General features: G+C 59.5%; 54 protein-coding genes and 1 pseudogene (2 of these 55 cut by a window edge). 22 read left to right on the top strand and 33 right to left on the bottom strand.

Annotation, left to right across the window (positions count from 1 at the left end; genetic code table 11):
* Positions 1–493 carry the start of a VWA domain-containing protein gene (locus tag AB6729_RS16560; protein WP_371082771.1) on the bottom strand. It extends 839 nt beyond the left edge of the window, so only the first 493 of its 1332 coding nucleotides appear in the window; its start codon is at positions 491–493; its stop codon lies off the left edge, out of view.
* Positions 494–694: 201 nt separating this feature from the next.
* Between AB6729_RS16560 and AB6729_RS16555 the strand changes: the two genes are divergently transcribed.
* From AB6729_RS16555 to AB6729_RS16545, 3 genes are all read left to right on the top strand, one after another.
* The gene (locus AB6729_RS16555; RefSeq protein WP_371082770.1) at positions 695–1696 is read left to right on the top strand and encodes a VWA domain-containing protein; all 1002 of its coding nucleotides are present in this window, start codon (positions 695–697) and stop codon (positions 1694–1696) included.
* A gap of 122 nt (positions 1697–1818) precedes the next feature.
* Positions 1819–2985, top strand: coding sequence for a nitrogen regulation protein NR(II) (locus AB6729_RS16550; protein ID WP_371082769.1), 1167 nt, complete (start codon positions 1819–1821; stop codon positions 2983–2985).
* A complete protein-coding gene (locus AB6729_RS16545; RefSeq protein ID WP_371082768.1) occupies positions 2982–3431 on the top strand; it encodes a response regulator in 450 nt (149 codons plus the stop codon). Before AB6729_RS16550 ends, AB6729_RS16545 begins: the two co-directional genes overlap by 4 nt.
* An 8-nt stretch (positions 3432–3439) precedes the next feature.
* Here the strand turns inward: AB6729_RS16545 and AB6729_RS16540 are convergent, their stop codons facing one another.
* Positions 3440–4636, bottom strand: coding sequence for a hypothetical protein (locus tag AB6729_RS16540; protein ID WP_371082767.1), 1197 nt, complete (start codon positions 4634–4636; stop codon positions 3440–3442).
* Between the two features lie 61 nt (positions 4637–4697).
* Positions 4698–5399: a HisA/HisF-related TIM barrel protein gene (locus AB6729_RS16535; RefSeq protein WP_371082766.1), complete on the bottom strand. Its 702-nt coding sequence runs from the start codon at positions 5397–5399 to the stop codon at positions 4698–4700.
* A gap of 57 nt (positions 5400–5456) precedes the next feature.
* Here AB6729_RS16535 and AB6729_RS16530 point away from each other — a divergent pair, with 57 nt between their 5' ends.
* Positions 5457–6407 carry a family 43 glycosylhydrolase gene (locus AB6729_RS16530; protein WP_371082765.1) on the top strand — a complete coding sequence of 317 codons (951 nt, stop codon included), beginning with the start codon at positions 5457–5459 and terminating at the stop codon, positions 6405–6407.
* A 70-nt stretch (positions 6408–6477) separates the two neighbouring features.
* Here AB6729_RS16530 and hisF read toward each other — a convergent pair whose 3' ends face one another.
* The 7 genes and pseudogenes from hisF to hisI all read right to left on the bottom strand — a co-directional run.
* Complete coding sequence (gene hisF, locus AB6729_RS16525) at positions 6478–7263, bottom strand: imidazole glycerol phosphate synthase subunit HisF (protein WP_371082764.1); 786 nt, start codon at positions 7261–7263, stop codon at positions 6478–6480.
* 55 nt (positions 7264–7318) lie between these two features.
* Positions 7319–7927, bottom strand: coding sequence for an imidazole glycerol phosphate synthase subunit HisH (gene hisH / locus AB6729_RS16520; protein WP_371082763.1), 609 nt, complete (start codon positions 7925–7927; stop codon positions 7319–7321).
* 256 nt (positions 7928–8183) lie between these two features.
* The gene (gene hisB, locus AB6729_RS16515) at positions 8184–8780 is read right to left on the bottom strand and encodes an imidazoleglycerol-phosphate dehydratase HisB (protein WP_371082835.1); all 597 of its coding nucleotides are present in this window, start codon (positions 8778–8780) and stop codon (positions 8184–8186) included.
* Positions 8781–8883: 103 nt separating this feature from the next.
* On the bottom strand, positions 8884–10170 hold the full coding sequence (locus tag AB6729_RS16510; RefSeq protein ID WP_371082762.1) for a histidinol-phosphate transaminase: 1287 nt from the start codon (positions 10168–10170) through the stop codon (positions 8884–8886).
* Positions 10167–11432 (bottom strand): histidinol dehydrogenase, encoded by a 1266-nt coding sequence (gene hisD / locus AB6729_RS16505; RefSeq protein ID WP_371082761.1) that lies wholly within the window; start codon positions 11430–11432, stop codon positions 10167–10169. The genes AB6729_RS16510 and hisD overlap by 4 nt, the downstream gene beginning before the upstream one ends.
* 207 nt (positions 11433–11639) lie before the next feature.
* Positions 11640–12524, bottom strand: a complete 885-nt coding sequence (hisG, locus tag AB6729_RS16500) for an ATP phosphoribosyltransferase (protein WP_371082760.1) — start codon at positions 12522–12524, stop codon at positions 11640–11642.
* Positions 12525–12866: 342 nt separating this feature from the next.
* Positions 12867–13208: pseudogene (gene hisI / locus AB6729_RS16495) on the bottom strand (phosphoribosyl-AMP cyclohydrolase); the annotation flags it as partial.
* A gap of 334 nt (positions 13209–13542) precedes the next feature.
* Here hisI and AB6729_RS16490 point away from each other — a divergent pair.
* A complete protein-coding gene (locus tag AB6729_RS16490) occupies positions 13543–13863 on the top strand; it encodes a ComEA family DNA-binding protein (protein WP_371082759.1) in 321 nt (106 codons plus the stop codon).
* An 86-nt stretch (positions 13864–13949) separates the two neighbouring features.
* Here AB6729_RS16490 and pgm read toward each other — a convergent pair whose 3' ends face one another.
* Positions 13950–15614, bottom strand: coding sequence for a phosphoglucomutase (alpha-D-glucose-1,6-bisphosphate-dependent) (gene pgm / locus AB6729_RS16485; RefSeq protein WP_371082758.1), 1665 nt, complete (start codon positions 15612–15614; stop codon positions 13950–13952).
* A 203-nt stretch (positions 15615–15817) separates the two neighbouring features.
* Here pgm and AB6729_RS16480 point away from each other — a divergent pair, with 203 nt between their 5' ends.
* The gene (locus tag AB6729_RS16480) at positions 15818–19846 is read left to right on the top strand and encodes a DNRLRE domain-containing protein (protein WP_371082757.1); all 4029 of its coding nucleotides are present in this window, start codon (positions 15818–15820) and stop codon (positions 19844–19846) included.
* A 71-nt stretch (positions 19847–19917) separates the two neighbouring features.
* Here the strand turns inward: AB6729_RS16480 and AB6729_RS16475 are convergent, their stop codons facing one another.
* The 5 genes from AB6729_RS16475 to AB6729_RS16455 form a co-directional block, all read right to left on the bottom strand.
* On the bottom strand, positions 19918–20118 hold the full coding sequence (locus tag AB6729_RS16475) for a cold-shock protein (protein WP_047497671.1): 201 nt from the start codon (positions 20116–20118) through the stop codon (positions 19918–19920).
* A 199-nt stretch (positions 20119–20317) separates the two neighbouring features.
* Positions 20318–21016 carry a (d)CMP kinase gene (cmk, locus tag AB6729_RS16470; RefSeq protein WP_371082756.1) on the bottom strand — a complete coding sequence of 233 codons (699 nt, stop codon included), beginning with the start codon at positions 21014–21016 and terminating at the stop codon, positions 20318–20320.
* Positions 21017–21049: 33 nt separating this feature from the next.
* Positions 21050–21913, bottom strand: a complete 864-nt coding sequence (locus AB6729_RS16465) for a hypothetical protein (RefSeq protein WP_371082755.1) — start codon at positions 21911–21913, stop codon at positions 21050–21052.
* A gap of 169 nt (positions 21914–22082) precedes the next feature.
* The gene (locus AB6729_RS16460; protein WP_371082754.1) at positions 22083–23219 is read right to left on the bottom strand and encodes a citrate synthase; all 1137 of its coding nucleotides are present in this window, start codon (positions 23217–23219) and stop codon (positions 22083–22085) included.
* 124 nt (positions 23220–23343) lie between these two features.
* A complete protein-coding gene (locus AB6729_RS16455; RefSeq protein ID WP_371082753.1) occupies positions 23344–24363 on the bottom strand; it encodes an NAD(P)/FAD-dependent oxidoreductase in 1020 nt (339 codons plus the stop codon).
* Positions 24364–24444: 81 nt separating this feature from the next.
* Between AB6729_RS16455 and AB6729_RS16450 the strand changes: the two genes are divergently transcribed.
* A complete protein-coding gene (locus tag AB6729_RS16450; protein WP_371082751.1) occupies positions 24445–25260 on the top strand; it encodes a hypothetical protein in 816 nt (271 codons plus the stop codon).
* 54 nt (positions 25261–25314) lie between these two features.
* Positions 25315–26055: an energy transducer TonB gene (locus AB6729_RS16445; protein ID WP_371082750.1), complete on the top strand. Its 741-nt coding sequence runs from the start codon at positions 25315–25317 to the stop codon at positions 26053–26055.
* Between the two features lie 267 nt (positions 26056–26322).
* On the opposite strand, the gene AB6729_RS16440 is transcribed toward AB6729_RS16445, so the two are convergent.
* From AB6729_RS16440 to AB6729_RS16425, 4 genes are all read right to left on the bottom strand, one after another.
* A complete protein-coding gene (locus AB6729_RS16440) occupies positions 26323–26901 on the bottom strand; it encodes a hypothetical protein (RefSeq protein WP_371082749.1) in 579 nt (192 codons plus the stop codon).
* A 146-nt stretch (positions 26902–27047) separates the two neighbouring features.
* The gene (gene polX / locus AB6729_RS16435; protein WP_371082748.1) at positions 27048–28802 is read right to left on the bottom strand and encodes a DNA polymerase/3'-5' exonuclease PolX; all 1755 of its coding nucleotides are present in this window, start codon (positions 28800–28802) and stop codon (positions 27048–27050) included.
* 110 nt (positions 28803–28912) lie between these two features.
* Positions 28913–29128: a cold shock domain-containing protein gene (locus AB6729_RS16430; protein ID WP_047497695.1), complete on the bottom strand. Its 216-nt coding sequence runs from the start codon at positions 29126–29128 to the stop codon at positions 28913–28915.
* A gap of 172 nt (positions 29129–29300) precedes the next feature.
* Positions 29301–30026, bottom strand: a complete 726-nt coding sequence (locus AB6729_RS16425; RefSeq protein WP_371082747.1) for an NUDIX hydrolase — start codon at positions 30024–30026, stop codon at positions 29301–29303.
* Between the two features lie 57 nt (positions 30027–30083).
* Here AB6729_RS16425 and bshC point away from each other — a divergent pair, with 57 nt between their 5' ends.
* The 3 genes from bshC to AB6729_RS16410 all read left to right on the top strand — a co-directional run bounded on the left by bshC (position 30084) and on the right by AB6729_RS16410 (position 33587).
* The gene (gene bshC / locus AB6729_RS16420; RefSeq protein WP_371082746.1) at positions 30084–31700 is read left to right on the top strand and encodes a bacillithiol biosynthesis cysteine-adding enzyme BshC; all 1617 of its coding nucleotides are present in this window, start codon (positions 30084–30086) and stop codon (positions 31698–31700) included.
* A gap of 135 nt (positions 31701–31835) precedes the next feature.
* Positions 31836–32153: a hypothetical protein gene (locus AB6729_RS16415; RefSeq protein WP_371082744.1), complete on the top strand. Its 318-nt coding sequence runs from the start codon at positions 31836–31838 to the stop codon at positions 32151–32153.
* A gap of 48 nt (positions 32154–32201) precedes the next feature.
* Entirely contained in the window at positions 32202–33587 is a 1386-nt protein-coding gene (locus tag AB6729_RS16410; RefSeq protein ID WP_371082743.1) for a glycoside hydrolase family 28 protein, read from the top strand.
* 180 nt (positions 33588–33767) lie between these two features.
* On the opposite strand, the gene AB6729_RS16405 is transcribed toward AB6729_RS16410, so the two are convergent.
* From AB6729_RS16405 to AB6729_RS16395, 3 genes are read right to left on the bottom strand one after another with little or no spacing between them, the layout of a single operon-like run.
* Entirely contained in the window at positions 33768–34133 is a 366-nt protein-coding gene (locus tag AB6729_RS16405) for a metal-sulfur cluster assembly factor (RefSeq protein WP_371082742.1), read from the bottom strand.
* Positions 34134–34138: 5 nt separating this feature from the next.
* Positions 34139–35050 carry a polyprenyl synthetase family protein gene (locus AB6729_RS16400; protein WP_371082741.1) on the bottom strand — a complete coding sequence of 304 codons (912 nt, stop codon included), beginning with the start codon at positions 35048–35050 and terminating at the stop codon, positions 34139–34141.
* 25 nt (positions 35051–35075) lie between these two features.
* Positions 35076–36896, bottom strand: a complete 1821-nt coding sequence (locus AB6729_RS16395) for a hypothetical protein (protein ID WP_371082740.1) — start codon at positions 36894–36896, stop codon at positions 35076–35078.
* 107 nt (positions 36897–37003) lie between these two features.
* On the opposite strand from AB6729_RS16395, the gene AB6729_RS16390 reads away from it, so the two are divergent.
* Complete coding sequence (locus tag AB6729_RS16390) at positions 37004–38602, top strand: Na+/H+ antiporter (protein WP_371082739.1); 1599 nt, start codon at positions 37004–37006, stop codon at positions 38600–38602.
* A 2-nt stretch (positions 38603–38604) separates the two neighbouring features.
* Here the strand turns inward: AB6729_RS16390 and AB6729_RS16385 are convergent, their stop codons facing one another.
* From AB6729_RS16385 to AB6729_RS16370, 4 genes are all read right to left on the bottom strand, one after another.
* Positions 38605–39600: a DHH family phosphoesterase gene (locus tag AB6729_RS16385; protein WP_371082738.1), complete on the bottom strand. Its 996-nt coding sequence runs from the start codon at positions 39598–39600 to the stop codon at positions 38605–38607.
* Positions 39597–40520, bottom strand: a complete 924-nt coding sequence (locus AB6729_RS16380; protein WP_371082737.1) for a ketopantoate reductase family protein — start codon at positions 40518–40520, stop codon at positions 39597–39599. Before AB6729_RS16380 ends, AB6729_RS16385 begins: the two co-directional genes overlap by 4 nt.
* A gap of 4 nt (positions 40521–40524) precedes the next feature.
* Positions 40525–41967 carry an RIP metalloprotease RseP gene (rseP, locus tag AB6729_RS16375; RefSeq protein WP_371082736.1) on the bottom strand — a complete coding sequence of 481 codons (1443 nt, stop codon included), beginning with the start codon at positions 41965–41967 and terminating at the stop codon, positions 40525–40527.
* Between the two features lie 83 nt (positions 41968–42050).
* On the bottom strand, positions 42051–43223 hold the full coding sequence (locus tag AB6729_RS16370) for a 1-deoxy-D-xylulose-5-phosphate reductoisomerase (RefSeq protein ID WP_371082735.1): 1173 nt from the start codon (positions 43221–43223) through the stop codon (positions 42051–42053).
* 100 nt (positions 43224–43323) lie between these two features.
* Here AB6729_RS16370 and AB6729_RS16365 point away from each other — a divergent pair, with 100 nt between their 5' ends.
* Both AB6729_RS16365 and AB6729_RS16360 read left to right on the top strand, forming a co-directional pair.
* Positions 43324–43749: a hypothetical protein gene (locus AB6729_RS16365; protein ID WP_371082734.1), complete on the top strand. Its 426-nt coding sequence runs from the start codon at positions 43324–43326 to the stop codon at positions 43747–43749.
* A 162-nt stretch (positions 43750–43911) separates the two neighbouring features.
* Positions 43912–44193 carry an HU family DNA-binding protein gene (locus AB6729_RS16360; RefSeq protein WP_371082733.1) on the top strand — a complete coding sequence of 94 codons (282 nt, stop codon included), beginning with the start codon at positions 43912–43914 and terminating at the stop codon, positions 44191–44193.
* Positions 44194–44199: 6 nt separating this feature from the next.
* Here AB6729_RS16360 and AB6729_RS16355 read toward each other — a convergent pair whose 3' ends face one another.
* From AB6729_RS16355 to AB6729_RS16340, 4 genes are all read right to left on the bottom strand, one after another.
* Entirely contained in the window at positions 44200–44631 is a 432-nt protein-coding gene (locus tag AB6729_RS16355; RefSeq protein WP_371082732.1) for an acyl-CoA thioesterase, read from the bottom strand.
* Between the two features lie 10 nt (positions 44632–44641).
* Entirely contained in the window at positions 44642–45262 is a 621-nt protein-coding gene (gene pncA, locus AB6729_RS16350; RefSeq protein ID WP_371082731.1) for a bifunctional nicotinamidase/pyrazinamidase, read from the bottom strand.
* 86 nt (positions 45263–45348) lie between these two features.
* Positions 45349–47016, bottom strand: a complete 1668-nt coding sequence (locus AB6729_RS16345; RefSeq protein ID WP_371082730.1) for a hypothetical protein — start codon at positions 47014–47016, stop codon at positions 45349–45351.
* Positions 47009–47782: an ABC transporter ATP-binding protein gene (locus AB6729_RS16340; RefSeq protein ID WP_371082729.1), complete on the bottom strand. Its 774-nt coding sequence runs from the start codon at positions 47780–47782 to the stop codon at positions 47009–47011. The genes AB6729_RS16345 and AB6729_RS16340 overlap by 8 nt, the downstream gene beginning before the upstream one ends.
* A 93-nt stretch (positions 47783–47875) precedes the next feature.
* Between AB6729_RS16340 and AB6729_RS16335 the strand changes: the two genes are divergently transcribed.
* The 8 genes from AB6729_RS16335 to AB6729_RS16300 all read left to right on the top strand — a co-directional run bounded on the left by AB6729_RS16335 (position 47876) and on the right by AB6729_RS16300 (position 53936).
* The gene (locus tag AB6729_RS16335; RefSeq protein ID WP_371082728.1) at positions 47876–48190 is read left to right on the top strand and encodes a PadR family transcriptional regulator; all 315 of its coding nucleotides are present in this window, start codon (positions 47876–47878) and stop codon (positions 48188–48190) included.
* Positions 48187–49032 carry a hypothetical protein gene (locus AB6729_RS16330; RefSeq protein ID WP_371082727.1) on the top strand — a complete coding sequence of 282 codons (846 nt, stop codon included), beginning with the start codon at positions 48187–48189 and terminating at the stop codon, positions 49030–49032. The genes AB6729_RS16335 and AB6729_RS16330 overlap by 4 nt, the downstream gene beginning before the upstream one ends.
* 200 nt (positions 49033–49232) lie before the next feature.
* The gene (locus tag AB6729_RS16325) at positions 49233–49775 is read left to right on the top strand and encodes a helix-turn-helix domain-containing protein (protein ID WP_371082726.1); all 543 of its coding nucleotides are present in this window, start codon (positions 49233–49235) and stop codon (positions 49773–49775) included.
* 120 nt (positions 49776–49895) lie between these two features.
* Positions 49896–50789, top strand: coding sequence for an isoprenyl transferase (locus AB6729_RS16320; RefSeq protein ID WP_371082725.1), 894 nt, complete (start codon positions 49896–49898; stop codon positions 50787–50789).
* A gap of 3 nt (positions 50790–50792) precedes the next feature.
* Positions 50793–51134 (top strand): hypothetical protein, encoded by a 342-nt coding sequence (locus AB6729_RS16315; protein ID WP_371082724.1) that lies wholly within the window; start codon positions 50793–50795, stop codon positions 51132–51134.
* A gap of 24 nt (positions 51135–51158) precedes the next feature.
* Positions 51159–52013 carry a phosphatidate cytidylyltransferase gene (locus AB6729_RS16310; RefSeq protein ID WP_371082723.1) on the top strand — a complete coding sequence of 285 codons (855 nt, stop codon included), beginning with the start codon at positions 51159–51161 and terminating at the stop codon, positions 52011–52013.
* 91 nt (positions 52014–52104) lie between these two features.
* Complete coding sequence (locus tag AB6729_RS16305) at positions 52105–53019, top strand: proline dehydrogenase family protein (RefSeq protein WP_371082722.1); 915 nt, start codon at positions 52105–52107, stop codon at positions 53017–53019.
* A gap of 77 nt (positions 53020–53096) precedes the next feature.
* Positions 53097–53936 (top strand): hypothetical protein, encoded by an 840-nt coding sequence (locus AB6729_RS16300; RefSeq protein ID WP_371082721.1) that lies wholly within the window; start codon positions 53097–53099, stop codon positions 53934–53936.
* 268 nt (positions 53937–54204) lie between these two features.
* On the opposite strand, the gene AB6729_RS16295 is transcribed toward AB6729_RS16300, so the two are convergent.
* A complete protein-coding gene (locus AB6729_RS16295; RefSeq protein ID WP_371082720.1) occupies positions 54205–54999 on the bottom strand; it encodes a glycosyltransferase family 2 protein in 795 nt (264 codons plus the stop codon).
* A 25-nt stretch (positions 55000–55024) separates the two neighbouring features.
* Positions 55025–56673 carry the 3' portion of a carboxypeptidase regulatory-like domain-containing protein gene (locus AB6729_RS16290; RefSeq protein ID WP_371082719.1) on the bottom strand. Its footprint extends 1435 nt past the window's final position, so only the last 1649 of its 3084 coding nucleotides appear in the window; the start codon falls outside the window, past its right edge; the stop codon is at positions 55025–55027.

Below are 56673 nucleotides of genomic sequence, written 5' to 3'. Positions count from 1 at the left end.
GGTCGACGACGAAGGCGATGGAGAGCGGGAACGGATCGCTGGAGTAGTACTGGAGCTGCTGACGGATGCCGTTCTCGTAGACGCGAATCTCGCGCCAGTCGACGGCGGGAACCAGTTTGCCGGACTTGTCCTTGACGGTAAAGGGGATCTGGACGAAGTTTACGTTGGCGTGGATGGTCTGGACGCGACCGCCGGGGCCGAGCTCGGCCTTGATGTCCGGTGGGGGCTGATCGGCTTCGGGGACTTCGTTCTTATGCTGCGAGCCGGGAAGCGACGAGGTAGGTACAACGCCGCCGTTGCCACCGTCGTCGGTGGGCGCGTTGCTGGTGCTGGTGGTGATGCCCTTGCCGGGCGTGACGCCAGCGGCCTGGGGAATGACGTTGGGGCGCGGGCCGTCCGGGATGGCCTGCTGCTGGCCTGCCTGTGCGCCTGCCACTGTGCCCAGACCCGCCATCAGACCTGTTGCCAACACCGCTGCCAATCCTAATTTCACCAAGACAAAAACTCCTTCAACACGAACGAAACTGTCCCACCAAGAGTATCAGCCGAGGGTTTCACGGCGGAATCTGGCAGTCCCTTTCCTGTTGGACGCAGCGGCGGGGTGCATCGTTGTCGTAGACTTCGGGGCGTGGTGTCCCGTCCAATACTTCGTATGCGTTCTCTGTGCGTTTCTGCCCTTGCCCTTACTGCCGTGATGTCATTTTCCGCCTCTGCGTGGGCGCAGGATGCTCCTTCGCCTATGGGGCCGCCGCCGGCGAGTTCCGCTCCAAAACAGGAGGAGGTAGTTGCCGACGGGCAGACGCTGAAGGTTCAGGTGAACCTGGTGAACACGTATTTCTCCGCGCGCGACAAGGGCGGGTTCCTGACGGGGCTGCATAAGGATGACTGCTCGCTGACGGAGAACAATGATCCGCAGGTGATCAAGAATTTCACCCAGGAAAAGAAGCTGCCGCTGACGATCGGCATTCTGCTGGATACCAGCGGATCGCAGGAGAATGTGCTGCCGCTGGAGCAGGAGAGTGGCGCGACCTTTCTGAAGGATGTGCTGACACCGAAGGACGAAGCGTTTCTGATCTCGTTCGACATCAATGTGGATCTGCTGGCGGATTACACCAACAGTCCTGCCGCGCTGCGCAGGGCGATGAACAAAGCGCAGATCAATACGGGCGCAGGTACTGGTTCAGTAACGGGAAACAGCACGCCCAAGGGAACGCTGCTGTACGACGCGGTGTATCTGGCGACGCATGAGAAGCTGCACGACGAGGCTGGTCGCAAGGTGATCGTCATGCTGACGGACGGCGGCGACCAGGGCAGCCAGGTGAAGCTGAAGGAAGCCATCGAAGCGGCGCAGAAGGCGAACACGATCATCTACGTGATCCTGATCAGCGATGCGGGCGGGTTCGGCTTCGGCATGGGCGGGCCGACGTACACGATGGGTAATCCTGCGGGTGACATGGACAAACTGACGAAGGAAACCGGCGGCCGTGTGATCAACGTGGGGCACAACGGCAAGAAGCTGGATGATGCCTTTGCCCAGATCAGCGATGAACTGCGGACGCAGTACCTGATCAGCTATACGCCGAAGAATCAGAAGTTCGACGGGACGTTCCGCAACATTGCCATTTCATGCGGCAAGGATGTGAAAATCCAGGCGCGGAAGGGCTATTACGCGATGGCGGATTCGAATACCGAGTAGCTGGTCTGAGGACTTATGTGCATCCTTTTTTATAGGAGTTCCATCTTAGGTGGAAACGCATAAAAGTTTTCCCGGGGAAGATGCGGTCCGATTAGTTTTTCGTGATCGACAGGTCTTGAGTGGTGACGCAGGACAACGAATCAAAAGACAAGTCTTCCGGTCAGCCATTGCCGGAGGGAGGGCCGCAGGCAAATGCATTGCTGGCGGCGATTGTAGAGTCGTCGGACGATGCGATTATCAGCAAAGACCTGGACGGCACCATCATGAGCTGGAATGCCGCGGCAGAGCGCATCTTCGGTTACACGCCGGAAGAGATCATCGGACATTCCATCCTGACACTGATTCCTGCTGATCTGCAGGACGAAGAGAAGACGATCATTGCGCGGCTGCGAAACGGTGAACGCATTGAACACTTCGAGACCACACGTGTCGCAAAGTCAGGCAAGTTGTTGTCGTTGTCGCTGACGATTTCACCGGTAAGGGATGCAAGCGGCAAGGTGGTGGGCGCTTCGAAGATTGCGCGCGACATCTCTGAACGTAGGGAATTTGAGCGGCGCCTGGTGGAGACAGAGAAGATAGTCGCCACGGGACGCATGGCCGCGACGATTGCGCACGAAATCAACAATCCCCTGGAAGCCGTGGTGAACCTGATCTACCTTGCGCGGCTGAGCCCCACGGTGAACGACCAGGTAAAGGAATATCTTCGGCTGGCGGAGCAGGAGATTGAACGGGTGTCGCTGATTGCGCGGCAGACGCTGGGATATTTCCGCGAGACGGCGATGCCGGTGGATTTTCCAGTGAGTGTGCTGCTGGAGGAAGTGCTGACCGTGTATGGCGCGAAGCTGGCGTATAGCGGGATTGATGTGCACCGGGACTATCATCCATCGCGACCGCTGACGATGCGTAAAGGCGAATTGACGCAGTTGTTTTCAAACCTGGTGGCGAATGCGATTGATGCGATGCCGCAGGGGGGCGATCTGTCTGTCTCTGTGGAGCCGGAGGGCGAGTCGCCTGCGGAGGGCGTGAACGTGCTGATGGCAGATACGGGGACAGGTATTTCTCCGGAATTGCTGGAGAAAATCTTCGAGCCGTTTTTCACGACGAAGGAACAGCGCGGTACGGGCATTGGACTGTGGCTCTCGCGGCAGTTTGTGGAAGAGCATCGCGGTAGTATTGCTGTGGTCAGCAACACAGATGCCGAGGATCACGGAACCACGTTCCGTATCTTTCTGCCGTATGAGAATGGCCTGGCGCAGAATGTTGCTCCGGGTGGAAGAGGCAATGCATGAGCATCCTTCGCCTTGAAGGCGATTCGGCGTATCCCCCGCCGCCGCATGATGTAGCTACGCATTTTGGTGAACAGTCTGCTCCGCGCAGGAGACGTGTGCTGGTGGTGGATGATGAACGCCTGATCACCGATACGGTGGTGCAAATCCTGAACATCCACGGCTATGACGCCTTTGGCGCATACGGTGCGAAAGAAGCGTTGGAGTTGGCAGAGAACTTTCTGCCGGACTACCTATTGTCAGACGTGATGATGCCGGGAACCAACGGCATTGACCTGGCGCTGGCAGTGCAGAAGATGCTGCCCACGGTGCAGGTGCTGCTATTTTCCGGGCAGGCAGGCACGAGCCAGTTGATTGAAGACAGAGATCTGCCGTTTGCACTGGAAGCAAAACCGATCCATCCGGATAAGTTGATTAAGACGCTGGAAAACCTGGGACGTCGGCGGTAAGTGCTGTCTTAGGGCGTTGAGGCTCTCTGCAGAAGTATCTCTACCTGCTGTTGTGGATTGAGCCATGCGGCAGTTCCTGTGCCTAGCCATGTGACGCGGTTTGTGCTGTCCAGAAAGACAAACAAAGGGCCGCTGTCGGTGGCGAAGTTCTCCAGCAATGGGACAGAGGTGTATGCCGCGTGGATAACCGGTTCGTGCGGATCTCGCTTTGCGTTTGCGGCGGGTGACTTTCCGATTAATACGAGGGACGCCTGCTGGCCTGGGGCAAGCCGCGTGCGCAGGGAGTCGACCGCGAGTGAGAGGGCCGGAACGTCTGCTGCAGTGGCGCTTTCGATCACCAACAGAGTGGATTTTTTGCTTGCCTGTAGGTGGGCCGTTGGCGAATAAGTGCTGCGCGTGATCGTAAAAGCGGGCGATGGTTGCGAAAGCCATTCGTAACGAATGCGGGCGCGCTGAGCGAGGTACTGGTCCGTGGTGGACAGAGGCGCAGACCTTTGTGCGATGGTTTCCAGCAGCAGCGATTTTTGGTTTTGCTCTTCATCCTTGCGACCGGCGGCATGGAGGAGAGCGAGCGTGTGCCATGCTTCCGCTTCGCTGATGCCGGGGTTGAGTGTGCTGTTCTTTCCGGCGACCGCGTTAAGCAGGTCGGGCTGGCGAAGCATGGTTGCGATGAGGCCCTGTTCCGGACGTATCACCTCAAGCGCGTTGATGACGTAGACGAAGATGCCATCTGTTTCTGCAGTGAAGGGAAGACGCTCGTGCATCTCCTGAAGTTCGGTGATGGCGCGAGCGACTGCTTGCAGGTTCAGATCTGCCTGCAGCAGCAGAGCGAACCCTGCGCTGAGATGCTGCGACTCGTTGGGCGGGGCGGTACTGCGTGTGTACCAGCGTGCGGCGGAGTAAGTGCCGTCCCAGTCGCGACCCAGAGCGCACAGGCGTGCGAGTGCGAGTTCTTCATCGCCTTCATGCGCGGTGCGTTCGATGCGGTTGCAGTCGTCGTTGGCTTGTGCCGCAGTGGCCTCAAATGCAGCAAGCTCCACGTCTGACCAGTTCGCCATATCCGAACGGATGCGATCGAAGAAGGTGAGTGAATCGGAGAGAACGGTGCTGGGTGGCAGGTCGTTGCGTGTGATGGGCGCGGTCTGTTGACCATGCAAGGGTACTGCGACGAGAAGCGTGGAGATCATCCAAGCGGAGAGACGCATGGCAGGATTGCACCTGCTCCGCACGGATGTGTCAACCGCGGCGGAGCAGGCATAACAGGCTCTAGGCTTCCATCGCTCCGCTGTAGACGGCCATGCCTGCTACGGCGTCCACGCCCATGGCGTCCAGGTCGTCCACTTCCTTCTTTTCCTTGATGCCACCGGCGACGATCAACTGCTTCGCCGTGCAGGCGCGCAGGATACCCGCGATGTCCATGGGGAAACCGCTCATGGTGCCTTCGGTGTCGACGTGGGTGTAGAGGAAGGCAGCGCAGTCGTTCTCAAGCCACGTGACGGCTTCCTCCGGTGTGAGGTCGACGTTTTCTTTCCAGCCTTTGACCGCAACCTTGCCGTGCTTCGTGTCGACGGAAAAGACGAGCTGGTCTTCTCCGAGTGCCTTGTTGAGCGACTCTGCGAAGTTGAGGTTGAGGACGGGGTGGCGCTTGCGGTCGGCTTCGTTGTCGCCGCCGAAGAGCGTGGAGCCGTAGATGACGCGCCTGGCTCCAAGATCAAGCATGCGCTGGCCGTCTTCCGCGGTGCGAAGGCCGCCGCCCACCTGGCAGGTGAGTTTCGACGTGAACTGCTGGATGAGCGCGCGGTTGTCGCCCTGGCGCATGGCCGCGTCAAGGTCGATGAGTTGCACGAGCGGGTACTTGGAGAAGCGGTTGATCCAGTAATCGAAGTCGTCGAAGGCGAGCTTGAGTTTTTCACCCTGGACAAGCTGGACGATCTGTCCGTTCATGAGGTCGATGGATGGAATGAGCATGACTCTTCTAGTGTATTGGCGCTTGACCGCGCGTGCCTGTTGGCTTGGAATTGGCGGATGAGTCTTCTTCGCGTTTTGCTGCTGTGTGTGCTTTTTGTCGGTGGGGCGGTGGCGCAAACGAATCCGCTGCTGGATCACGCGGACCCGTTCATTACGCTGCATCCGGTGCAGGGTAAGTATGTGTTGCTGGCGACGACGGGCAACAACATTACGCTTTGGAGTGGTCCCAGTGTCGTGTCGGCAGCGCAGGATGCGAAGGTGGTGTTCACGGCGCCGGAAGGGATGGACCAGGTGTGGTCGCCGACGCTGTGGCGGATGCAGGAACGCTGGTGGATCTACTTCACGGCTCGGATGAACAAAGGCGGTCATGCGATTTATGTGTTGTCATCCGACGCAGACGATGTGTTTGGCAGCTACACGTTTCATGGAGCGCTGGATTTGGGGCGGCCTTCGATTGATCCGTCGTTGCTGATGGTGAGGGGTGTGCCGTACCTGATGTATGTAACCGTGGATCGTGGGGAGAACGCGATCTGGATGACAAAGATGTCGTCGCCATTGCAGCCTGTGGGCGAGAAGGCTTTGATTGCGGAACCGGAGTTTGCGTGGGAGCGCGGTGCGGGTACGACGAAGAATTATCCCGTGAATGAAGGGCCTACGGCGCTGTATCACGCGGGTAAGACATTCATTGTGTATTCGGGGAGCGATACGGCTTCGCCCCGATATTGCCTGGGGTTGCTGACGTTTCGTGGTGGCGATCCGTTGCAGCGAAAGAACTGGGTGAAGATGCCGCAGCCGGTATTTGAGGCGAGTCCTGCGAATGGCATCTATGGGCCGGGGCGTGGCACGTTTGCACAGGATGCGGATGGATGGTGGTTGTTGTATGCGGCGAAGGCTACCGATGATCCAACGCCGCGGAACCGCGCGGTGCGGGCGCAGCGGTTTACGTGGAAGGGCGGCGTGCCGGAGTTTGGTGTGCCACAGAAGGATGGGGCGATCAGTTCTCGCTGATGGCTACTTGAAAATGCAAGAACGATCGCAGCGTCCGCAGCGGGTCCGTGGCTTTCGCTGCGTTCGTTCTTTATAGGCGTACGGGGACGCCGTGTTGTTGCAGTTCACGCTTCAGTGCCCAGCTATCGGTGATGCCGAAGTGGAAGATGCTGGCTGCGAGTGCGGCGTCGGCTTTGCCTCCCCCTGATCCATGCCCGAAGACATCGACGAAGTGTTGGGCCGTGCCTGCGCCGCCGCTGGCGATGACGGGAATCTGCACTGCTTGTGAAACGCGTGCGGTGAGTTCGTCATCAAAGCCTGCGCGTGTGCCGTCGGAGTCCATGCTGGTGAGCAGGATTTCGCCTGCGCCGCGCTGCTCGGCTTCAATGGCCCACTCGACCACTTTGAGGCCGGTGTTTTTGCGACCGCCGCTGACGTAGACTTCCGCGTCGCCGATGGGGTCGCTGGATTCGTTGTTGCGCTTGGCATCAATGGCTACGATGACGGCCTGCGCGCCGAAGCTGGAGCCGATTTCGCCGATGAGTTCGGGCCGTGCGATGGCAGAGGAATTGATGCTGACTTTGTCTGCGCCTGCGAGGAAGACGGCTTCTGCGTCTTCTGCAGAGCGAATGCCGCCACCAACGGTGAAAGGGATGAAGAGTTCTGCGGCGGTGCGCTTCACCGTGTCGATCAACGTGCCGCGGCCTTCGTGCGTGGCTGTGATGTCGAGCAGCACGATCTCGTCTGCACCTGCTGCGGCGTGGCGGTGTGCGAGCTCGGCGGGATCGCCGGCGTCGATGATGTCAAGGAACTGGATGCCTTTGACGACGCGTCCAGCGCGGACGTCGAGGCAGGCGATGATGCGTTTGGTCAGCATTGAAACTCCTAAGAGCGAACGCGGCGGGCCGTTGCGATCGCTGCGTTCGTTCCTGTTACAACTCCACGAAATTGCGAAGTAATTTGAGGCCGGTGTTGCTGGATTTTTCTGGGTGGAACTGGACGCCCATGACGTTGTCGCGTTCCACGGCTGCGGTGAAGGGGCCGCCGTAGCTGGTGGAGGCGGCGGTGTCGCGACTGATGGGCGCTCGCCAGGAGTGGGTGTAGTAGACGAACTCGCCGTTGGAGATGCCGCGCAGCAGTTTGCTGTCCGGGCGGATGTCTTCGAGGGAGTTCCAGCCGACGTGTGGGCTCTTGAGTTCGGCTCCGTCGAAGGTGGCGGGAAAGCGCTCGCACTTGCCGCCGAAGGCGCAGAGGCCGTCGGTGCTTTCGGCTTCGGTAGAGCCCTGATAGAGCCACTGCAGGCCCACGCAGATGCCAAGGAAGGGTACGCCGCGTGCGATGGCTTCACGTGTGGCCTCGGTGAGCTGGAGGTCGTGCAGAAGCTGTGTGGCGCGGAAGTGGCCCACGCCGGGAAGGACGATCTTGTCGGCCTTGCGGACGTCGTCGGGTGATTGCGTGATGTTGGTCTCTGCACCGAGATAGTTAAGCGCCTTAACTACGCTGGTGAGATTGCCGGCTTTGTAGTCGATTACCTGGATCATAAGAAATTCAGCCAGTCAGCAGGTTAGCGAGTCAGCAAGTCAGCGGACTCGATGTGAAGCGCCAACGGCGCGGGCAATTTTAGCCTAGGCCGTAGGCTTAGGTTTGCATTTGGTAAGTCCGGTGAGGGCTGAAGGCCCGATCTATAGAGCGCGCCTTCAGCGCTTGGTTCTGGTTTGGTTCGTCTACCTAGGCCTTCGGCCTAGGCTAATATGTCGGCGCGCCTTTGGCGCTTATCGCTTCGCTTACACGAGGGTGTTATAGCAGTCCCTTTGTACTCGGCAGCAGGTCTTTCATGCGTTCGTCGCGGCTTACGGCTCCGCGCAGGGCTCGGGCGAACGCTTTGAAGATGGCTTCGATCTTGTGATGGTTGCTGCGGCCGTACATGGTTTTTACATGGACGTTGCAGCGGCCGCCGCGGGCGAAGCCGTCGAAGAAGTCGGTGACGAGTTCGGTTTGCAGATCGCCGACGATGGGCACGTTCACCTGGTCGTCCACGGCGTAGCCAACGCGGCCGCTGATGTCGATGGCGGCGATGGCGAGTGTCTCGTCCATGGCCATGACGAAGTAGCCTGCGCGAAGGATGCCCTTCTTGTCGCCGAGCGCCTTGTCGAAGGCTTCACCGAGTGCGATGCCTACGTCTTCCACGGTGTGGTGCTGGTCGACGTCGAGGTCTCCGTTGCAGACGAGGTCGAGATCGAAGCCACCGTGACGCGTGAAGAGCTCCAGCATGTGGTCGAAGAAGCGGATGCCGGTGCGGACGTTGTAGGTGCCCTGGCCGTCGAGGTTGAGGCGCAGCTTGATCTTGGTCTCGGTGGTGTTGCGGTCGATCTCTGCGATGCGCTGAACCCACATCTCAGAAGTGAGATGTGGGGCACCCGTCTTAGGGGTGCCAGGAGCGTTAGGGAAGGCTTCGGTGTATGCCGGTGCGGTGTGGAGGTCGCTGCCGTTCTCTGGGTTACTCATAGTCGGGTGTCTCCTTGGGTGCTGTTTCCGGCTTGTTCACTTCGGCGGGCGTCCATCCCATGCCTGCAAGTGTGTCACGAAGCGCGGCGATGCCGATGCTGATCTGATCTTCAAGGCCGATGGTGATGCGGACGCAGCCATCGAGGCCGGGGTCGCTGCTGCGGTCGCGGACGAGCACGCCGCGGGCGCGCATCCCGTCGACAAACTCCTTGTGGCGCGGGCCGATGTGCATGAGTACGAAGTTGGCGTGCGACTGCCAGTAGGGCACCTTCATGTTGTCGAGCGCCCTGTAGATGCGTTCGCGACCTTCGGTGATCTGTGCAACGTACCAGTCGATGTATTCGGTGTCGTCCACGCTGGCGTTGACGGCGATGAGTGCGATGCCGTTGACGTTGTAAGGCGAGCTGGCTTTGCGGAGATGGTTAATTAAGCTAACTGGTCCGGCAATGGCGCCGACGCGCAGGTTGGCGAGGCCGTAGGCCTTGGAGAAGGTGCGGGCGATGAGGATGTTGTGTGGAACCCACGTCTCAGAATCGAGACGTGGGGCACCCGGTTCGCGCCCGAAACTTTCTGAACCTGTCGTAGAGGTCGAAGGGAGCGGGGATTCTTGGCTGCGCTCTGAATGACCCTCAATCAAATCTGTCATCACGCTCTCGCCGAAGAAGTGGAAGTAGGCTTCGTCGACGAGAATGACCGCGTGTGGTGCGGCTTTTGCGATGGTGCGGATCTGGTCGCGCGTGATGGTGTTACCAGTGGGGTTGTTCGGCGAGCAGAGGATGATGAGCTTCGTCTTGGGTGTGATGGCGTCGAGCATGCGCTGGTAGGGGAATTGCAGCGTGCTGTCCATCTGGATGCGGATGAGTTTTGCGCCCATGGCCATGGCGTTGACGTCGTACATGAAAAACGACGGCGTGGCGAAGAGGCATTCATCACCTTCTTCGAGGAAGGTGTAGGTGACGAGGTGAATGCCTTCGTCGGTGCCGTTGGCAAGGAGCACTTGCTCGGGCTTGAGGCCGAAGTGTGCGGCGACTTTTGCTTCTACCGGCGCGCGTTCGGGATAGATGGTGAAGCTTTCCAGCGAGAGTGTGCTGAGGGCTTCACGCACGCGCGGTGACGGGGCATGTGTGTTCTCGTTGAAGTCGAGGCGCAGTGCGTCGCGGCCGCCGAGGGGCGGGTGATACTCGGGCATGGCGAGGATGGCGCGGCGCGGTTGAATCTCCCACGTCTCAGAATCGAGACGTGGGGCACCCGTATTTGTGGCTTGCGCTGTTTCGCTCATCGCTTGCCTCCTTTTCTGCGGATGCGCACAGAGTTGGCGTGCGCGATGAGGCCTTCCGCCTCTGCGAGTGCGATGGCTTGCGGCGCGAGTGTGGCGAGGCCGCTGCGTGTGTAGTTCTGCACGGTGATGATTTTGAGGAAGTCGTTCACGCTGAGACCGCCACGCATGCGGCCAACGCGGCCTGTGGGCAGAACGTGGTTGGGGCCGCTGATGTAGTCGCCCATGGACTGCGGCGAGTAGTTGCCGATGAAGACACTGCCCGCGTTAACGACCCACTTGAGATCCTTGTCGCTGTCGACAGTGAGGTGCTCGGGCGCGAGGCGGTTGGTGATGATGTGGGTCTCTTCGATGGAGCCGCAGAGGAACACTGTGCCGCGTGCCTTCAGGGAGATTTCGGCGAGCTTGTTGCCCTTGGCCTGAAGCTTAACTTCGCTAACTACTCCGCGTGCGAGTTGTTCGTTTGCGGTGACGAAGACGGCGAGGGTTTCGGGATCGTGCTCGGCCTGTGCGACGAGGTCTGCGGCGATGCCTGCAGCGCTGCCCTTTTCGCTGGTGACGACGATTTCAGTTGGGCCTGCGGGCATGTCGATACCGCACTCGGTCGACGCGATGATCTTGGCGGCGGTGACGTAGAGGTTGCCGGGGCCGACGATCTTATCGACGTGCGTGATGGTCTGCGTACCGTAGGCGAGTGCGGCAATGGCCTGCGCGCCGCCGGTGCGATACATCTCTGTGATGCCTGCGAGGTGCGCTGCGGCGAGGGTTTCGCGTGCGGGCTTGGGGCTGCATACGACGATGCGCTTCACGCCTGCGACGGACGCGGGGATCGCGGTCATGAGTAGCGTGGACGGCAGAGGGAAACGTCCACCGGGGACGTAGCAGCCTACGGATTCGAGTGGACGAATGATCTGGCCGACGGTGACGCCGGGTATGTTCTGCGTCATCCACTCTTCGGCCTTTTGTTGTTCGGCGAAGCTGCGGATGTTTTCCGCTGCGGCTTGCAGTGCGGCTTTTAGTTCTGGAGATGTTTCATTCCACGCAGCGAGCATTTCTTCCTGCGTTACGCGGATGGGGCCGTTGAGGCTGTCGAACTGGGAGGCGTATTTCAGCAACGCCTTGTCGCCGCTCTTCTGCACGTCGCGCATGATCTTGCGGACGACGGGTTCCACCTCGGCGGTTTTGACTGCACCGCGGCGTTCGAGTGTGGCCAGGAGTTCGTAAGCGGCGGCTTTGGTGCGGCCTGTGGTTTTGATGAGCTTCATTGGTCGTCCTTGTTGCATTCCCGTAGTGCGAGAGGAATGCAGGTCCTTCGACTTCACTTCGTTTCGCTCAGGATGACGGCCTTTGGCCGTATGAGCTTTGCTTAGGATGACGCACTCTATGCGTATGAGCTTCGCTGGGTCGCGCTTTGCGCGATACCCACGTCTCAAAATCGAGACGTGGGGCACCCGCCAAGAGCCAAAAGCGCGTTACAGAACAACCTTGCTGAGTGGGTATTCGACGATGCCGCTGCCGCCTGCTGCCTTGAGTTGCGGGATCACTTCGCGGACGGTGTTTTCGTCGAGGATGGTGTTCACCGCGACCCAGTTGTCGTCCTTCAAATGCGAGACGGTGGGTGAAGAGAGTGCGGGCAGGATCGAGAGGATCTGATCGAGGTTAGCCTTGGGGACGTTGAGCATGAGGCCGACCTGCGAGAGCGCGTTGATGGCGCCGTTGAGCATGAGTGCAAGGTTGTCGATCTTCTGCTTCTTGAACGGATCAGTGTAGGCGCTCTTGTTGGCGATGAACTGCGTTTCGCTTTCCATCAGCAGGTCGATGACGCGGAGGCGATTGGCGCGTAGGCTGCTGCCAGTCTCCGTGACTTCAACGATGGCGTCACAGAGCATGGGGGGCTTGACTTCGGTTGCGCCCCAGGAGAAGTCGACTTTGACGTTGATGTTCTTCTCAGCGAAGTAGCGCTTGGTGTACTCGACGAGTTCGGTGGCGATGACTTTGCCTTCAAGGTCTTCGGGCTTCTGGAAGGGCGAGTCTTCAGGGACGCAGAGGACCCACTTCACCCGCTGGCGGCTGGCCTTGCTGTAGGTGAGCGAGGTGATGCGTTCGACATCGGAGAGGTTCTCGAGGATCCAGTCATTACCGGTGAGGCCTGCGTCCAGCGAGCCGGTTTCCACGTAGCGTGCCATCTCCTGTGCGCGGACGAGCATGCATTCGATATCAGGGTCGTTGATAGAGGGGAAGTAGCTGCGGCCTGAGGGATTGATCTGCCAGCCGGCGCGCTTGAAGAGGTCTATGGTGGCGTCCTGAAGGGAGCCCTTGGGGATGCCGAGTTTGAGTTTGCTCACTGTCTTCTCCATGTGGCCTGACCAGCAGACCCTCAGGGGCTAAAGCCCCGTTTCATTGCTTGATTCTTATGGCCCGGCTAAAGCCGGACCCCTTCAAAACTTTTCCTGTCGAGCTTCTTCAGAAACTTTGTTGGTCGAGCTTCGCTCGATGAGAGCGGCTTTGCCGCTCTGCCCACATCTCAGAATCGAGATGTGGGGCACCCAACATCACTTGTTAATTCGACTTCATTACTTGCTGATTTCGACTTCGCGGATGATCTCGCTCTCGTGCGTGATCTCAATGCTGTCGCGGATGATCTCGCTCTCGTGCGTGATCTCAATGCTGTCGCTGGTGATCTCAATGCTCTCGCGCGTGATTTCGATTTCGCGGGTGAAGCAGCTTACGGTGCCTTCGTGACAGACCAGGCCGTCGCCTTCCACTTCCACGCGGAAGAGGAGCGTGTCGCTGTCACAGTCTGTGTGCAGGCTGACGATCTTCAGGCGGTTGCCACTGGTTTCGCCCTTCATCCACAGCTTGTTGCGTGTGCGGGAGAAGAAGGTGACGAAGCCGGACTCCAGTGTGCGGCGGTAGCTCTCTTCATTCAGGAAGCCGAGCATGAGCATCTGGCCAGTGGTGGCGTGCTGGACAACGCCGGGGACGAGGCCGCCTGCTTTTACAAAGTCGATAGTGGGTTGCGTGGCTGCTGCAGTGGTCATTTCTTCCTCAAGTGGTTGTGCCGTTTGCGATGAGGCGGACACAACAAAGCCCGCCAGTGAGCATCGCTCGGGCGGGCTGGTGATGAATCGAATCCTGTGCTTGTTGCCTTCGTCTACCGCTTTGCACCGGATACCGCCGCCGTCGCGCTGATGTGCGCGTGGTGATGGTGGCCGTGATGGTGTGTGCGAACGAGCATTGCAACTACAAGGCTAATCGCCGAAGGGTTCTATGTCAATTGATTCCTGCGGGATGAAGAATTGCAAACTGACTCTATGCAGCGGGATTGCGGGGGCGTATGTTGCTTACGGAAGTACCTTTAGGAGGACGTTCCGTATGAAGCTTTTCCGTATTCTTCCCGCATTTGTCCTGGCGCTGGCCCTCCCCGTTCTGCACGCGCAGAGCAAGCCCGCTACAACTGCAGTGACCAAGGCCGCTGCCGCAGCACCGGCTATGAAGGGTGAGCCGCTGGACATTAACACAGCCTCGCTGGATCAACTGCAGGCGCTGCCAGGTGTGGGGCAGGTGTATTCGAAGAAGATTGTGGACGGACGTCCGTACACGGCGAAGAACCAGCTTGTGTCGCGCGGCATTGTGCCCAAGGCCACGTATGACAAGATTTCGTCGCTGATCGTTGCAAAGCAGGTTAAGAAGTAAAACAAGAGCGAACGCAGTGTTCGCAACGGTTCCGCAGCGTCGCGGCGGTTCGTTGTGGACGCTGCGTTCGCTCTTTTGTTTCGCAGTTAGCCCTTGAGTGCTGCGTTGACCAGTTGTTTGGCTTCGTCCTGAATCTGGCGGAGGTGGTCTTCACCCTGGAAGCTTTCCGCGTAGATCTTGTAGACATCTTCCGTGCCGGAGGGGCGTGCTGCGAACCAGCCGTTTTCCGTGGCCACTTTCAGGCCGCCAATGGCCGCGCCGTTGCCGGGGGCGTTGGTGAGGACGGCGGTGATGGGTTCGCCTGCCAGTTCCTTTGTGGTGACCTGTTCCGGTGACAGCTTGCCGAGTTTGGCTTTCTCTTCCTTCGTGGCTGCGGCGTCGATGCGCTGATAGACGGGGTTGCCGTAGCGTGCGGTGAGCGACTGGTAGAGTTCGCCGGGGTCCTTGCCGGTGCGTGCGGTCATCTCCGCGGAGAGCAGACCCATGATGAGGCCGTCCTTGTCGGTGGACCATGCGGAACCGTCGAGGCAGAGAAAGGATGCGCCAGCAGATTCTTCACCGCCGAAGCCGAGCGAGCCATCCGAGAGGCCGTTGACGAACCACTTGAAGCCGACGGGGACTTCGAGGACTTTGCGGCCGAGGCCAGCGCCCACGCGATCAATCATCGAGGACGAGACGAGTGTCTTGCCGATGGCGGCGTCCTTGCGCCAGTTAGGACGGTTGGCGAAGAGGTACTCAATGCTGACGGCGAGATAGTGGTTGGGGTTCAGCAGGCCCGTGGACTTGGCGACGATGCCGTGGCGGTCATGGTCGGTATCGCAGGCCCAGCTTACGTCGAAGTGGTCCTTGTTCTGGATCATGCCGGCCATGGCGAAGGGCGAGGAGCAATCCATGCGGATCTTGCCGTCCCAATCGATGTGCATGAAGCGGAAGGTGGGATCGACGATGGTGGAGAGCACCTGCAGCGGCAGTTTGTATTTGTCTGCGATGCGCTGCCAGTAATAGACGCCTGCGCCACCCAGGGGATCAACGCCGAGTTTGAGGCCGCTGGCGGCGATGGCCTGCATATCGACGACATTGGAGAGGCCGTCAACGTACTCGGTGATGTAGTCGTGTTTGGTCGTTGTCGAGGCTTTGAGTGCCTGTTCGAAGGGCACACGTTTTACGCCTGAGAGCTTTGCTTTCAGGATGTCGTTGGCGCGGTTCTGCACCCAGCCGGTGACGTCGGTGTCTGCTGGGCCGCCGTTGGGCGGGTTGTACTTGAAGCCGCCGTCTTCGGGCGGGTTGTGCGAGGGCGTGATGACGATGCCATCGGCCAGGGCGTCTTTGCGGCCCTTGTTGTAGACCAGGATGGCGTGCGAGAGCGCGGGCGTGGGTGTGTAGCCGGGCTGGCCGCTAGTCTCGGGTGTGCCTGCGTCGATGCGCGTGGCGATGCCGTTGGCGGCGAGGACTTCGAGCGCGCTGCGGAAGGCAGGTTCACTGAGCGCGTGGGTGTCCATCGCGAGGAAGAGGGGGCCGGTGATCTTCTGGCCTGCGCGATATTCGCAGATGGCCTGCGTGATGGCGAGGATGTGGTCCTCGTTGAATGCGCCGTGCAGCGCGGAACCGCGATGGCCGCTGGTACCGAAGCTGACCTTCTGCGCGGCGTTGTCAGCGTCAGGATGCAGCGTGTAGTAGGCGGAGACGAGACGGGGCAGGTCGGTCAGGCAGTGCGGGTCCGGCAGCTTGCCGGCGTTCGGGCTGTTGCTCATCAGTGTGCTTCCTCAAAGAAAAACAAATAGGTGCAGAACGACCCTGCGAGTGTATCGCGGGAGTGTTTCTTCCCGTTTTGGGAACGCGAGTGGTTAGATGCGGAAATTATGAGCTGTGCGTGGTCGTTGCGACAGAAGCAGGTGGGGTTCTGTCGTTACACTGTAGCTCTCCTGAATAGACATTCGGACAGCGATTGGCCCCGATGGTACATGGCCTTTTGCATCGTGTGTCGTGGTTTGTGTTGTGTGTTGACGTTTTACGCCGCATGCAACTAAGTCTTAGTTCATCGCGAATCGCTACGTGGCGATTCTGCCCGGCGGCGCTGGCATTTGCAGGCCTGTTGCTGTTGCCGGGGTGTGTTCGCGGGCAGGCGGCAACGTTGGCCGCGGATACTGCCGTGGATACGGGCCGTCCATCCGTTAATTTTGGTTCGTTGAGCAATCTGTACATCAACAGCACCAGTACGGCGCTGCTGCGGTTTGACCTGGGCACGTTGCCGTCGGGAACGACGGGATCGCAGATTAGCCGAGCGACGCTGCGGCTGTATGTGAACCGTGTGAATACGCCGGGTGTGGTGGGCGTTGCGCCGGTATCGACCGCATGGGCGGAAGGTGCGGTGACCGCGCAGACGCTGCCGCTGTTGGGTACGGTAGCGCAGGTGTTCGCCGTGACGGATGAGGCGCAGTTTGTGGCGGTGGATGTCACGGCGATGGTGCAGGCATGGGTGAATACTCCGACCACGAACTTTGGATTAGCGCTGACAACGTCGACGGCGGACGTGGCGCTGGATAGCAAGGAAAGCGATACGACGGCGCATCCTGCGGAGCTGGAGATTGCGCTGACCAGCGGCGTGGTGGGGCCGGTGGGACCACAGGGGCCGAAGGGTGATACCGGGGCCACGGGGCCGCAGGGACCAGCAGGCCCTGCAGGTGGTCCGAAGGGCGATCCGGGACCACAAGGGCCAGTGGGACCTCAGGGTCCAAAGGGCGATCCCGGAACGAACGCTTCAGGCATGACGTACAAGGGGGCGTGGAGCCAGACCACGCTGTATGCGGCGGGCGATGTGGTGACGTCTGCGAATGCGGCGTGGGTGTCGCTGGTGGGCGCGAATACGGGCAATGTGCCGAGTTTTTCCGGGACGTCGTGGGGACTGCTGGTTCCTGCTGCGAGCGGTAGCGGGTCGTCTACGGGAAATGGGTTGCAGTATGCCGGGGCGTATGTGTCCACGACGAACTACAGCACGAACCAGGTGGTGACGTGGCAGAGCGCTGCGTGGGTTTCACTGCATGACGTGAATCATGGCAATACGCCGGATACTTCGTCCGGCGACTGGGCTGTGCTGGTGCCTGCTTCCACGAACCCTGCTTCGATCACGACCATCATCAATGGCCTGCTGTTTGACGGTGCGTATGCAGCGACGACAAACTATGCGACCAACCATGTGGTGACATGGCAGGACACAGCGTGGGTATCGCTGCATGATTCGAATCGTGGCAATGCGCCGGATATTTCAGGGAACGACTGGGCGGCGCTGGTGCCTGCGGCGATTGGGGTGCAGGGGCCCCAGGGTGTTGCCGGAGCCATTGGTCCGCAGGGACCCCAGGGCGAGCGTGGCTATACCGGGGCTACTGGGCCGCAGGGTGATCGCGGCGCAACGGGAGCTACTGGGCGTCCGGGGTTTGTGTATCAGGGGGTGTATGCCTCCACCACGAACTATGCGACGGGCGATGTGGTGGTTTGGCAGGGCGGGTCGTGGGCGTCGCTGGTGGATGCGAACCAGGGGAATACGCCGGATAGTTCGCCGACGTACTGGGGGGCTCTGACTTCGCAGGGGCCGCAGGGTGTGAAGGGCGATACGGGTAACACCGGGCCGATTGGTCCACAGGGGCCCGCGGGAATGGTGGGTTCGGCTGGTCCGCAGGGGCCAACCGGTCCTGTCGGTTCGACGGGACCACAGGGTGCTCCGGGGCGCGATGGGGCACAGGGAGTGCAGGGGCCGACCGGGGCGGTGGGACCGCAGGGCGATCCGGGGCCGGTGGGCCTGACGTGGCAGGGAACGTATGTTTCCACCACAAATTACGCGACCAATGATGCGGTGGCGTGGCAGGGGCAGACGTGGCTTTCGCTGCATGGGACGAATCATGGGAACTCGCCGGATAGTTCCCCGGCGGACTGGACGCTGCTGGCGGCGATGGGCGCCACGGGTTTGCAGGGGCCTCAGGGCTTGCAGGGAGTGCAGGGGCAGGCTGGGCCAGCGGGTCCGCAAGGGCCGCAGGGCAATACCGGCGATATTGGGCCGGTAGGGCCGCAGGGTGTTGCTGGGATGCAGTATCTGGGGGCTTACAACGGCAGCACCAGCTATGCGCTGCATGATGCGGTGACCTATGCGGGTGGGACGTGGCTTTCGTTGCAGGCGACGAACTACGGTAATCCTCCGGATTCGTCGGCGCTGTGGTGGCAGCAGATTGCGGCTCCCGGAGCGCAGGGGCCGGTGGGTGCGCAGGGTGTTGCCGGGCCGCAGGGAGCTACTGGTTCGCAGGGTGTGCAGGGACCGATAGGGCCTGCCGGTCCGCAGGGACAACCGGTGCGGTTTCTGGGGCCGTGGTCTGCAACGACGGCTTACATTGCAGGCGATGCGGTTTCTTACAACGGGTCATCCTACATCGCTTATGCGGCGGTGACGGGGAATGCTCCGGGCATCAGTCCCGCGTGGCAACTGCTGGCACAGAAGGGCGATACCGGAGCCACCGGCGTACAGGGTTTGCAGGGAAGTCAGGGGCCGCAGGGAGATCCGGGAGCTACGGGGGCTGTCGGGCAGCAGGGTGTTCCGGGGTTGCAATGGAGGGGTGCGTGGAGCGGCGCCACCGGCTATGTGACGGGCGATGCGGTTTCATACGGCGGGTCGGCATATATCTCGACTTCGGATGTGAATGTGGCGGTGACGCCGGGTTCTTCGTCGTTATGGTCACTGTTGGCGGCTGCGGGTGCAACGGGTGCTGCGGGTGCGAATGGCACCAACGGAACGAACGGTGCCGCGGGAGCTGCGGCGACGATTCAGGTGGGCACGGTCAGCACAGGTGCAGCGGGCAGCAGTGTGGTGGTGCAGAACGCGGGCAGCAGCAGTGCCGCGGTTTTGAATTTCACCATTCCGCAGGGCGCGACCGGTGCTACAGGTTCACCGGGGTTGACGTACAAGGGAACGTGGCTGGCCGGAACCGGATACAGCCTGGGCGACGTGGTCTTCGAGGCCGGGTCATCGTATGTGGCGAAGCGGAGCACGAATACTGCCGATCCGGCAGTTTCCGTTGCGAACAACACGGGCGACTGGGAATTGCTGGCATTACAGGGCAATCCGGGGCCTGCGACCGTTGCCATTGGCACAGTGACCAGCGGTGCGACTGCCACCGTTACGAATGCGGGGACTTCGAATGCGGCGATCCTGAACTTCACGCTGCCGAAAGGGGATACGGGCGCGACGGGTTCGGTGGGGCTGACGTTCCTGGGAGCGTGGGATAGTTCGGTTTCCTATCAGCCAACGAGCGTGGTCACGTACAACGGTTCGGCTTACTTTGCGCGCGCCGCAAGTAGTGGCGTTCATCCTGTGGGCGACGCGGGAAGTGCTTCGGCATGGGCTTTGCTGGCGGCTGCGGGTGCCGCCGGGGCTGCGGGAACGGCTCCGTCGATCAGCGTCTCTGCCACGCATACCGGTGCCGCGGGGACTGCAGCGATTGTGAAGAACGTGAGCACGGATCCGTCGAGCATCCAACTGGACTTCACGATTCCCAAGGGCGACACCGGCGCGACTGGGCCTGCGGGGCCAACGGGACCTGCGGGGTCTTCCAGCGGCGGCAGTGCGTTCTTTTCGGCGGTTCACACGGTTGCGAGCGGCGTGGCGCAGTATTACAACCCGTTGACCGATGTGAAAAGCGCCACGGAGCTCGGGACAGTGTTGCAGTGGCTTCCTTCCACCTGCAACCTGGCCAGCGTACAGGCGTATTACTACGCGGCCCCCATCACAGGCGGGCAGACGACGAATGCCCAGTTGACGATTCGTACAGGAACGCCGGGGAATATGAGCGCGAATCCGTCTACGGCCTGCACGGTTGCACCGAACACAACAACGACATGCACCGGGCCAGGGACACTGGGGTCTGGCAGCTTTGTGTCGTTTTACGTCTCAACGATTGCGACAGTGACGTCGTATCTGTACACGCAGTTCACTTGTAACTAGTGCTTGCGTAAGAGGGCAGCCTCTGTTGGGAAGACTGCCCTCTGAATCTGCCGGGGGTTAATGCAGATGGCTTAGAGCGGCGTGACGTCCGACGCCTGCCAGCCCTTGGGTCCCTTCACCACGTTGAACTGCACGGCCTGACCTTCCTGCAGGCTCTTAAAGCCATTGGACTGGATTGCCGAGTAGTGTACGAAGACGTCCTCGCCATTTTCACGGCTGACGAACCCGAATCCCTTTGCGTCGTTGAACCACTTCACTGTGCCCTGTTCCATAAAGCCCGGTCCTCTTCTTCTTTGTTCGAGTCTGCCGTTGAATACAAGGGGTTATCCGCGCTTTTGGCGGGGAAATGACCACTTTGTCTCTAACGATTGGGCATAGACTAGCACGAAACACAAAATTTACTCAGGAAAAACAAGGGTTCGGAAAATTTCCTGAAGACACGGAAGTCTGCCGACCCTATTTCCATTAGAGCTAACGGCGAGGGACGTTTGCCACGATGGCCGCGGCGCGTTCCAGAACCTGATCCAGCGTCATGCCGGTGGTATCCAGAACGATGGCGTCTTCCGCGGGGCGCAGAGGACTCTCCGTGCGTTCGCGGTCGCGCCTGTCGCGGTCGCGCATTTCGTTGAGGAGGTTTTCTTTTGACTCGGCGGCGGGCTGCTGGGCGAAGCGGCGATCGCCGCGCGCTTCCACGCTGGCGTCGAGGAAGATCTTCACATCGGCATCGGGGAAGACGACGGTGCCAATGTCCCGGCCTTCCATGACGACGCCTGTTGCGGCGCCAAGGCCAAGGGTGCGCTGCGCGTTGACCATCCACACGCGGACCGGGCCGTGTACAGAGACCTGCGAGGCTGCCTGTGTCACCTCGGGATTGCGCAGTATCGCGGTGACGTCTTCCCCGTCCAGCAGAACGCGGTTGCCGCCAGCGCCGGGTTCAAGCGTGATGGTGGTGTTGGTGGTGAGCGCGAGGACGGCTTCGCCGTCGGTTACGGGTATTTTGTTACGCAGAGCCTTGAGAGCCAGGGCGCGATACATGGCGCCGGTTTCCAGATTGAGCAGGCCAAAGGTGCGCGCCAGATGCGCGGCGACGGTGCTTTTGCCTGCGCCTGCGGGGCCGTCAATGGCCACGATCAGGCCGCGACGCGTTTCGTTCTGAGGAGCGGAGGTCATTCCTTCTATTGTGCCGGATGTGCGTGCCACATCTCAGCGGTCGGTGGTTTTGCGATGCGGGTTGCGAAGCAGGAGGGTGAAGGCGAATCCTACGGTGTCTTCATGCAGGCGCAGGCCGCGGCTGTAGAAGGCTGACCAGATGACATGGGGCGCCAGCGGGAGGTCGAAGGAGAGATTGATGCCGTTGTCTTCGGCGAGGCCGTTCGAGTTCTGCGTGACATCCGGCCGGCCGGAACGAGGGTCCACCTGGTAGACGGTTTGCGTGCCAAGAGGGAGCTGCTCGTAACCTTCCAGGTAAATGGTGGAAGAGCGGGGCAGCTCCATACTGACACCTACGCCAAAGTTGGCAAGCTGGCCACGCGAGGTCTGCGAACGCTGCACGCGGCGGTTCTGCAGGCGGCTTGTGGAACCGATGCCGAGGTCGACGTACGGCGCGAGGAAGCTGGCGGACTGCAGATGATTCGTGACGTTGTAGGTCACCTTGCCCGCGCCAATGCCGTCTTCCACGGAGCCGGTGGGCGCGGAGAGGGAGCCGGTCACCACATCATAGAAGTCACCAAGCCTGCCCATATCGAAGCTTTTCGAACCCAGGTGCAGAGCCAGGGTGGTGTCGCCAGGCAGGCCGTGGCGGATCGTGGTGTCGGTGTAGGGCGGTCCGAAGGGTGGCTGCACCATACGTTGCGAACGCATGTACAGGAAGAGCGGCGTGGCGACATCGGCGCTGACGTAGCGGTTGAATCGCCACGCAAGGCTTGGCGTCAGGATGTTGGCCCAGCCGGTGATGGAATCGTATTGCGAGCTGGAGATGACGCTGGCGTTGAAGCCGGTGGTGCGCGGCACGATGCCCGCAGGGCCAAGGCTGTTGGCCACAGCCAATGCCAGATCCTGATCGGACATGGTCTTTGTGTTCTGAACGGCTGCCGTGGCTTGTGGTGTTGCGGTTTGCGCAGGGCATATCCCCGGGACTGTGACAGTCCATAGACACCATCGCAAAAAGAAACGCCCTGACCGCATAAGCCTAAAGCCTATTCGGGCAGGGCACTTCGTGGCAATCGAACTGAAGAAATTACGAGCGCTGTCCCACGGGAATGTAAGGCGCGGGATAGGCCGGGCCGGTATATTCCGCGCGGGGACGGATCAGTCGATTGTTGTCATGCTGCTCGATGACGTGTGCTGCCCAGCCGGAGATGCGGCTTACCGCGAAGATGGGCGTGAACAGATCCATGTCGATGCCGAGCGTGGTGTAGGTGGAGGCGGAGTAGAAGTCGACGTTCGCGTTGAGCTTCTTTTCGCCGCGCACGTAGCCTTCAATCTTTTCGCTCATCTCGTACCACTTGGCATTGCCTGCGGCGGTGCCAAGGTCCTTTGACATGCGGCGCAGATGCGTGGCGCGGGGGTCTTCCGTCTTGTAGACACGATGGCCGAAGCCGGAAACCTTCACCTTGTTCGCCAGCAGGTCCTTCACGTATTCCACGGGGTCTGCTCCTGCGGCATCGATCTCGTAAAGCAGCTTCATCACGGCTTCGTTGGCGCCGCCGTGCAGTGGTCCCTTCAGCGCGCCAATGGCGCCGGTAATGGCGGAGTGCACATCGCTGAGTGTGGCGGCGATGACGCGTGCGGCGAAGGTGGAGGCGTTGAGTTCGTGGTCGGCGTGCAGGATCAGCGCAACGTCAAAGGCCTTCTCGGCTTCCGTGATGGGCTTTTCGCCGGTCAGCATGTAAAGGAAGTTGCCCGCGTGGCTGAGCGTGGTGTCAGCTTCGACCACGGCCTTGCCCTTGCGGATGCGATCGAAGTACGCCACGACCATGGGAATCTGTGAGGTGAGGCGGAAGCTCTTGCGGACGTTGGCTTCGTGGCTGGAGTCGGTGTCGTCCGGGTCGCCGATGCTGAGCAGGCTGACGGTGGTGCGGAGCACTTCCATCACGCTGGCTTCTTTGGGCAACGTCTTCAGGAAAGTGACCACGCTGGCCGGAAGGGTGCGCGTGGCTGCGAGCTTCTGCCTGAAGTCTTCCAGTTCCGCGGCGGTGGGCAGTGTGCCAAACCAAAGCAGGTACGTGGTTTCTTCAAAAGTGGACTTGGCGGCGAGCTCGTGAATATCGATGCCGCGATAGGAAAGGACGCCCGCCTCACCATCAATCCAGCAGATACCGGAGGTCGTAGCAACAATCCCTTCAAGCCCGCGTGGGGCAACTGCCTGCGACATGGATGATGACTCCTGAGTGGGTGGGCAATACAGCCTTATAAACCGCCGTTATATCGAAAGGTCTGTGCGGTTGTCATCACGTCTGCGCGAATATCGCGCTGCCCGGGCTGAGAGAATCCTGATTTCAGTCGGCATACTGCGGAAATCGCTGCGGGCGGAAGGCCTGCAGGTCAAGGACAGCAGGCTCGCCGAGGATCAGTTCGGACATGGCTTGTGCCGTTGCGGGGGCCAGCAGAATGCCGTTGCGGAAGTGTCCGGCAGCGACGAAAGAATGCTCGCCGGTACGGCCGATCAGGGGGAGATGGTCGGGTGTGTCGGGACGCAGACCGGCCCAGCGCTCCACCTCTGGCGCGTCGGCCAGGGCAGGCAGCAGAGCCGCTGCTTCGGCGCGTAAATGCTGGATATCTGTGTCGTGTACGGTGCGGTCGAAGCCCGCATCTTCAATCGTGGAACCGATCACAATGGTGCCATCCAGCCGCGGGATCAGGTAGATGTCGGGCGTGCGCACGACGATATTGCCGAGGCCACGCGCGGACATGGCTCCGGGGGCGTTCAAGCGCAGCATCTGGCCTTTGGCGGGATGCACAGGCGGCGGGCTCCACGCGCCGGTGCAGTCGAGAAACGTGCCGCAGGAGACCACGCTGTCCTTCACGCGGACGTCGACGCCGCCTTCACGCTGAAATGCGCCGCGGACGGGTGCGTCTTCCTGGATGGTGATGTCGGACCTGGTCACGGCGTCACGCAGTGCGGCAAAAAGCTTGCGCGGATCAAGGCTGGGTTCCGCGTGTCGGCGATAGCCCGATCCGGCGAGCGCCGGAAGCGTGGTGCGATGATGACGCCAGCCTTCGGCCTGTTCCAGCACCCATTCCGTCTCGAAGGGGACGCGCGTGCCGCCGCGCTCCGCAATGATTTCCAGGTAATCGCGATACAGATTGCTGCTGTGCTCGGCCATGGCCACCAGCTCCGGCGGGTGGGGATGGGTGGAATCGCTGGCGCCAATCATGCCGCCCGCAGCCCAGGAAGCCTGCTGTCCGGCGCGGCCACGCTCCACCACGGTCACAGCCACACCTGCGGCTCGCAGCTCCAGGGCGCATGAGAGGCCAATCAGTCCGGCACCAGCAATGACAACATCGGGGGATCGCATGCGTCTATTCTAAGTTCGCACCATGCGCGATTTGAAATCTGCGAAATCAGATACGAGTCGCAGAGTATCCGTGGAGGAACCGTGGACGATCAGACTTCCCATACCGACGCACAACGCTCCTATGCAGCATTGCTGCCCGTTGCTGTTGCGTTTTCCATTCTGCTGGCCATTGGCGCGCTTGTATGGTCCTTCGTGCTGCAGAACCGTCTGCAGAAGACAGAAGAAAAACTGGCCATGACGGATGAGCGCGCAGGCACGCTGCAACAGCGCATTTATGCCTCTGACGCACGGTCGCGCGCTGCATCGGAGACGTTTGCGCAGAAGCTGGGCACCACGCAGGCGCAGTTGGACGCGAAGGCCGCGTCCATCATGAAGCAGCAGAACATTGACAATGCGAAGCGCGAAGAAGCGGAAGCAAAGTTGAGCGAGAACGTTGTCGCCGTGAAGTCGGACGTGGGCTCTGTGAAGACGGACCTGGGTTCTACGAAGACAGACGTTGCCGCAACGAAGGCTGATCTGGCCGATACCAAAACGCAGTTGCAGCGCACGATTGGCGATGCGGGCGTGATGAGTGGCCTGATTGCGAAGAACCACGATGAGCTGGAAGATCTGAAGCACAAGGGTGATCGCACTTACTACGAGTTCACGCTGCAGAAGGGCGCGCAGCCCACGCTGCTGTCGTCCGTGAAGTTGCAGTTGAAGAAGGTGGATCAGAAGAAGGGCAAGTTCACGCTCAACCTCAGTTCCGACGATCGCAACATCGAGAAGAAGGATAAGACCCTGTATGAGCCGGTGCAGTTCTACAGCGGCAAGAATCCGGCGTTGTTTGAGATTGTGGTGAACAACGTGGGCAAGAACCAGGTGACGGGATATTTATCTGTCCCGAAGGGGCAATAGCTGTAACAAAACGATCAGCGTCGGTGTCTACAGTCCCAGCATTCTCTCTCGCAGATGGGACTGCTTATGTTCGAGATGTCGATCGTCGAATCGTCAGGCGCGCTGAGGTCAAACTCCGGCCGCTTTGTGTGGATCACCGCTACGTTCAACGCAATGATTGTCGGTGCGATGATCCTGGTTCCACTGCTGTATCCAGAGGCGTTGCCGCGGACCTCGTTGATGTCCGTGGTGACGGCTCCTCCTCCACCTCCCCATGCCACTCCCGTGCAACAAGCCACACCGCAACGGACTGTGAAGTCTGTGGCTGTGATGAATGTATTCACGGCTCCAACTGCTATTCCACACACGATTGATCGCGGGCATGATGATGCGCCGCCCACGACAGGGATAAATGTGGGCATGTCCATTGTTGGAGCTACGGATGGCGCTGGACTTGGTCCCGTAGGAGCCCTGGGAGTGGCTCCTCCTCCGCCAGTGGCGACTGTGACAAAGCCGAAGGTGACTGCTCCTGTGCTCATCTCCAGCGGCGTGATCGCAGGCAACAGGCTTTCCGGAAACAATCCTGTCTATCCAGCGATTGCAAAGGCTGCGGGTGTATCGGGTGCGGTGGTGTTGCGTGCCATCATCTCGAAGAACGGAGAGATGCAGCGGCTGACCGTAATCTCCGGCCCGGAGATGCTTCGCAGCAGTGCGGTGGCTGCGGTGCAGACGTGGCGGTATCGGCCTTACCTGTTGAATGGCGAACCCACGGATGTGGAGACAACCATTACCGTGAATTTCTCGCTCGGCGGATGAAGCGTGGAGCGGAGCTTATTGCAAGCTCCGCTCCTACTTGTACTTCAGCGAAGCTCCTACGGTCGGAGACCGTCATCCTGAGCGAAGTCGAAGGACCTGCATTCCTCTCAACCCACTACAACGTTTCGGGAAGTCGATGCCGCAACTTCAAGGCATACGTCTTCACTTTGACGCTCTCATACGGGATAAGAATGCAGGTCCTTCGACTGCACTTCGCTAACGCTTCGTTTCGCTCAGGATGACGGGCTTTGTGGCATCAGATGCCGCTTACTTCGGTAGTTTCACCTTTACGGTTTCCTGGTGATAGAAGCTAATGCTGACATCAGAGGCCTTGCGCTTGTTCCATACATCCTGTGGCACGTTGTACGCGAAGATGACGTAGCCGTGGCCGGTGGCGCCGGGAGCGATGGTGCTTTCGCGCAGCAATGGCGCGGGTGCAACGGCATCCAGCTTTGGCTGCATGGCAGGGAACATGGCGGCAAGGCGCGGCAGGTCTGTCTTCTCCAGCGCGCTGGCGGTCATGATGGTGCCGTCTTCCATGGTGAGTGTGCCGTCGATGCTTTTAAGGAAGAGCGGGACTTCCGTGTTGTCTTTCAATGCGATGTCGGCGATGACATAGGTGACGACGTCGGTTTGATTTTCGCCGACGAGTATGCCGCCGCCGCGTGCGTATTGGGCCGTGTATTCAAACGTCTGCAAAGGGCCAGCGGTGGCTGTGACCTCAGGGTGCAGGTACACCTTTGCAAACCATCCACCTGCTGCTGCAAGGATTCCCAGCGCAATCAGAATGGGCACCAGCATGCCACGCTGCCGCTTGTCACCGCCGTCCAGTTTCATCTCTGCCATTCGTGATTCCTTTTCGTCGCGCCGATAGGGCGGCCCCTTGGCCCTTGATTGATTTCGTGTGCGCCTTACCTGGGCCTTCGGCCTAGGCTAATATGTCGGCGCGCCTTTGGCGCTTGTTGTGGTGCTGTTATATGACGTCATTCTTTTCAAGGACGACTACGAAGCGCTTTGAGAAACGCATCGGCGTCGAGTGTGTTCAAAACGTCATCCTTTGTGAGCCATGCGCGACGAAGCTGCGTGATGCCGAAGCGCATCTTGTCCATGTCTTCCAGTGAGTGCGCGTCGGTGTTCACGCTGATCCTGCAGCCCAGTGATTTGGCTTTGCGCAGGTTGAGGTCACTGAGGTCGGCACGCGCGGGTGCTGCATTGTGCTCCACGGCAACGCCTAGTTCAGCGCACCGGCGCAGTACCTTGTCCATGTCGAATGGATACGGATCGCGCTTGAGTACCTTGCGGCCGGTAGGATGGCCGAGGATGTGCAGATGAGGATTTTCAACCGCACGCAGAAGACGTTCCGTTTGTTCTTCTGCCGGAAGATTGAAGGCAGAGTGGATGCTGCCGATGACGACATCCATCTGCGCCAGCGTTTCGTCTTCCAGGTCGAGCGAGCCGTCCTGCAGGATGTCCACCTCAATGCCGGCGAAGACGCGGATGCGGCCTTTCATCTCTGCATCCACCGCATGGATGGCGCGGATGTGATCGCGTGCGCGTGCGTCGTCCAGGCCATTGGTCATGGCGAGGTTTTTCGAATGGTCCGTGATGGCGATGTACTTCAATCCACGCAGCAGCGCGCCTTCTGCCATCTCGCGGATGGTGAAGCTGCCATCGGTGGCGACGGTGTGCATGTGTACGTCGCCACGAATGTCATCCAGCGTGATGAGCTGCGGCAGCGTGCTGGCTTCGGCCATTTCCAGCTCGCCACAGTTTTCACGCAGCTCCGGCGGAATCCACTGCATACCGAGTGCTGCGTAAATCTCTTCCTCGGTGGCGGCTGCGACGATGGCGCTTTCACCTTCCTGCGGATTCATGCGAGCCAACGCGTATTCGCTCAATGTATAGCCACGCTTCAGTGCTTTCTGGCGCAACAGTACGTTGTGCATCTTGGAGCCGGTGAAGTATTGCAGCGCCGCTCCGTAGCTTGCGCGCGGTAACAACCGTACATCTACCTGCAGTTGATTGCGCAGCGTGAAGCTTACCTTGTTCTGACCTCGGGCGATAAGCGTGTCGATCAGCGGGAGTGATGCGACATGCTCTACGGCTGCGCTGACCACATCCGGTTCACATGCGGGGCCGGTGACGAGAAGATCAAGGTCGCCGACGGATTCCTTGCCGCGTCGCAACGAACCTGCAGGTGTGATAGTTTCCATGCCGGGAAATTCACGGATGAGTTTGCTGATGGTTTCAGCGATCTCTGCTGCGTTGTCGATGCGGAAGCGTCCGCTGTTTTTCTTCGCGTCTTCAATGCCTTTGAGCAGCTTATCCACCTGCTTCTGTCCGAAGCGTGGCAGCTTTGCCAGATGGCCAGCTTTGGCGGCAGTTTCCAGCTCATCGATGTTGGAGATTTCGAGTGCGCTCCACATAAGCGCAACCGTCTTCGGCCCCATGCCGGGGAGTCGGAGAAGCTCCAGCATGGATGCCTTGTATTTCTTCAGCAGCTCATCGCGCAGTGGCATGGAACCGGTGCGGACCATGTCCACAATGTTCGAGGCCATGCCTTTGCCGATGCCGCCGATGGCAAGCAATTGCTTGGGATCGTCAACGAGGGTGACGAGAGGGGTGGTCTGCTGTTCCACTGCTTCCGCTGCGCGCCGATAGCTGCGTACGCGGAAGGGATCGGCTGCGTCAATCTCCAGCAGCGCCGCTGTTTCTTCCAGCAGGCGCGCCATGGTGATGTTGTCCATACGGAGATGAGACTACATTGGCGCAGTCTTAGTTGTGAGGTCTTCGTTGCGCAGAGAGGAGTTTGGGCGGGTTGAAGCCCGCCCTTTTTGGAGCCGCCCCGAATGAAGCGTTAGGCCGCCGTCAGAATAACTGCGTCGGCCTGCGGTCCTTTGGAGCCCTGAATCACATCGAACTCCACCGGGTCGCCTTCCTTCAGGCTCTTGTAGCCATCCAACTGGATCGCGCTATAGTGCACGAACACATCCGCGCCGCCATCATCGCGTCCCAGAAAGCCATAGCCCTTTGCATTGTTGAACCACTTCACTGTGCCCTTGTACTGTGCCACTCGTGCTCACCACTTGCGCAACCATCACGGCCTACGTGCTCGCTGGATTATCCGTCGCGAGGATGGTGCTTGATAGACGCGCTGAAGAAGATTTCGGAGCAGGGTAAGGTAAATTTTTCCGAAAAATTACAGCCTTCGGTGTCATGCCATTTCATGACATCGAAGGCTGGGTTTACTTGCCGGAAAGATCGCGCAGCCGCTGTGCATAGCTAAGTGCGCCGACGATGGTTTTGCCATCGTGAATCTCGCCTGCGGCGCACATCCGTACCAGTTCCGAGAGCGGCAGAAGGCGAACTTCAATCTTTTCATCATCCTCCGGCTCTGCGGTTCCAGCGACGATCCCGGTGGCGAGATAGATTTCCATCCACTCCGCCACGAAGCCGGGGCTGGCGTAGTAGCGGACGAGCTTCGTCCATTTCTTTGCGCGGTAGCCAGTTTCTTCAATGAGTTCACGCTTGGCGGCTGCGAGCGTTTTTTCGCCGGGTTCCACGCGTCCGGCAGGAAGTTCCAACAAATACTGGTCGGCGGCGTGGCGGAACTGACGCTCGATAACAACGAGAGGATCGGCGGGGTTGGTGCTTTCATCCACCGCTAACACAACGACCGAACCGGAGTGGCGAACGACATCGCGGATGGCTTCCACGCCGTTGGGCTCGCGTACTTTTTCCGTGTACACGCTGAAGACCTTGCCCTTGTACGCCTGTTTTGAGGACAGGATTTGCGCCTTGCCTTTGGGCAGGCGGGGCGCCTTAACAGGAAGCTTCGGCATCTCTGCGGAGGCCACCACGCCCTTCTTTGCTTTGGAGCTGGCTGGCTGGGTGGGTTTCTTCTTTGCGGGGGCGGTAGTTGCGGTACGCTTGGCCATAGCAATCAACGTATCAAAAGCTGCATCCAACACGTCGGACGTGCCATCCTATAGCCGACCCCCCGTGCAAGCGGAAGCTGTGACCTGTCTATGAGTTTTGAGTGTTATCCGATCACCGTTCTTCCGCATCTGTCGCGGCTCTTTGTGGACTACACGGAGCTGCGCACGGCTGCGCCGGATGCCCCGGTGCGCCGTTTTTATGCGGCTAGCCCGTTCGACGACCGCTGGATGCAGGGGCGGTCTGTACGTCTGCAACCGGAGCGTCATGTTCTGGTGGATGCGCTGACAGAACAGGCCAAGGGGTTTGGTTGTAGTGACACAACGTTTGCGAATCTGGAAAAACTTCGTAGTGGTGCAAAGTCCGTCGTCACCGGCCAGCAGGTAGGCCTGTTTGGTGGGCCGCTGCTGACGCTGATCAAGGCCGCCACAGCGATTCGCAAGGCACAGGTGGCCAGCCAGCGCGGCGTACCGCATGTGCCCATTTTCTGGATGGCCACGGAAGACCATGACCTGGATGAAGTGAACCAGGTTGCGTTCCTGGCAAAGCATGGCGTGGAGACCTTGCACTCCACTTTCCCGCAGCATCGTCAGCAGCCGGTGGGCAATCTGGCACTGGGTCCTCAGATTGAGGCCGTGCTGGAGAAGGCCGAAGAACTGCTTGCCTATGCGCCCATCACTGAACTTCTGCGCAGCAGCTATACGCCGCAGGACACGCTGGCTTCCGCGTTTGGCAAATTCATTGCTGGTGTCTTCGCGGAGTTTGGGCTGATTGTGATTGATGCCAGCACGCGCGCGTTCCACCAGATGGGTGCGCCGGTGCTGCGTGCGGCAATTGAAGATGCGGATGCGCTTCATGCGGCTGTTGTGCAGCGGAACCGTGACCTGGAAGCAGCGGGATATGCCGCGCAGGTGCTGGTGCATGACGACAGTACGCTGCTGTTTGTCATGGGCGAAGATGGCAACCGTGTTGCCCTGAAGCATGTTGTGGGAAGCACTGAGTGGAAAGCCGGTTCGCGCATTTATACCGCGGAAGAGCTGCTGGCGATTCTGGATACTGAACCGGAACGCATCAGCCCGAATGCGTTGCTGCGGCCGGTGTTTCAGGATGCGATTCTGCCCACGTCGGCTTACATTGGCGGCCCCGCGGAGATTGCATATTTTGCGCAGTTACAGCCGCTCTATGACGCCATGCTGGGTGCGCCGACGCCAATTCTCCCCCGCCTTTCCGGAACACTGGTTCCGTCGGCGATTCGCAGTGTGATGGACCAGCATGAGGTTGCGTTTCGTGATGCGTTGACCACCGCCGATGCGCTCTCGCAGCGACTGGCAGCGCGGGCCATGCCGATTGAAGGCAAGCGCAAAATTGCTGGCGCAGGCAATGCTCTGGATGCGGAATTGAAGGAAGTGGAGCAGTGGATGGGTGCGATGGACAGCAACCTGGGCCACAGCGCTTCGATTGCGGCGAACAAGATGCGTTACCAGATGAACCGGTTGCGGCGGCTGGCTGCGAACTGGCAACTGGAACGCGAGAGCTTCCTGCGCAAACATGCTGAGGCGATCACGCTGAACCTGTTTCCGAATGGGCATGTGCAGGAACGTCTGCTGGCTGGCGCGCAATTTCTGGCCGCGAGCACGCTGGACCTGCCGAGGATGCTGGTGGAGAATGCGGAGCAGGATTGTCCGGGCCATCGTGTGTTCGATATCTGATTTGCTCAATTGAGCGCATTTCGTATATTTCGTCATCCTGAGCGCGAGAGGAAAGCAGGTCCTTCGGCTTCGCTCAGGATGACGAACTTCGTTCGTTGGAGCTTCGCGACGCGGAAAGCGTAAAATCCTCTGCGTATGGCGAAGAAACAGGCGAAGGAAATCGGATTTGAGGTGATGTGTCCGGATTGCGGCGCGATGCTGCGCATTGATCCCGTGACGCAGACCATCATTGCTCACACACCCGCACCGCGAAAGCGCACGTTTGAAGACCTGGGCTCGGCCGCGAAGGCTGCGCGTGAGAACGATGCGCGGCGTGACAACATCTTTGCGCAATCCGTGGAAGCGCAAAAGAATCGTGACAGCATTCTGAATGCAAAGTTTGAAGAGGCTTTCCGTAAGGCGAAAGAAACGCCGGATACGGGCAAGCCGTTTCGCGAATTTGATCTGGATTAGTACTTCAAAAACAGGGAACAGGGTGCGATGGTTAGGAAAGTGAACTTCTTGCTTCGCGGCCTGTTGCCGCTGGTATTGCTTGCATCTGCTTCGCTGCATGCGGCTACGCTGCGTGTAAATGATTTTGGCGCTAAGGGTGACGGCGCTGCGGATGATACGAAGGCCATTCAACGCGCGCTGGATAAGGCCGCTGGGCACAACGATACGGTGACGTTTGCGCCGGGCATGTATCGCACGGGTTCCATCTTCGTGAAGAACAACACGCACCTTGAGATCCCCAAAGGCGTTACGTTAACTGGCATCCAATCGCTGAGTGCGTATCCGCTGATGCCTACGCGTGTGGCGGGCATTGAGATGACGTGGCCTGCGGCGCTGGTGAATGTGTACCGGCAGCAGCATGTGCAGATCAGCGGCGAAGGCACGATTGACGGCGACGGCAGCTACTGGTGGAAGAGCTACTGGGATCTGCGTGCCACGTATGAGCCGAAGGGGCTGCGCTGGGCAAGCGATTACGATGCGAAACGGCCTCGTTTGATCCAGGTGTTTGATTCGTCGGATGTGAAGCTGGGCGGTGGGTTGCAACTGCATCGGTCAGGCTTCTGGACAGTGCATATCTGCTACTCGCACGATGTCACGGTGGATGGTGTGACCATCCGCAACAACATTGGCGGCAAGGGGCCTTCGACGGATGGCATTGATATCGACAGCTCGCATGACATCCTGGTGCAACATGCGGACATTGATGTAAATGACGATGCGCTGTGTTTGAAGGCAGGGCGCGACAGCGATGGTCTGCGGGTGAATCGACCCACCTATAACGTTGTGATTCGCGATTCAGTGATTCGTTCTGGCGCGGCTGCAGTGACGTTTGGCAGCGAAACCTCTGGCGGATTTCGCAATGTGGAAGCGTACAACCTGACCGCGGAGAAGAATGTAAGCAACGGTGTGCTCATCAAGAGTGCGCGTGTCCGCGGCGGCTTCGGTGAGAACTTGCGCGTGCATGATCTTCATCTTGACGGTGTGAAAACACCGATCAAGGTAACGCTGAACTGGAACCCTTCGTACAGCTATGCCACGTTGCCAAAGGATGCCGATCCGAAGACGGTGCCGCCGTACTGGATTCCGCTGACAACGCCAGTGCCGCCGGAGAAGGGATTACCGCACTTCCACGACGTTCATATCTGGAATATCGATGCGAAGAATGCGACCACTGCGATCGATATGTCCGCGTATCCGAATGCAACGCTGGATAACTTCGTGATCGATCATGTAACGATTGCAGCGAAATCTGCGGGGAGCATTGCGAATACGCGGAATCTGAAGCTGAGCGAGATTCAGTTGCAGATTGAGGACGGCAGTGTTTTGAAGTTTACGGATAACACGGGTCTTCAGGGGCAGGATAAGGTGCGGTACGGCGTGGCATTGAAACCGTAGTCGCTTACCGGTTGCGTTGTAGTGGCGCGGAAGGGAAGCAGGTCCCCCCTTCGGCTTCGCTCGAGGGCATGCTTCGGCTTCGCTCAGGATGACGCGCTTTGCGCGCAGGTCTCTGCTTCGCTAAGCAGTGATGCTTTGCACTGTTGCAGGACGCCTTGCTTTGTCGGAAGTGTCAGATGCTTACAACGTGATGTTGATGAGGCCTTGTTTTGCGGGGCGATCTAGGCCTAGCTGCTGACGCGCCGCAGGCGTCATGCGGTCGGCAGACCATGCTGGTTCCCACACAACTTCAACTGTGGAGCGGCTGACTTCGCGCATGCCTGCCAGGCGGTTCTGCACCTGGCCAATGAGCAGGGCTTCGCGTTCGTCATTCGGTGCACGCATGGTGAGCGCGATGTGGACGAGGTAACGCGGCTCGTAGCCTGGCGCGTCTTCGTCGCGTGTGATGTGGATGCCGTAGACGAGGCCGAGATCGACGATGTTCACCTGTAGTTCCGGGTCAAAGCAGACACGGAGCGCATTGCGAACATCGTCTTCGGTAAGCATCGGAATTAGTGTGTGCGCTCCACCAGAGCGCGGGCCACGGCCTTCAGGCGATCAGCATTTGCGCCAAAGCGATCGAGTTCCGCAAGCGCATCCCGCAGCAGTTCTGCAGCGGTTGTGCGGCTGCTTTCAATGCCGAAGACGGCGGGCCATGTGGCTTTGTCGGTGGCTGTGTCTTTGCCTGCGGTCTTACCCAGTTCTTCGCTGCTCTGTGTCATGTCCAGCACGTCGTCGACGATCTGGAAGGCGAGCCCGGCCTTCTGTCCGAAGCGGCGGAGGCTGGCGACTTCATCGGCAGAGGCACCACCGATGAGTCCACCGGCAACGATGGAGACGGTGATGAGCGCGCCAGTCTTGGAGCGATGAATCGCTTCCACGCGCTCGGCGGTGGGCTTGCTGCCTTCGCCTTCAATGTCCCATACCTGGCCGCCGATCATGCCGGGCGCCAGGCCGTCGTAACCGACGCCGGTACCGGTGGCAATGGCGACTTCCTTCACGATTTCGATCTTTGCAAGTGCGTCGCCCGGCAGCTTGGCAAGTGTCTCGTAGGCCAGCGTCTGCAATGCGTCGCCTGCGAGGATGGCCATAGCTTCGCCGTAGACCACGTGGCAGGTGGGCTTGCCGCGTCGCAGATCGTCGTTGTCCAGCGCGGGCAGATCATCGTGGATGAGCGAATAGGTGTGCAGCATCTCGACGGCTGCACCGACGTCGGCTGCGCCATCGGGTAGTATGCCGCTGATCATGCGTGCGGACTCCAGCACCAGCATCGGGCGCAGGCGTTTGCCGCCCGCGAAGACGCTGTGACGCATGGCGCGATGGATATTGTGCGGCTGCGCATCCGGGCCGGGCAGCAGGCGTTCCAACGCTGCGTCGGTCTGGGCCACGCCTTCCTGAACGAGTTGCGAAAAATCTACAGACATGTGTGGATGAGCGATCTCTTTGATTCTACCGGACAAGGTTGCTGTGCGAGGATTCTTCGCGCTTTGCCGCGGCGATGACCACTAACAAACCCAACAGTGACAACACGCCGCCTGCCCACTGGTCCCAGGGCTTGCGGTATCGCGCCTCCACGCGATGCTGCCCAACACTGCGCAGAGGCACGGCAAGGAGTCCGTCGGGGCGCTGTGGCAGGGCCTTTTGTTCCACGCCGTCCAGCAACACATGCCAGCCACGGAAGCGACGCAGACGGACGATCAGTACGTCGCTGGCGTGGGCGGCATTGGCGGTGAAGATGAGGTCATCAGAATGATGAATTTGCTCTGCGGGTAGCGGGGTTCCTTTGGGGAAGGAGCCGTTGCCGCTGGCAGGTTGATTGCGTGCATCCTGCGCGATCCATGCCGGGGGAAGTTTGATCTTCAGCACGTCGTTGTCGTCGTTGGCAGGAGTGTATTCGTCCGTCTGCTCAAAGCCGTCGCCGCGATGAAAAAACATCCATTGCGGCGCCAGGCCCTCTTCGTCATCGCAACCCTGACGGAAGGCGCGATTGGCCAACCCATAACCCGCTGCGAGTGCCAGCAATATGCCAGCCAGTATCCATGCGGCATTGGTCGTACGTGTCACTGCGTGGGATGCGGTGATGCGTTTCAACATCAGCATCACCACGGTCACGGAAACCGCGCCCTGCATGGCGAGAAAGCGCCACGGGAATTGCAGGAAGTTGAGTTGTGGTGCGTGATGCCACACGGGGCCTGAGAGTGGCATTTGCAGCAGCAGCACGACGATGCTGTAGATCATCAGCACAGGCACCGCGATGTGCCATGTGTTGTGTTGTTGCAGGTACGCGTCGCGGTCGTGCATTCCGGTGAACAAACGCACGTGTTTGCGTTGCAGGAACAGAGCTATGCCGCCGCACAGGAGTGCTGCGGCAACCAGTACGATAGCGATGGTAGACGTGTGGAGCAGAACGCCATTGTGGAACTCATCGTTCGTATATTCGAAAAGGTAGTTCGCTTCGGGACGTGCGGCGGGCGTCAACGCTGCGGTCAGCGTGATGAATTTGCGTTCGATGGCGAAGGGGAAGAGGTAAAACGCATCGAGCAGAAGGCCGAGGAAAAATCCTGCGGTGACACGACCAAAGTAGGGCCATGCTTTTTTGCGGTCTTTGCGCAGTAGATAAAGCCAGCGCATGCCGCCAATGAGCAGCATGGAATAGCAACCGACGACCGCAGCGGGTGCATTGGTGATCCATAGCAGTGCGATGGCAACAGCAATGCGCCATGCCGTCACGCGTTCACGCAGCAGAGCGATCAGCAGTAGCGGCATCCATGCGGCGGCCATCAACTCCGCATAGGCTGTGCGCTCGTAGGCGCAGAAGAGCATGTACGGGTTCACCAGATAGAGGCAGCCGCCGAAGATGGCGAGGCCCGGTGAGACCCATCGCCGCAACAGGCGATGCATGGTGACGCCGCTGAGGAAGAGAGTGAGCGCGGTGAAGCTGAAGACGATGCCGCTCCAGGGCAGCAGTAATGTCAGCAGCGCGCCGGTGATCCATGAGAGTGGTGGATAGAAGAGCAGGCGTGGCTCGCCCGCGTCCCATGCGGCGTGGAAGGACCACACAGGTTTCACAATGCCGCTCTTCCACTGTGTGCTGGCTTCCATCCAACTGCGCAGGTGAAAGTCGAAGTCGTGACCGCAGGAGTAGCCGTGTGTGAGCAGAGGCAGGGCTGCCAACACTGCGGCGAGCGCCAGGACGATCCACGCAAGCGCATCGGCTTGTGTGACAAAGCGCGCAGGGCGTCTCGTCTCTGTTTTTGCTCTGTCCAACATGCTGATTCTTACCAGTCTAGCTTTATGGGAAGAGTTTGTTTGGTAATTCCATATTCGTATCCCGTCCCATTTGCATGAAGTGGTGTTGAGGATGGCACACTAGAGGGGTGAACCTTCATGTCCTGCAATCCCTGCTCCTGGGGCTGCTGATTGCGATTGCACTGATCGCAGGAGTGGCACGGCGGCTTTCTGTCTCTTATCCCATCGTTCTGGTGCTGGCAGGATTGTTTGCCTCGTTTCTGCCGGTGGTTCCGGATATTCCGCTGCCGCCGAACCTGGTGTTTCTGGTCTTTCTGCCGCCGCTGCTGTTTGCGGCTGCGTGGCAAACGTCGTGGACAGATTTCAAATACAACATCGTCACTATCAGTTCGCTGGCGGTTGGGCTGGTGTTCTTCACCGCGATCGGCGTAGCGGTGGCGGCACATTATTTTCTGCCGGAGTTCGATTGGCGGATCGGCTTTCTGCTGGGTGCGGTGGTATCGCCTACAGATGCGGTTGCGGCCACCTCGATTGCTCGCAAGATCGGCATGCCGAAACGCATTGTGGACATCCTGGAGGGTGAGAGCCTGCTGAACGACGCCACAGGCCTGCTTGCGCTGGAGTTTGGCGTGGACATGCTGCTGCGCGGCGCCGCACCTACGCTTACGGAAGGCGTTCTTCGGCTGCTGTGGTTGTTTGTGGGTGGTGTGGGCGCGGGGCTGCTGTGCGGTCGGGTGGTGGTGTGGTTTGAACGCTACATCGACGACGGGCCGGTGGAGATTGCCGTTTCCTTCATCGTGGCCTATGGCTCGTATCTGACGGCCGAGGCTATACATGCCTCCGGCGTGATTGCCGTGGTGGTGTGCGGCCTGTTCATGAGCCGCATGAGTGCGACGTTCTTTTCGCCCGGGGTGCGGTTGCAGATTACCGCGGTGTGGGATGCGGCTGAGTTTCTGCTGAACGGTCTGGTCTTCCTGTTGCTGGGTATGCAGATACAGCCTGTGCTGAACGGCATCCGTGGATTCACCCGCACGCAGGCTGTTCTTTATGGTCTTAGCTTCGCGGCGGTACTGATCGCGCTGCGTTTGCTGTGGTGTTTCCCCATGGCGCACGTCACGTACCGGTTGCGCAGCCGTTTTCAACATCAACCGGAGCCGAAGCCTTCGGGTAGCAGCATCTTCGTGATGGGATGGACAGGAATGCGTGGCGTGGTGGCGCTGGCTGCTGCGAACTCGCTACCCAATCGGCTTTCCAATGGCCAACCATTTCACCAGCGCAACATGATCATCTTCCTCACGTTCTGCGTCATCCTGGTGACGCTGGTGCTGCAGGGGCTTTCGCTACCGGCACTGCTGCGTGTGTTGCGGTTGAAGAATGTTCCCACCAGCGAGTGCGATGAAGGAGAAGCACGCCGCATCCTGATCCGGAGCGCGATGGGCTATCTGTCCACGGCGCGCAATGAGGATGATCCCGAGCTGCATCATGCATACGACGATCTGCTGCATCAGTACGAACATCGGCTGGAGTCTATCCAGGATTGCGGACCGGGTGTGCCAGCGCAGGATCGTCATGCGCGTTCCATGGAGACCATTCTTGCGGAGACGTACCGAACAGAGCGTCAGCAATTGATCGCATTGCGCGATGAGGGGCGTGTGGACGAAAGCGTCTACCGTACCCTGGAGCGCGAACTGGATCTGGACGAAAGCAGGCTGCAGAGTTCCACGTAGGGTTAGCTCTGATCTGTGGGCAGAACGTTGCGCTGATCGAGAGCTTTCAACTCTGCTGTCACTTCCGCGGCAATGCGGCGTGCTTCATCCACGCGGTCCACAGGAACGCTGATGGCGCCCACGCGAGGATGACCGCCGCCGCCGTAGCGTTCGCAGATGGCCGCGATGTTCGCGAGTTTGTCTGCGGACACGGTTGTCCATGGATTGGTGCCCACAGATATCTTGGTGCGGAAGCTGGACTTCGACAGGCCGACGACATACACGCCCTGCGGCAGCAGGTAGTACGGAATGAATTTGTTGTAGCCCTCGGTGGGCTGATCGGTGATGTCGAAGGTGATCACACCGCGGTCACTGGCAGCGCGTGAACGCAGCAGCGTGATGTCGCGATGATGTTTCTCCAGTCGCGGCTGCACCTCTGCCTGCACAAAGTTTTCCTGCAGCGTATCCATCAGCGGCTGCGATGTGAGCAGCGGAATCAGTCGCGGAATGAAGGTGGGATCGCTGGTGCCTTCAATCGCCATCATCAGTTTCATGGCCGGTGCGGCAAGACCCACGGCGGCATCAGCCGATTCAAACTTCGCGCCGTCGATGATGTCGGCCCATAGCAGCAGGCCTTCCAGGCCCTTGGTGCTGAAGCCGAATTTCTCACGAGCGATGTCTGCGATGAAGCCAGTGCAGGAGATGCGCGTGGGATCGAAGAACTTCTTGCCGGACGTGTCTTGCAAAAAGTGCTCGCGGTCGGCTTTGGTCAGGAACGCGCTCTGGTGATGATCGAACCACCATGTCAGCTTGGGCGAATCGTAATACTTGAAGTCGACGATCGCGTTTTCATCGCCGCTGAAGTCTGCGGGATCAAACTGCGCTCCGGCCTTGTGGGCAAGGCCCTGGTAGCTGTATTCCGTGGCGGTGCCGATGCATTCGCGATGGAACCTGGTGAACAGCGATGCGGAACATGCGCCGTCGAAACAGTTGTTGTGATACAGCACGCGCAGGTTCATCCACGCCTTCCTTCGTACACCTTCAGGTGTGTGTAAGCCGCGCCCAGCAGCGGCGCTTTTATGCCGTTGGCGCGGGCCAGCAGATCGCCCAGGATGTGGTCGGCTTCCACGGGCAGTCCCTTGGTCATGTCGCGATACAGGGACGATGTGAGAGACGAGCCTGGCTCGGTCATGCGCTGTGCGTGGCCTTTGGCGAACTCTGCATCGGCGGGATGACCATTGGCCGTGGCAATGGCGATGGCTTCGTCCTGTACCGCAAGCGCCATCGCAACGCCGTGTTCGCCAGTGGCGACGATCTCGCCCACATTACCGCCACCCAGTACGCAGACCGCACCCATGGTGGAGAGAATCCACCACTTCTGCCACATGGTGTCGATGATGTCTTTCGATAGTGCGAGCGTGATGCCGGGAACGGCAAAGGTATCGTGCAGCGCCTGTGCGCGCGAGGTTACTGTGCCATCGATCTCGCCGAAATTCATGTGATCCAGCTTCGTCATCTGGCGGATCAGGCCGTCAGGTTCCACATCGCAGACAATGCGCACGGAACCGCCCATGACCTTCTCTTTGCCGTAGCGTTGCACAAGTGTGTCGAGATGGCTCATGCCGTTCAGGATGGGCACGATGACGGTGTTGTCGCCAACTGCAGCAGCGAAGTCGTTCATGGCGCTATCCAGCGAATACGCCTTCACGCTGAGGATGACAACGTCGAATGTGCCTGCGGTCTTCAGTTCGTCTGCGGTGATGAGCTTTGGCTCGGTGAGCACAGCATCGCCGGATGGGCCGACGATGCGAATGCCTTCGCGCTGCAACTGTTCCTTGCGTTGGCCACGCACAAGAAACGTGACATCGCGAGCAGCCAGTGCCATGCGTCCGCCAAAGTATCCGCCGGTGGCGCCGGCGCCCACCATCAGAATGCGCATTGCGTTATCCCTTATGGCTGAAGATGGCCAGCTTGGTGATGTCGTTGAAGATGACAAACATCGCAAACAGGATGATGCAGACAAATGCCGCCTGGTAGATGCGCTCCTTCAACTGCGCATTCACATCGCGACGGATGATGCTTTCAATCACAAGGAAGAGGATCATGCCGCCGTCAAGGATGGGCATGGGCAACAGGTTGAAGATGCCCAGGTTCAGGCTGATGGCTGCAGCAAGACTCAGCACGGTCCATGTGCCCATTTCGCGCGCCATGCCTACCTGCTGCGCAATGCCGACCGGGCCGCTCAGGTTGCGCACGGAGACCTGTCGCTTGAACATGCCACCCAGTACGTCAAACACCAGCGTGGAATTCTTGGTGAAGTCCTTCCAGCCGGTTTTGATGGCCACGTCTATCGGCTGTTTTGTTGTCACTACTGGCGGCGGTATTACGGCAAAGCCCAGCTTGTAGGCCTGCGTACCGTTGGTTCCGGGCGTGAGACGTGGTGTGATGGGAACCTGCAGGGTCTCGCCTTTGCGCTCAATGGTGAGCGTTACGGCGCGGCCATCCACATCGTTCAGATAGGCGCTGGTGGCTTCGGTGCCGTGGAATTTATGGCCATCAATGGCCACGATCTGATCGCCCTTCTCCAAACCTGCACGTGCTGCCGGTGTGGTGCTGTCGGGCAGATCGTTGATCACCACCGGACCTTCCTGCGGACGCGGCACCAGGCCCAACACCGTGGAGACATTTTCCGGGCCGAAATCTTCCGGCTTGCCGGTGTAGTTGACGGGCAGCTCAGTGTCCACGCGGTTGCCGTTGTGGATGTACGAGAAGGGAAGTGTCTGGCCTGCCTTCAGGCCGCTGAACATCATCACGTCCTGCCATGTGGGGTTCGTGATGCCGTCAAAGCGGACAATCTGATCGCCCACCTGGATGCCGGTTTTTGCAGCGGGTGAGTTGGCTACAACGTAATCCAGCTCACCACGATCCTGCAGATACTCGATGGTTTCGTGGTGGTAGTGCGCAACGAGCGTGAACACAAAGATAGCCAGGATGAAGTTGGCAATGGGGCCTGCCAGCGCAATCACCATGCGCTGCCAGCGCGGCTTCGCGTTAAAGTTGCCGGAGTCTTCGCCAGGACGCGCGGAGTGCAACGCGCCGTCCGGAGAATTGGGATCGAGACTTTCGCTGGGCGAGGTCTGGATCATCTCCATCTCGGTTTCGCCCGTCATCTTTACGTATCCGCCAATGGGCAGCGCGCAGACCTTGTAGTCGGTGCCGTTATGCACATAGCCAAACAGCCGCTTGCCCATGCCGATGGAGAATGCTTCCACGCGGACACCGAAAAGCTTCGCAGCGGCAAAGTGACCGAACTCGTGCACCAGGACCATGACGCCCAGGATGACGAGGAAATAGACAAAGGTGATAAGCATTTCGGCGATGTGCAAACAGACCCTCTCGTACTACGCACGGCCAGCCTTAAGCCAGTCCGTGCAACATGAAGTTTAGACGCTTTGAACCGGACACGGAGTTAGGCGCGCGCCAGCGTCTCCGATGCCACCTGGCGGGCGGTTTCGCGAGCTGCTGCATCCGCTTCCAGAACTTCGGCAATTGTCGTCGGATGGGCCACTGGCGTCCGTTCCAGTACGCGTTCAATGGTGTTTGGGATGCCAAGAAAGGGTAGATCACCCTTCAGAAATGCTGCAACGGCAATTTCATCCGCCGCGTTCAACGCAATGCAGTGCGACGGACCAGCCTCGGCTGCTTCATACGCCAGTCGCAGGCAGGGAAAACGCTTGAAGTCCGGCTCCTCGAAATCCAACTGCGCCAGCGCGGCCATATCGAACGTCAGGTCGCTGGGAACACGCTCGGGATAGGCCATCGCGTACAGAATGGGCAGCCGCATGTCCGTGACGGAAAGCTGCGCGAGGATACTGCCGTCCACGTATTCCACCAGCGAATGGATGGTGGACTGTGGATGAATGGTGACCTTCACCTTGCTCGCGGGCAGATCGAAGAGGCGGCAGGCCTCGATGATTTCCAGCCCCTTGTTCAGCATGGTGGCGCTGTCAATGGTGATGCGCTGTCCCATGACCCATGTGGGGTGCTTCAACGCTTGCGCAGGAGTGATGTCTTCGAAGTCCTTCAACGGCGTGTTACGGAAGGGGCCGCCACTGGCCGTCAGCCATATCTGCTTCACTTCGTTGGTTGTGCCCGCACGCATGGCCTGATGGATCGCGTTGTGTTCGCTGTCAATGGGCAGGATGGTGACGTTGTGTTTCTTTGCTGCGGCAATGATGAGTTCACCCGCGGCCACCATGGCTTCCTTGTTGGCCAGGCCAATGGTCTTGCCCGCATTAACAGCAGCGTAGGTCGCTTCCAGACCGGCAACACCCACAATGGCGCTGACCACGAAGTTCACTTCCGGCAGCGTGGCCACGCGAACCGTACCCGCAGTTTCGTAGACGACCTCGATGCCGGTGATGCCTGCGGCTTTCAACTTTTCCGTCAACTGTGCGGCGAGCGCTTCCGTGGCAACGGAGATCACCTGCGGACGCCAGCGCACGCACTGCTGGAAGGCCAGGTCCAGGTTTGTTCCGGCGGCGAGTGAGACCACGCGATAGCGCTCCGGGTAGCGCTCGCAGATGTCCAGGGTGCTGGTTCCAATGGAGCCGGTGGAACCGAGAATAGCGATGTTCTTCATCACCTTTCATTTTCTCAGATAGGCCATGCGTGCGGTGCTATCGTTCGTGTGCGAGGTGCAAATGGCTGCACGCGGTTGCTGGAGTCCGGGTAGAGTCATCGTGGTAGCGACAGTCCTTTGCGGCACGCTGGATATCGCTGATGCCGCAATCTTTACCGTCGCCCACGGGCATGATCCGCTGGTAATGCTTCGTTCCATTGCCGCCTGCCTGCTTGGTCCAAACGCGATGCGAGGCGGTTATGCCATGTCTCTGGTCGGACTGGGCATGCATTTCCTGATCGCAGCCTTTTGGGCCAGCCTACACGTGCTGTTGCCCGGCAGAACAGTTGCTGCGGGGCGCTATCCACTTGTCGTTGGCATCGTTTACGGCTTGTTTATCTATGGAGTGATGAACTACGCCGTCCTGCCGCATACAGCACTACATATTCCGCTCCCCCGGCCCGGCCCCGGCATGGTGAATGGGGTGCTGGCGTTAGTGATGCTCTTCGGCGTGCCGCTCAGTCTGCTCCATCGAAAACGCTGCTGACCCGTACCGGTTTTTCCTCATGCAGGTCCGCTGATCTCCCTTCGTTTCTTCGTGATCGTTTAAGTTGGCGTGGTTCCATTGCGCGCCGCCCGGTGTACACTCCATGCATCCCCGTGAGAAATCGCGGGTTGGCAGACAGGGTTTCGCAAGGAGGCATCCCGTATGACCAAGGCAGATCTCGTGGATGGCGTGACCGCCTCCGGCGACCTTACCCGCCGCGATGGCGAAGTGATCGTGGACACATTCTTCGAGGGCATTATCGACGCCATTCGCGGCGATGAGAAAGTGGAGATCCGCGGCTTCGGTTCGTTCCGCATCCGCCAGCGGAATGCGCGCATCGGCCGCAATCCCAAGACAGGCGACAAAGTGGAAGTGCCCGCCAAGCGCGTGCCCTATTTCAAGCCGTCCAAGGAACTCCGCGACCTGGTCAACGCCACGGAGTAATCCGGCTTAGTTTTCCTTTTCCAGTAACTTGCGAAACGCCTGGGCATATGGCTCGGGCAATTCGCGTTTGGTCATCTCGCGGCTCACCACCACGTGGCTGGTGGAGCCTTCGCAGAGCAGCTTGCCGTCTTCCACGCGGACCACCTCGTATGCCATCTTCAATACGGGGCCGCGCATGGCGGTAATGCGCGTGCGCACGGCGATTTCATCGTCGTACCGGGCGGATGCGCGGTAGCGCGCTTCCACGCTGACGACTGCGATCAGACAGCCGTAGTCCTTTTCCAGATCGGCATAGGCAAGTCCCAGAGAACGCATCAGTTCCACGCGCCCCACCTCAAACCAGATCAGATAATTCGCATGGTAGACCACGCCCATCTGGTCGGTTTCGGCATAGCGGACGCGGAGTCGGGCTTCGGCGTGGAAGGGTTGCTGCGGCATGACTTTCAGTCTAACGGCCCGGCAGCGCTTCACTGGTGACAGTGCGCACACCGGCTTCCTGCCATCGCCTGGACATCTCCGCCATGGATTTTGGATCAATGCCGCGCACGGCATCCGTGATGACGGTGATGTTGAATCCAAGCTGCTTCCCGTCCAGTGCGGAAAATCCGACGCAGTAATCCCACGCCAGACCGCACAGGTACAGGTCGGTAATGCTTTTTTCGCGGAAATACCCCGCAAGCCCGGTGCAGGTACTGTGATCGTTTTCCAGGAAAGCGGAGTAGGAATCGATATTGAGCCGAAACCCTTTGCGCAGGATCAGACCGGCGTGAGGCAGATCGAGGCCGGCTGCCAGCTCTGCGCCGGGAGTGCTCTGGATGGTGTGATCCGGCCATAGCGCCTGCGTTCCATAAGCGGCTTCCACGGTGTCTGTGAAGGGTTGTTTGCCGTGGGTGGACGCGAACGAGATGTGTCCCGCGGGATGCCAGTCCTGCGTCATGGCGATCTCGGCGAACTTCCCGCCCAAACGGTTAATGATGGGGATCACCTCGTCCCCTTGAGGGACAGCCAATGAACCCTTCGGGAGAAAGTCCTGTTGCACGTCGATGACCAGCAGCGCTGCGTTTGCCATACGACCTATGATTCCATTCCATCTGATTGGATTCTTTACCTCTGCTTTGATTTTCTGCATTGGTGGTGAATGTTAGCCGCTAAATATTATGTGCTGAGGCCAAGGGTTCGCACATCGCTGTCTGATTCGCCAAGGAACGGGTCGCTGGAGACAGAGTGTGAGGGAAGTCTGCGAAGGAAGTGCAATAGAGCATGGATAGCGACGGCTGAGAGCAGAGCCGAGGCCAATCGGACGAGCGATGTGCGTGCCCAATACTCCAGCGTGAACATGATGGACAGGAATACCGGGACACCGAAGATGTACATGGCCAGCGTTAACGGCAGGCTGCTGCGTTCGGGCTGTGCTGGACGCGTGAATGGCACGCTGTCTGTCAGGAAAAAGAAGACGTCCGTGAGCAGGATGGCTGCGGCCGTGCAGAAGCAGTCCTGGCGAAAGATGTCTGCTGTGTTCCAGTGGCATGTGGCCAGAGTGACTGTGAATACCGCGATCACGACAAGACAGACAAGCAGGACGAAGAGCTTGATGGTGGTGACGACGCGTGTGGTGATGAGCGGCGCCATTTGGAAGATCCAGCGGGCACGTAGTTCTTCCGGCAGAAGGAAGGCAACGCGCAGGCCAGCGACTGTCCAGAACAGCAGGATGGGGAGCGCCTTGTGAATCCCTGCGGGGTCAATTGAGACGGTGAGGCGTGCTGCCTGCGTGTTGAATGTTACGGAGATGGCGACCGCCAGAGCGATGCCGGAGCCGCAGTAAGCAGCCAGCATCACGTGATATCGACTGAGGCGTGTGAGTGTCTGGGTGAGGAAGTGGAAGATGGCCCGCTGATCGGGATCACGCAGGAGAATGCGGTGCAGTAGTTGCTGCACGATGCCGCGACTGCTCCGTCGCGCTGTGTGTGCACCTTCAATTGCCATGCGCTGGCGGCGCTTCCATGCGGTGGGGTAGAGCAATGCGGTTGCCATCAGTAGGACGGGCAGGCATTGAGCCACGTGATGCGACAGATGCGCAGCGTACGGCGTGGCTGTGGGGCCACCCAGCAGCGTTTCATAAAGCGAGAGAAACCAGAGGGCTGGCAGTTTGGCCGCAACCGGAATGTCGCCCTGCAATAGCGATGGCAAGTGTTCGCCGACGGTAAAGACGCGCAGGAAGAGTGTGAGCGATACGGTTACGATCAACGTTTGCACGATGGGTGCGATGTGGTGAAACCACCGCTCGGGAACAATCACGATGATGAGTGCTTCCAGTGCGAGCACAGCGAGTGACGATGCGATGCCTGCGGTAAAGACAGCTACGGCGTGCGACAGCATGGCGCGTGGCATCTCGGCACCGTAGAGCATGGGGAAGATCAGTGTGCCGAAGAGATTGGACGCGAGCAGAAACATGCCGAGGAAGCTGGCGACGGATGCGAGCCTGGCCCCGAAAAGCGTCCGCGAGTGGATAGGCAGAGGCAGCAGGATAAGGAAATCCGCGCGTGACGGGAAGAGGCGCTCCCACTGCAGCGCGGTGACGCAGGCCATGACGCAGATCGAGTACAGCACAAAAAGGTAATGCAACTCTGCCAGGGACCAGGGCGGAACGAAGCGGATCGGTACCCTGCTTTCCAGCAGGACGAGCCAGAACGCTGCCAGGAGCATAGGCGCAGCAACCCCTGCGAGCATGCGGGTGGTGCCGGTTTGCGATGCGTCTTCGCCCGTGGCGTAGAGCATGCGCGTGAAGTGGCGAGTGAGTGTGCGGAAGGGCAAGGATTCAGGCATGGTCCACCTGCATGACATGGACGAGGTCTTCCGCGAGTGAGGCGGTATCGGTCTGTTGCACAAGCTGCGCAAAGACGCGCTCCAACGTGGGTTGCTGATTCATCTGGATCAACTCCTTCGGCGTCGCATCGGCAAGCATTGCGCCATGGGAGAGGATCACCACGCGATCGCACACCTGCTCGACCACTTCCAAAACATGCGAGATGTACAGCACGGCCTTGCCTTCGCGACGCAGCGCAACCAGCAGATCCTTGAAGATCCGCGCGGTTACTGCGTCCAGGCCGCTGAGCGGTTCATCGAACAGGATCAGATCCGGGTTATGCAGCAGCGCGGCACTCAACAGAACGCGCTGTTTCATGCCTTTGCTGTAGTCGTGGATAGGGGATTCCAGCGCAGTCTTCAGACTGAAAAGCTCCAACAGTCCACGTGCCTTGCGTTCGATGAGGGCCTCCGGCATGCCGCGCAGGCGACCCACCAGTTGCAGATACTCGAGTCCGCTGAGATGCGTGTAGACCTGCGCTTCTTCGGGAACATAGCCAAGACGCGCGCGATAGGCGGGCAGGTCGTCGTGGATGTTGCGTCCACGGAAGAGGACCTGGCCGTGCGTCGGTTCAATCATCCCCGTAATCATCTTCACGGTAGTGGACTTTCCTGCGCCGTTGGGACCGAGATAGCCAAGGACTTCTCCGGCTGCGATGGCGAAGCTGACTTCGTGAACCACGGGAATGCCGTGATAGCGCTTGGTGACATGGCGAAGCTCGAGCATGTTCGCACCCCTATGTAGAAAACTATCTACACTTGACATGCCTATGCAGTCAAGTAGATATCTACATAGGTCATCGCCCGAGGTCGAATATCCATGGCCGAAAATCCTCGCCTCTCCCACACTGCCGCCCTGATGCTGAAGACGCTGAAGTCGGGGCATAGCTATGGCTTTGAAATCATGGAAGTCACCGGTCTCCCCAGTGGCACGGTCTATCCCGCGCTGCGGCGCATGGAGAACGATGGCCTGATCGATGGCGGATGGGAAAGCGAAGCCAAAGCGCGCAAGGAAGACCGTCCTGCGCGTCGCTACTACAAGGTGACCAAAGTCGGGCAACTGGCTCTTGTAGAGGCGGAGAAGCGGTATCCGCTGATTGCGGCATTTGTTTCTGAGAAAGCGGTAAAGGCATGAAGCGCTATCGGCAGATGGAGTCGCTGCACCGCACGCTGCGTTTCGCTGCGCGGATCGTTCCTCTCCGCAAACGCGCCCTGTGGCAGGACGAATGGGTGGCGGAATTGAGCTACATGCTTGAAGAAGATTCCGCCACGGCCCTGGGATGTCGCGAAGGCATGATGCGCGATGCCATTACGCTGCGCTGGCTGGCCGTAGTCAACGCATGGCGGGCCATCGACTGGCGCGAGCCGGGCCTTTGCCTGCGCCTCATTGCCATCCTTTTCGTGTCACTCTTTGTGGAGAGCATGGCGCGTTCCCAGCTTCGGCATCTGGCATTTTCCAAGTGGGGCTATGGCGCGTTTGCCTGTTTTATTGCGCTGGCTCTGTTTTCTTTGCCGTCCACCATGGTCACGTCGCGGTATAGCGCGTGTGAAGCCTACGAGGGCGAAACGGCTTCCTTCCGGCAGCGTTTTGTCCGCTGGCGCTTTCTCGCGGGGAAGCTGGCGCTTCTGGTGTTGTCGGCGTACATGCTGGCGCTTCAGGTAACACAGCTTTTTCAGCACCTGCTGGGGGCATGGGCGGATTGGGTTTTGGTCGCGTGCGGTCTTGTTTTCAACGTGATTGCGGCCAGTTGGGCGCTGACCGATCAGCGTGAGCGTTGCCCCACCTGCATGCGCCTGCTGAAGAACCCGGCGCGCATGGGGCCGCCGTCGTGGAGCCTGCTGGGTTCGTGCGCCACGGAGGAGATGTGCGATCGCGGTCATGGGCTGCTGCACCAGCCGGAGTGGCAGACAAGCTGGTTTGAGAACGCTCGCTGGCTGCAACTGGACCGTACCTGGAAGGAACTGTTTCATCCGTAGCGACCTACACGGTCACAGCGGCGCGGCATAGTTACTTGTTTGGTTCCTTTCCGGTTTTCTTCTGGAATTCGGGGGTATTTATTCCGGTTCCCCCTTGACTTACCAGTTACCCCGTATCACAGTAGGAACATCGCGGTCGTTCTTTATCGGACGTGCGTGATATGGGGCCTTGCTCTGGCACCCATCCGCTACACGACAATATGGCAACCATGATGGCACCCGTCGAACAGCGGGAGGTACTTCGTTGCGATCACTGCAGCCTGGTTCAGTTCCGGTCTGCAAACTCGCTTTGCCGCAAGTGCCGCAAGCCCCTGGATGTGGAAGAGCCCGAGCCGGTTGTGGCTCCCGCGCTTTCGCTGGTCCCGCCGGCAGAACGGTCGTCGGAGGACAGCGGCTTACAAGTGGCCACAGCCGTGCGCGATCTGCGTCGCGTACGCAACCTGAGCCAGCGTCAGCTTGCTGGCCGCATGAACGTTCCCCGCACCTATATCAGCAAGATTGAGAATGGCAAGGCAATGCCGACCCTCAGCAGCCTGGAGCGTCTGGCCAGGGCTCTGCAGGTGGACATCAGCGCCCTTCTGCGCGACGCAAAGACGCGTCATAAGGATGAGGCGGCCGTGCTGATGACGGACCCGTTCCTGGCGGAGATTGCCCAGTTCTGCTCGCAGCTGGACGCGTTGCAGAAGTCGATTTTTCTGAACCATGTGCGCGAATTGGCCAGTGGCCGTCGCCGGATGGCGTAAGAATCTGACTTTTCGCGACCTCTCTCTCCTCGGCACCGCGCTCAGGTCGATTGCTTCATTGCAACGGCCTGAGCGGACGTGCTACGGTCGAGCGGTAGCGAATCTTCCGGAGTCGAAACCTTGCCCCTGACCCAGCCCTTGCGTATTCACGAGCTTTCCCCTGAGGAGCTTGAGGTGTATCGCACGCTGGATCCGGCCCGCATCCCCGAGCACGTGGCCATCATCATGGACGGCAATGGCCGGTGGGCAGGCAAGCGCGCCATGAAGCGTTTCCTGGGCCATCAGCAGGGCGCGGAGAGCGTCCAGTTTGTGGTCGAGACGGCATCGCGCATCAACCTTCCGTTCCTGACGCTGTACGCGTTTTCTCTTGAGAACAATCTGAAACGCCCCAAGGCGGAAGTCAGCTTCCTGATGAAGCTGCTGAAGAACTATCTTGTGGGCAATGTGAAGCGCATGAACGACAACAACGTGCGCATGGCCTACATTGGCCGCACCCACGAACTGCCGGAAGAAGTACAGGAAACCATGCAGTGGGCGCAGGCGGAGACGGCGAAGAATACCGGAACCACCCTGACGCTGGCGCTCAATTATGGCTCGCGGGCGGAGATTGTGGATGCCACGCGTTCCATCCTGCGCGATCTGATGGAAGAGGCGCATCGCCGCGGCTGTTCCGTAGAAGATCTGCTCAGCGTGCAGGGCGGCGTGGAGTCCATTGACGAAGAGACGCTGGCGCATCACATGTACACGCGCAACATGCCCGATCCGGATCTGCTGATCCGCACCAGTGGCGAGATGCGCATTTCGAACTATCTGCTGTGGCAGATTGCGTACTCGGAATTGTTTGTCACGGAACGCCTGTGGCCGGATTTCCTGGGTGTGCATCTGCTGGAAGGCATCGCAGCGTTTCAGCAGCGCAGCCGCCGCTTTGGCGGTCTGGATACAGAATTCACCGACGAATCGCTGCCTGACCCGCAGATGCCACAGGCCGCAACGCCGGAGATGGTCAGCCGCTAGCCGATGCGGACGCTGGACCGCATTGCCGGATGGGTGTTTTTGGGCTGCAGCCTTGCGCTGTTTGTCCTTCTGCATCGCTACTACGCTGGAGATGCGCAAGCCCTCGTTCTCTGCACAGTCCTTTGCGGGCTTTTGCTGGGTGCCATGAACCTGATGCGGGCCGAGCGTCCGCATGATCGGACACTGGCAAAGGTCTGCGTTGCAGCAAACGCGTTTTTCGCGATTTTGATGGGCGCTATGGGCCGTGCCATAGAGAGTTTCCCGTTGCCGCTTACGATGGCGGCGCTGTGCATTGTCCTGTTGCTGCTCAGCATGAGGACACGCCGACGCAGCCGACCCATGTAAAAGCGGTATCCTCAACACTGGCCTATGAAGAGAATCCTTACTGCCACGGTACTGATCGCCCTTGTGTTTGGGTTGATCTTCTGGGGAAATCAGCTTGCTTTGATCGTCATGTCGGCGCTGGTGGCGCTGCTGGCCGCGTATGAATATGTGGCGTTGACGCGGGCGGGCGATGAAGTGGTTCCAACATGGTGGCTGCTGCTTGCCGTCGCTCTGCTGTTTGTGGTGACGTACTGGCGTCCTCTCGATTCGCCGTTGCCGGTGCTGAGCGCGCTGGGCCTTAGCCTGCTGACCATCGTTGCCTTTCGCGAGGCGAAGAACGGGCATCTGGAACGGGTTCTGCCTATCGCCGCGGCAGGCTTCTTTGGACTGATTTACATCGCGTATCCGTTGACGCTGCTGCCGCAGATTGCGGGGAAGGAAAACGGCCCCACGCTGCTGATCTTCCTGATGCTGGTGGTCTGGACCGGCGATATTGCCGCGCTGTATGTGGGCAAAGCATTCGGCAAACGCAAACTGTCTCCCGCGCTCAGTCCGAACAAGACACAGGAGGGCGCGCTGGCCTCCATTGCCGGGGCAGTGGTGATTGCCGCTGCGTTGGCGGGGGTGTGCGAGCTTTTTGGCCGCCGGGGCAGCACGTTGCTGCATATCTCGGAGCCGCTATGGGAGACGCTGCTGCTGGCCGCATTGGTCAACATTGCTGCGCAGGTTGGCGATCTGCTGGAAAGCGCGCTGAAGCGTGGCGTGGGCGTGAAGGATTCCGGTGCGATGCTGCCCGGACACGGCGGCATCCTCGATCGCATCGACGCGCTGCTGGTGGCAGCTCCGGTGCTTTGGTATCTCCTGCTGCTCAAGGACGCTGCTGGATTTGGCGGGTTTTAAAGCGTCTACATAACTTCAGAGCCTGCGGCCACATATGTCCCAGGCTGTGTGATTTGACATACCCACCCCTGCCGATGAGACTTTCCAAAAGATGTTTCGCTCTTTCCTGATCTCTCTTTCCCAGAACAACACTATGCGCGGCATCATGGAGCGATCGGCTCCCGGTCGCAGGCTTTCCAGCCGCTTTGTCGCCGGGCTAACCGTGGAAGACGCGCTTCGCGTGACCCGCGATCTGAACGCCCAGGGATTCGCCGTGACCGCGGATGCACTCGGCGAGAGTGTCCGTTCGGAAGCCGAGGCGGTTGCCGCCGCCGACATCTATCACCGCCTGCTGGAAGGCATCATGACCGCAGGGCTCAACGCAAATGTCAGCCTGAAACTGACCGGCGTAGGCATGGATGTTTCGGCGGAACTGGCGGAGCGCACCACGGGCGACATTGTGGCGCACGCCGCGCACGTGGGGAACTTCGTCCGCATCGACATGGAAGGAACGCCGTACACTGAGGCGACTATCGCCCTGACGGAACGGCTGGCGCAGCAGTATCCCGGCGCCGTGGGAACCGTGCTGCAGGCCTATTTGTACCGCACGGCAGAGGACGCGGCACGCCTGCTGCGGCAGGGCATTCGCATCCGGCTCTGCAAAGGCGCTTATAAAGAAGCGGGTGACGTTGCCTTCCCGGCCAAGTCAGACGTGGACGCGAATTATGTGCGGTTGATGCAGACAATGTTGCCCTCGGGTGTTTTCTGCGGCATCGCCACGCATGACCCCGCGATGGTGCAGGCAACGGAGCAATTCGCCGCAGAACACAATATCCCGCGGTCCGCGTTCGAGTTTCAGATGCTCTATGGCGTGAAGCGGGAATTGCAGCGGGATCTGGTGCGCCGCGGTTATGGCGTACGGATTTATCTTCCCTTTGGGACGGACTGGTATCCCTATTTCATGCGACGGCTGGCGGAGCGTCCGGCAAATGTTCTTTTCCTGTTGCGCAACCTGGTGTCCAATTAACGCCACGGTTAGCTTTTTAATGATGTTTCTGCATCTTAGGAAGGGATTTTCCGTCTTTAACCTTTGTGACCCAAGTTATGATTCGTAGTCGTTTTGCGCCTGTACTGCTTGCATTGGCGTGTACTACCGCTGCTCTGCCTGCACAGCAGGCAGACCTTCCTGTGCAGACTCCCTCAAACGACAATGTGGTCGTGGCGATAGCCCGACCGGTGGATCTGGCAACCGAATCGTCCAGCCTGCCGGATGCCCCGGGAAGAAATTCTGATCCTCAGGCGCAGGATCCGCAGAAAACCAGCGCTGGACAGACGAATGCGAACCAGTCCGCCGGACCGCAGCAGACACAGCGCATTCTGGGCATCATGCCGAATTTCAGCGCCGTATCCGCCGATACCCAGTTACCTCCCATGTCAGTAAAGGAAAAGTTTGTGCTGGCGGGGCGCAATTCCTTTGATTACTCCAGCTTTGTACTTGCTGCATTTACAGCCGGTTTCGCCATGTACGGCAACTCGTATCCGGAGTTTCACCAGGGCGTGAAGGGCTACGCACGGTATTACTGGCATGGCCTGGCTGACACCGCCAGTGAAAACTTTATGGTGGCGGGTGCCATGCCGGTCGTGTTTCATCAGGACCCGCGGTATTACACCCTGGGCCACGGCGGTTTCAAGCGCCGGGCGCTCTATGGAGCCACCCGTATCTTCGTCTCGCGTACGGACGACGGCAATGCCATGCCGAATTATTCAGAGATCATCGGCGCCGGAGCGGCAGCCGGTATCTCTTCGCTGTACTACCCAACACGCTATCGCACGTGGACGAAGGTGGGACAGAAGTGGCTAACCAGCGCCCTGATCGACGGTGCCGGTTACACGTTCAAGGAATTCTGGCCGGACATCAATCGCAAGATCTTCCACACGCATTAAGCAGCATTGTCATTCTGAGCAAAGCGAAGAATCCCGATGCATCCCATCGCGCCGATACTCCAGAATGTTTTCGGCCACCAAACTGAACCAGCTTCGCAAAGCGAAGCTCATACGAACGAAGTTCGTCATTCTGAGCGTAGCGAAGAATCCCGACGATGCTGCAATTGGTGAAGGCGTTTCCGGTTTCCTAAGAGGAATTTTCAAACGCCTAGCCGCGGCTGAACCTGTTGGGATTCTTCTCCTGCGAACAGGGGCAGAATCCGCGATATTACTGTGCCGCCTTCTTCCGCGCCTCCCACACCTTCACGTATTTCCAGTGGGCGTAGACGGCGTGGTTCAGGTGGAAGATCAGGCCTTCCGGGCCATCCAGAAAGCCTAAACGGAAGATGTAGTTCTTCACCCATCCGAAAAACGGGTTGAGGAACGACTGCGCCAGCAGCGCCCAGTTCGGTGTTCCGGCTTTACGTCGTGACAGTGCGGCCACGGTGCCGGTGGAGTATTCGTTCATGTGGTCAAGATAGTTGGCGAAGTCCGGGTAACCATAGTGCTGCAGATGGTGCTTCAGGTGACCTTTATCCGCGTTGTACTGCGGTGTGCCGTGCGGCCCAATGCTCTCGTCCACCGTGGCCATACCGCGGCGGAACAGACGCAGCTTCTCGTCTGGAAACAGGCCGCCGTGACGCATCCACCGTGTGATGAAGATGTTCAGTCGCGGCATCCAGAAGGCATTTACCGCGGTGCTGCGCAACGCATGTTGAATCTCAACCGCAAGTTCCGGGGTGACCACTTCATCGGCATCCAGCAGCAGTATCCAATCGCCGGTGCACTGTGCAATGGCAATGTTCTTCTGCTCGGCGTGGCCTTTGAAGTCGCGGTTGTAACTGTGCTTCGCGCCATACTGGACGGCGATTTCCGGCGACCGGTCCTTCGATCCGGAGTCGACAATGACGATCTCATCCACCCATCCCTGCAAGGCGGCCAGTGTGCGGGGCAGGTTCTTCTCTTCGTTGGTGGCAATCATTGCCACGGAGAGAGTCGGTCTGGAGTTTTCGTTCGTGCTCATAACAGGCTCTAGTGCATTCAATCCCTTAGAAATCGAAGCGTGCACCCAGTTGAATCTGCCGGCTGGATGTAAGTGTTGTCGTAATGGTTCCGGCGCTGGCCACACGGCCTGTCGTGGTGAATACGTTGCGCTGCGATGGTATGCCGAAGTTCGGACGGTTAGGCAGGTTAAACACCTCGCCCCGCAGTTGCAGCCGCATGCGATCGCTGAAGCGGAAGTTCTTCGCCAGCGCCGTATCCACAGAGACCAGCCCGGGACCAATCATTGTGTTTCGTTCCAGGTTGCCGTAGTAGCCGGGTGCGGGCAGTGAGAATGCGGTGGGGTCAAAGTATTGAACCGGCCCGCCCTTGATGAGGTTGGAACTGCGCCCCAGGACAAGGTCCGGCCTCTCCGGAGACGGCCCGGTGCCAAAGTTGGCGCGTGCACTGTCATAGCTCACAAGAGCAGAGAAGGGCGCGCCCGAAGCCAGGATGGCAATGGCATTGAACTGCCAGCCATCGGAGAGAAGTTTCGGGCCACGGAAGCGCGGCAGGTTTGCTGTCAGGAACGTCGAGGAGTAATTGCGCAGGTCGTAGTTGCTGAGACCTTTTTCTGCAGCCAGCGAGTCGGGGTCCTGCGGCACATCGTTCTCAGAGCCCTGCGCCGTTACCAGCGAGCTGGTGTCGATGCTCTTGCCCCAGATGTAGGTGGAGCGAAGTTGCAGGATGTTGCGCCACTGCCATGCCAGTACCGCCTGCAAGGCGTTGTAGCTGGAGAGGCCATCCGTTTTCTTGTAACGGATGGCTGTGAAGTTCGGATTGCGCACCTTCGATCCGACTGGGAAGAACTTGCGGCCGTTCACATAGGTTGGCAGCGACTGGTTCTCGTCCACGATGCGTTGATCGTGTACGCCGCGGTTGGCGTCGTAGGCCAGCGTGAACGAAAGTCCGCGGTGCAGTTGCTGCTGGACGCTCAGGTTCCACTGCATCACGTAAGGTGAGGCTGGGTTGTACTGGACAACGTCGATGCGTCCCAGGCTGAAGTTCGATGGAGTGATGTTGGTATTGGGGAAGGTGATTGGTGTTCCCGTCTTCACGCCGCCTACTGTAAAGAACGGTGGCTGGCGGCTGCCCGCATTCAGGTAGAAGTCTGTCCACAACGGATCGAAGTAGATTCCAAATGCGCCGCGGATGCTGGTGTTCTTTTCACCCGGAACATAGGCGAAGCCGAGCCGTGGAGCGAAGTTCAGCTTGGACGGATCGGTGTACATGGGCCCGAGCGTATCCGCGGTATCCAGCAGCACATTGCGCACCGTGGCCTGTAATCCGTTAACTTCGTTGGGAACGCTGGTGTGTTCGTAACGGATGCCGCCGGTCAGTGTCAGTGCATCGGTGGCGCGCCATGTATCGGTTACATACGCTGCGTCCATGTGTTGCCGCCACTTGCGTTGCGGATTCGAACCGGGCAGCGCCACTTCGACACTCGAAGCCGCCCCCGCCATGAAATTTGCGACGGAGGTGAACTGGTAGAAACCGTTCTGGCTTTGTGCAGCTTCCTGCGGAAAGATGATCTGCTTCTCATCCACACCGAAGGCCAGCGTGTGGCGGCCTATCGTCCATGTCAGATCGTCCGCGCCCTGAAACAGGTTAAGCTGGTTCACATTCGGGCCAAAGCGCATGGGCCCAATCATCGCAA

The organism is Terriglobus sp. RCC_193, from assembly GCF_041355105.1.
GTDB lineage: Bacteria > Acidobacteriota > Terriglobia > Terriglobales > Acidobacteriaceae > Terriglobus.
Note: the sequence above shows the minus strand (reverse complement) of the source record. Positions and strands in the feature narration are given on the sequence as shown.

Bases quoted from the DNA above. Each gene is read 5' to 3' on its own strand.
- pgm (WP_371082758.1), bottom strand. From the start codon at position 15,614: ATGAGCAACAGCCCGAACGCCGGCAAGCTGCCGGACCCGCACTGCCTG.
- hisF (WP_371082764.1), bottom strand. From the start codon at position 7,263: ATGCTGACCAAACGCATCATCGCCTGCCTCGACGTCCGCGCTGGACGC.
- AB6729_RS16445 (WP_371082750.1), top strand. From the start codon at position 25,315: ATGGGACTGCTTATGTTCGAGATGTCGATCGTCGAATCGTCAGGCGCG.
- AB6729_RS16325 (WP_371082726.1), top strand. From the start codon at position 49,233: ATGGCAACCATGATGGCACCCGTCGAACAGCGGGAGGTACTTCGTTGC.
- AB6729_RS16295 (WP_371082720.1), bottom strand. From the start codon at position 54,999: ATGAGCACGAACGAAAACTCCAGACCGACTCTCTCCGTGGCAATGATT.
- AB6729_RS16415 (WP_371082744.1), top strand. From the start codon at position 31,836: ATGGCGAAGAAACAGGCGAAGGAAATCGGATTTGAGGTGATGTGTCCG.
- AB6729_RS16355 (WP_371082732.1), bottom strand. From the start codon at position 44,631: ATGCCGCAGCAACCCTTCCACGCCGAAGCCCGACTCCGCGTCCGCTAT.
- AB6729_RS16545 (WP_371082768.1), top strand. From the start codon at position 2,982: ATGAGCATCCTTCGCCTTGAAGGCGATTCGGCGTATCCCCCGCCGCCG.
- AB6729_RS16490 (WP_371082759.1), top strand. From the start codon at position 13,543: ATGAAGCTTTTCCGTATTCTTCCCGCATTTGTCCTGGCGCTGGCCCTC.
- bshC (WP_371082746.1), top strand. From the start codon at position 30,084: ATGAGTTTTGAGTGTTATCCGATCACCGTTCTTCCGCATCTGTCGCGG.
- AB6729_RS16400 (WP_371082741.1), bottom strand. From the start codon at position 35,050: ATGTCTGTAGATTTTTCGCAACTCGTTCAGGAAGGCGTGGCCCAGACC.
- AB6729_RS16345 (WP_371082730.1), bottom strand. From the start codon at position 47,016: ATGCCTGAATCCTTGCCCTTCCGCACACTCACTCGCCACTTCACGCGC.
- AB6729_RS16440 (WP_371082749.1), bottom strand. From the start codon at position 26,901: ATGGCAGAGATGAAACTGGACGGCGGTGACAAGCGGCAGCGTGGCATG.
- AB6729_RS16455 (WP_371082753.1), bottom strand. From the start codon at position 24,363: ATGCGATCCCCCGATGTTGTCATTGCTGGTGCCGGACTGATTGGCCTC.
- AB6729_RS16535 (WP_371082766.1), bottom strand. From the start codon at position 5,399: ATGCTCATTCCATCCATCGACCTCATGAACGGACAGATCGTCCAGCTT.
- hisB (WP_371082835.1), bottom strand. From the start codon at position 8,780: ATGTGGGTTCAGCGCATCGCAGAGATCGACCGCAACACCACCGAGACC.
- AB6729_RS16475 (WP_047497671.1), bottom strand. From the start codon at position 20,118: ATGGAACAGGGCACAGTGAAGTGGTTCAACGACGCAAAGGGATTCGGG.
- AB6729_RS16555 (WP_371082770.1), top strand. From the start codon at position 695: ATGTCATTTTCCGCCTCTGCGTGGGCGCAGGATGCTCCTTCGCCTATG.
- AB6729_RS16460 (WP_371082754.1), bottom strand. From the start codon at position 23,219: ATGTCGCAGGCAGTTGCCCCACGCGGGCTTGAAGGGATTGTTGCTACG.
- pncA (WP_371082731.1), bottom strand. From the start codon at position 45,262: ATGGCAAACGCAGCGCTGCTGGTCATCGACGTGCAACAGGACTTTCTC.
- AB6729_RS16405 (WP_371082742.1), bottom strand. From the start codon at position 34,133: ATGCTTACCGAAGACGATGTTCGCAATGCGCTCCGTGTCTGCTTTGAC.
- hisG (WP_371082760.1), bottom strand. From the start codon at position 12,524: ATGGAGAAGACAGTGAGCAAACTCAAACTCGGCATCCCCAAGGGCTCC.
- hisH (WP_371082763.1), bottom strand. From the start codon at position 7,927: ATGATCCAGGTAATCGACTACAAAGCCGGCAATCTCACCAGCGTAGTT.
- AB6729_RS16395 (WP_371082740.1), bottom strand. From the start codon at position 36,896: ATGTTGGACAGAGCAAAAACAGAGACGAGACGCCCTGCGCGCTTTGTC.
- AB6729_RS16335 (WP_371082728.1), top strand. From the start codon at position 47,876: ATGGCCGAAAATCCTCGCCTCTCCCACACTGCCGCCCTGATGCTGAAG.
- AB6729_RS16360 (WP_371082733.1), top strand. From the start codon at position 43,912: ATGACCAAGGCAGATCTCGTGGATGGCGTGACCGCCTCCGGCGACCTT.
- AB6729_RS16530 (WP_371082765.1), top strand. From the start codon at position 5,457: ATGAGTCTTCTTCGCGTTTTGCTGCTGTGTGTGCTTTTTGTCGGTGGG.
- hisD (WP_371082761.1), bottom strand. From the start codon at position 11,432: ATGAAGCTCATCAAAACCACAGGCCGCACCAAAGCCGCCGCTTACGAA.
- AB6729_RS16380 (WP_371082737.1), bottom strand. From the start codon at position 40,520: ATGCGCATTCTGATGGTGGGCGCCGGCGCCACCGGCGGATACTTTGGC.
- AB6729_RS16300 (WP_371082721.1), top strand. From the start codon at position 53,097: ATGATTCGTAGTCGTTTTGCGCCTGTACTGCTTGCATTGGCGTGTACT.
- AB6729_RS16465 (WP_371082755.1), bottom strand. From the start codon at position 21,913: ATGTCCGATCAGGATCTGGCATTGGCTGTGGCCAACAGCCTTGGCCCT.
- AB6729_RS16330 (WP_371082727.1), top strand. From the start codon at position 48,187: ATGAAGCGCTATCGGCAGATGGAGTCGCTGCACCGCACGCTGCGTTTC.
- AB6729_RS16370 (WP_371082735.1), bottom strand. From the start codon at position 43,223: ATGAAGAACATCGCTATTCTCGGTTCCACCGGCTCCATTGGAACCAGC.
- AB6729_RS16510 (WP_371082762.1), bottom strand. From the start codon at position 10,170: ATGAGCGAAACAGCGCAAGCCACAAATACGGGTGCCCCACGTCTCGAT.
- cmk (WP_371082756.1), bottom strand. From the start codon at position 21,016: ATGACCTCCGCTCCTCAGAACGAAACGCGTCGCGGCCTGATCGTGGCC.
- AB6729_RS16480 (WP_371082757.1), top strand. From the start codon at position 15,818: ATGGTACATGGCCTTTTGCATCGTGTGTCGTGGTTTGTGTTGTGTGTT.
- AB6729_RS16540 (WP_371082767.1), bottom strand. From the start codon at position 4,636: ATGCGTCTCTCCGCTTGGATGATCTCCACGCTTCTCGTCGCAGTACCC.
- AB6729_RS16315 (WP_371082724.1), top strand. From the start codon at position 50,793: ATGCGGACGCTGGACCGCATTGCCGGATGGGTGTTTTTGGGCTGCAGC.
- AB6729_RS16305 (WP_371082722.1), top strand. From the start codon at position 52,105: ATGTTTCGCTCTTTCCTGATCTCTCTTTCCCAGAACAACACTATGCGC.
- AB6729_RS16385 (WP_371082738.1), bottom strand. From the start codon at position 39,600: ATGAACCTGCGCGTGCTGTATCACAACAACTGTTTCGACGGCGCATGT.
- polX (WP_371082748.1), bottom strand. From the start codon at position 28,802: ATGGACAACATCACCATGGCGCGCCTGCTGGAAGAAACAGCGGCGCTG.
- AB6729_RS16340 (WP_371082729.1), bottom strand. From the start codon at position 47,782: ATGCTCGAGCTTCGCCATGTCACCAAGCGCTATCACGGCATTCCCGTG.
- AB6729_RS16310 (WP_371082723.1), top strand. From the start codon at position 51,159: ATGAAGAGAATCCTTACTGCCACGGTACTGATCGCCCTTGTGTTTGGG.